This window comes from Variovorax frigidus (assembly GCF_051216515.1).
Taxonomy (GTDB): domain Bacteria; phylum Pseudomonadota; class Gammaproteobacteria; order Burkholderiales; family Burkholderiaceae_C; genus Variovorax.
Genome location: NZ_JBPJZF010000007.1, coordinates 391,804 through 447,795 on the forward strand (window position 1 = coordinate 391,804; position 55,992 = coordinate 447,795).

Below are 55,992 nucleotides of genomic sequence, written 5' to 3' on the forward strand. Positions count from 1 at the left end.
CACGCTGATGCAGTCGATGCCGCGCCTCGACCGCATGCTGCAGGACAACGCGAGCGCCGGGATGCGCCAGCCGCCATCGCACGAGATCGTGATCGTCGCCATCGACGAGAAGAGCCTGGCCGCCATCGGCCGCTGGCCTTGGCGGCGCGCGCTGCATGCCGAGCTGTTGCGCCGTATCGCGGCGGAAAGCCCGCGCTGCATCGGTCTCGACGTGCTGCTCACCGACACCGACCTCGAACACCCCGGCGACGACGAGGTGCTCGCCGCGGGCATCGCCGACAGCGGCTGCGTCGTGCTTCCGATGGCGCTGCAGTCGCGCGGCTCGCAGCGCCCTTCCGAAATGCTGCCGGTGCCCGTGCTGGCGAAGGCGGCGGCCGCCATCGGTCATGCGCACCTGTCGCTCGACGAAGACGGCATCGTGCGCAGCGTCTACCTGCGCGAGGGCTTCGCCGGCCGCGGCTGGCCGCATTTCGCGCTGGCGCTGCAGGAGGCGGCAGAAGCCTATGCCGGCGGCCCGATGCCGTCCACGCCCGCACCACCGGCCCTGACGCCCACGAATCCCGGGCCCTGGTTGCGCAGCGGGCACGAGGCGATCATCTTCACCGCCGGCACGGCCGACACGCCGGCCTTCAAGACTGTCTCGTACATCGACGTGCTGCGCGGCCGGGTCGCGCCCGACACCTTCCGCGACCGCTACGTGCTGGTCGGCGCCACCGCCGCCGGGCTGGGCGACCTGTACGCCACGTCGACGCCCAACCCGCACGGCCTGGTGCCCGGTGTCGAAATCTTCGCCAGCGTGCTGCAGGCACTGCAGAACGGACGCCACGTGGTGGTGGCGAGCCCGACGCAGGACCTGGCGTACAACCTGCTGCCGATGGGCATCGCGCTGCTCGGTCTGCTGTGGCTGCGCCCGCTGGCAGTGGTGGCGCTGATCTGCGCGCTGCTCGCGGTGCGACTGGGCCTGCAGAACGCCCGCCCCTGGGTCGGCATCCAGTTCGCGCCGGCCTCCGGCCTTCTGGGCCTGCTGCTGGTCTATCCGCTGTGGAGCCTGATGCGACTGACGGCGGCACTGCGCTATCTGCGCTGGGGCACGGCGCAGCTCAACGAAGCGCTCGACGGCCTGCCCGTGACCGGTCCGCCGCGGCTGGCGGGCGACTTCCTGGACCGCCAGATGACCGCCACTTCGGCCGCCGGCCTGCGCATGCGCGACCTGCACCGCTTCGTGCGCGACGGGATCGATCACATGGCCGATGCCACGCTGGTGCTGGACCGCGACGGCCGCGTCTTCATCGCCAATCTCGCGGCGGCCCACCACTGGAAAGTGGCGCCGCAGAGCCTGGCGGGCCACGACGCGCACGACCTGCTGGCCGACCTGCGCTGGCGCACCACGGGCGCGCCCATGGTGACGCCCGGCGTGCTGAACGGGCCCGAGCTGGCGCCCATCCTCGGCGAGGGAGAAGACGCCTTCGGCCGCATTCTGCTGCTGCGCTGCGTGCCCTTCTTCGACGCGCGAAACAAGCATGCCGGCTGGATGAGCGCACTGGTCGACATCACGCGGATGCGGCAGGCGCAGAGCCAGCGCGACGAGGCGTTGCGCTTCATCTCGCACGACATCCGCGAACCGAGTGCGTCGATCCTCACGGCCATCGAACTCGCGCGCACACGGCCGGAAGTGCTCGGCGGCCAGGCGCTGCTCGACCGCATCGGGCGACATGCCCAGACCGGCCTCGAACTGGCCGACGGCTTCGTCAACCTGGCGCGCGCCGAGGCACAGCCCTTCCACGCGGAATTGCTCGACGTGGCGAGCCTGCTGCAGCTGGCCATCGACAACGCCTGGGCCCACGCGCACAAGAAACAGGTGCAGGTGCGCTTCCTCAGCACCCACGAAGAAGCCCTTTGCATCGCCGACCGCTCCTTGCTGACCCGGGCGCTCACCAACGTGTTGAGCAACGCCCTCAAGTACTCGCCGGCCGGCGCCGACCTCGACTGCTCGGTGCGTGCGCGCGAGGGCTTCTGGGCCATCGCCGTGCGGGACCACGGCCCGGGCATCCCCCCGGCGCTACAGTCGCAGCTGTTCCAGCCTTTCCATCGCCTGCACCGTGAAAGCCACCCCGAGGTGCACGGCGTGGGCCTGGGCCTGCTGCTGGTGCGCACCGCCGTGCAACGTCATGGCGGCACGATCGAGATCGACAGCGCAGCCGATGCCGGGTGCACCGTCACCCTGGTTCTCCCGCGACCCAGCGCCGCCGAAATGCAGGCACTGTGTCATCACCTCCACCACAAGGAATGAAAAGATGATCCGCTTTGCCAAACTCGCCGTTGTCGCCCTCTGCCTTGCCGGCGGCTTCGGTCTTGCAACTGCCCAGGAGGTGGAGCCCAGCGACATGGTGCGCGGCGGACTGCAGGCGGTGCAGATGATCGACCAGGACCAGGTGGGCGAGCTCTGGGACGGGGCCGCGCCGGCGGCGCGCAAGCGGGTGTCGCGCGCCGACTTCATCGCCATGGTCGCCAAGGCGCGTGCGCCGCTCGGCGCCCCGCAGCAGCGCACCTGGGTGGCGGTGAACCGGCAAGTGGTGAACGACGCCGACCCGGAGCTCGGCGGCCAGTACGTCAGCGTCGAATACGAGAGCCGCTTCGCCGACCGGCCTGCACCGGTGCGCGAACTGCTGAGCTTCCATCTCGACAGCGACCGCATCTGGCGCTTCAGCGGCTACGTGCTGCGCTGAGGCCTGGCATGACGGCACGCTGGAAACCCAACGTCACGGTGGCCGCCGTGATCGAACGCGACGGCCGCTTCCTGCTGGTCGAGGAGCACACGGCGCACGGCCTGAAGCTCAACACACCGGCCGGCCACCTCGACCCGGGCGAATCGCCCGCCGAAGGCTGCGCCCGCGAGGCGCTGGAGGAAACCGCCCACCACTTCACGCCGACCGCGCTGGTGGGCATCTACATGGCCCGCTTCCAGCGCACGCCGGGCACCGGCACCGCGCAGCGCGACAGCGAGGAAGACGTCACCTACCTGCGCTTCGCCTTTGCCGGCACGCTGGGCGATTTCGAGCCCGCGCGCACGCTCGACGACGGCATCGTGCGCACGCTCTGGATGACGCCCGACGAGCTCCGCGCCAGCGTCGACCGGCACCGCAGCCCACTGCTGCTGGAGTGCATCGAGGACTACTTGGCGGGCCAGCGCCATCCGCTGTCGCTGATCCATACCGACGCTTCGGTGCACGCCACGCCGCTGCGTTGAGTCGACTCAAAACGTGTGAAGGAACCGTCGCGAGCGCCCCGAGCCTGCATTGAGGAGCGGAGCCGCACTCCCGTGCGGTGAGCACCGCAGATGCGGGATCGGGGTGCGCAGCAGGTTCATTCGCACGTTTTCAGCCGGGCCGCCGGTGTCGCCCCCCCAGTGGGGGAGGCGCCGAAGGCGCTTCGGGGGGGGACGCAATCACTCCGCCACCCAGGCACACGTCGCCGTCATAAAGCACCGCCGACTGCCCCGGCGTGACCGCCCATTGCGCTTGCGCGAAGTCGAGGTGGAAGGCGCCGTTCGCGCCCTCGCCCAGCGCGCAGGCCGCGTCGGCCTGCCGGTAGCGCGACTTGGCGCCGTACGTGCCGGCCACCGGTGCCGCGCCCGCGACCCAGCTCGCGTCGTCGGCGCGGAGCGTCTGCGACAGCAGCCAGGGATGGTCGTGGCCCTGCACCACCCAGAGCGTGTTGGCCGCCATGTCCTTGCGCGCCACGAACCAGGGCGAATGGTCGCCCGCGCCGCGCTGCGCGCCGCGTTCCTTCACGCCGCCGATGCCCAGGCCCTGGCGCTGGCCCAGCGTGTAGAAGCTCAGGCCCTGGTGCTCGCCCAGCGTGCGGCCGCGCTCGTCCTTGATCGGGCCGGGCGCCTTGGAGATGTAGCGGTTGAGGAACTCGCGGAACGGCCGCTCGCCGATGAAGCAGATGCCGGTCGAGTCCTTCTTCTTCGCGTTGGGCAGGCCGATGTCGTCGGCGATGCGGCGCACCTCGGTCTTGTGCAGCTCGCCCACCGGGAACAGCGTCTTCGACAGCTGCGCCTGGTTCAGGCGGTGCAGGAAATAGCTCTGGTCCTTGGCCGGGTCCAGGCCCTTCCGAAGTTCGTGCCGGCCCGTGCCTTCGTTCAGGCGCACACGCGCGTAATGACCCGTGGCGATCTTCTCGGCACCGAGCCGCATCGCATGGTCGAGGAAGGCCTTGAACTTGATCTCGGCGTTGCACAGCACGTCGGGATTGGGCGTGCGGCCGGCCTGGTACTCGCGCAGGAACTCGGCGAACACCCGGTCCTTGTAGTCGGCCGCGAAGTTGACGTGCTCGATCTCGATGCCCAGCACGTCGGCCACGCTGGCCGCGTCGATGAAGTCGACGTTCGACGAGCAGTACTCGCTGTCGTCGTCGTCTTCCCAGTTCTTCATGAAGATGCCGACCACCTCGTGGCCCTGCTCCTTGAGCAGGTGCGCGGTGACGGCGGAGTCGACGCCGCCACTCAGGCCGACCACGATGCGCTGCTTTTTCATAGGGCGCCATTGTCCCAGCCTCGGCCGACCGGCGCCCGCATGCGGGAAATCACCGAGCGGCAGGGGGCGATGCGGGCACGCCACAATCCCCGCCATGTCCCGCATTCCGCCCATCCAGAGCCTGCTCGCCTTCGAGGCGCTCGCGCGCCTGCGCAGCGTCACGCAGGCGGCCGAGGAACTGAGCGTCACGCCGAGTGCGGTGAGCCACCGCATCCGCCAGCTCGAGACGCAGCTCGACTGCAAGGTGTTCGCGCGCGGCGACTTCAGCCTGAGCGCCGAGGGCACGGCCTACCTGCCGCGCGTGCGCGAGGCCCTGACCGCGCTGCAGCAGGTGCCCGGCCGCCAGCGCGGGCCCGACGCGCCGACGCGGCTGCGGGTGGCCGTCACGCCCACCTTCTCGCGCCAGATCCTGCTGCCGCGGCTGGCCCGCTTTCGGCATGCCTACCCCGAGATCGAGCTGATGCTGCAGGTCACGATCCCGGGCCATCACCTGACGGCCGAGGAGGCCGACATCGAGCTGCGCCTGGGCACCGGCGGCTTCGCCGACCGCGAATCGACGCACCTGCTGTCGGAAGACATCTGCCCGGTCTGCAGCCCCGAGTACCTGCACGAGACCGGCCCGCTCGACGGCTTCGACACCGACGAGATCGTGGCACGCGCGCACCTCATCCCCTCGCCGCTCGAACCCTGGCACACCTGGTTCCGGGCCTGCGGCATCGGCCTGCCCGAGCCGCGCACCGGCACCCAGTTCAACGACCTGGGGCTGGTGCTCGACGCCGCGGTGGCCGGCTTCGGCGTCGCGCTGATGCGGCTCAAGCTCGGCCAGGCCTGGCTCGACAGCGGACGGCTGGTCCGGCTGTCGCGCGAGAGCGTGCGCTCACCCAACGACTATTTCCTGTGCTGGAAGCCGGGCACGCTGGAGCGCTGGGAATGCGCCGCCTTCGTCGACTGGCTGCGTCAGGCGCTGGACGATTGAGCACCGTCAGCCAGGCGCCGTCGCGCCGCCTGTTTGAAAAACCTTCACGCGCGCCCGGCCCAGAATTCACGCCGCCACCGGCCCGCCGCCCCTACAGTGCGGCACGCTCCCATTCCCTCCGACATCGTTCCGACATGACCACCATCACCACCATCGAAGATCTGCGCGTCCTGGCCGAGAAGCGCGTGCCGCGCATGTTCTACGACTACGCCGACTCCGGTTCGTGGACCGAAGGCACCTACCGCGCCAACAGCGAGGACTTCAAGAAGATCAAGCTGCGCCAGCGCGTGGCGGTCAACATGGAAGGCCGCACCACCGCGACCACCATGGTCGGCCAGGCCGCGAAGATGCCGGTCGCGATCGCGCCGGTCGGGCTGACGGGCATGCAGCATGCCGACGGCGAGATCCATGCGGCGCGCGCGGCCGAGAAGTTCGGCATCCCGTTCACGCTCTCGACCATGAGCATCTGCTCGATCGAGGACATCGCCGAGCACACGAGCGCGCCCTTCTGGTTCCAGCTCTACATGATGCGCGACCGCGAATCGATGGCCCGCATGATCGAGCGCGCGCGCAACGCGAAGTGCAGCGCGCTGGTGCTCACGCTCGACCTGCAGGTGATCGGCCAGCGCCACAAGGACCTGAAGAACGGCCTGACCGCGCCGCCGCGGCCCACGCTCAGGAACATCGTCAACCTCGCCACCAAGCCGGCCTGGTGCCTGGGCATGCTGGGCACCAAGCGCCGCACCTTCCGCAACCTGGTCGGCCACGTCAAGGGCGTGAGCGACATGCGTTCGCTGTCGGCCTGGACCAACGAGCAGTTCGACCCGACGCTGTCGTGGGCCGACGTCGAATGGGTCAAGAAGCAATGGGGCGGCAAGCTGATCCTCAAGGGCATCATGGTGGCCGAGGATGCGCAGCTGGCGGTCGACGCCGGTGCCGACGCCATCGTGGTGAGCAACCACGGCGGCCGCCAGCTCGACGGTGCGCCCTCGAGCATCGAGGCGCTGCCGCCGATCGTCGACGCGGTGGGCTCGAAGACCGAGGTCTGGATGGACGGCGGCATCCGCAGCGGCCAGGACGTGCTCAAGGCCTGGGCGCTGGGCGCGCGCGGCACCATGATCGGCCGCGCCATGGCCTACGGCCTGGGCGCGATGGGCGAAGCCGGCGTGACGAAGGCGCTGCAGCTGATCCACAAGGAGCTGGACGTGACCATGGCCTTCTGCGGCCACACCGACATCCAGAACGTGGACAAGCGCATCCTGCTGCCGGGAAGCTATCCCACCTGAGCCGGCATCAGGCGCGGGCCGGGAACAGTTCCTTGTGCAACTCGGCCACGATCTCGTAGGAGCGCAGCCGCGCCGCGTGGTCATGCACCTGCGCGGTGATCATGAGCTCGTCGGCGCCGGTGCTTTCGATGAAGGCCGCCAGACCGGCGCGCACCGTCTCGCGCGAGCCGACGGCCGAGCAGGACAGCACCGAGTCGAGCAGCGCGCGCTCGGCCGGTCCCACGCTCGCGTAGTAGTCCTCGACCGGCAGCGGCAGCCGGCCCGGCCGTCCGCTGCGCAGGTTCACGAAGGCCTGCTGCCATGAGCTCGCGCGGAAGCGCGCTTCCTCGTCGGTCTCGGCCGCGAAGGCATTGAAGCCCAGCATCACATAGGGCTTGGCCAGCTGCGCCGAAGGCTTGAAGCTCTCGCGGTAGATTCGGATGGCCGCCATCATCTGCTGCGGCGCGAAGTGCGAAGCGAAGGCATAGGGCAGCCCGAGATGCGCCGCCAGCTGCGCGCCGAAGGTGCTCGAGCCCAGGATCCACACCGGCACCTCGAGGCCGCGGCCCGGCACCGCCATCACGGGCTGGCGCGGCTCCTTGCTCATGAAGTCCATGAGCTCGATCACGTCCTGCGGGAACTGGTCGGAATCCGATTCGAGGTTGCGGCGCAGTGCGCGCGCGGTGCGCTGGTCGGAACCGGGCGCGCGGCCCAGGCCCAGGTCGATGCGGCCCGGGTAGAGCGATTCGAGCGTACCGAACTGCTCGGCGATCACCAGCGGCGAATGGTTGGGCAGCATCACGCCGCCCGCGCCGATGCGGATGGTCGAAGTGCCGGCGCCGATGTGGGCCAGCAGCACGGCCGTGGCCGCGCTCGCGATGCCCGGCATGCCGTGGTGTTCGGCCAGCCAGTAACGGCGGTAGCCCTGCGCTTCGGCATGCTGCGCCAGCGACAGGGAATTGCGGAACGACTGCGCGGCATCGCTGCCCTCGCAGATCGGGGAGAGATCGAGGATGGAAAAATCGGCCATGGCGCGCATCATGGACCGATCGGCTTTGGCCTGCTGAGGCAGGCCATTGCGCAGTCTGCTAGGGCCGGGTGGCCCGTGGCGTAGAGTCCGGATGCATGACCCTGCCCAGCCCCTCCTCCACATCCTGCGCGCCCTGGGGCGCCGCCGATGCGGTCTTCGACCGGCTCGAGGGTGCCTGGCAATTGATGCGCACCATCGAAGGCCAGGCCGAGATGCACGGCGTCGCGGTGTTCACGCGCGAGGGCGCCGACAGCCTTCACTACCGCGAGGACGGCCGGGTGCGCCTGGCCAATGGCCAGGCATTCGACGGGCACCGCGAGTACCGCTTCGAACGGGCGCCGGACGGCCTGGCCGTGTTCTTCGCCGAGACCCCGCCGCGGCTCTTTCACGGCATCGTGCTGGCCCCCGAGGGCGACGCATGGACCGGCGCGGCCACGCACCTGTGCACGCCCGACACCTACGAAAGCCGCTACCGATTTCTGGCCGACGGCCGCTTCGTGATCCGCCACACGGTGCACGGACCGCGCAAGGCCTATGTGTCGGAGACCGTGTTCCGACGCAGCAGCGTTTAGCGCACCTCAGTCGCGGTCGAGGCGCCAGCTCGGCATGCCGCGCATCACGGTCTGGACCAGCAGCGCGCACAGGCCGCACTTGACCAAATCGCCCGGGATGAAGATCAGCATGGCCATCGCGGCCTGCGTCAGCGACATGTGGGCCACCCAGGACAGGCCGGCGATGCCGAAGGCATAGACCACCCCGATGCCACCGACCAGTGCCGCGACGAAGGCACCGGCCAGAAGGCCCGCGCCGGTCAGGCGCGCCATGCGGCGCATCAGCAGGCCGCAGGCGAAGGCACCGAACATCCAGCCGAACAGGAAGCCCGCGGTCGGGCCCACGAACACGCCCAGCCCGCCGCGGCCGCCCGGCAGCAGGGGCAGGCCCAGCGCCACGGCCAGCAGGAACAGCGCGATCGCGCAGAAGCCGCGCCGTGGCCCGAGCAGGCAGCCGGCCAGCATCACGCCCAGCGACTGCAGCGTGATCGGCACGCCGAAGGGCAGGTCGATCTTGGGGATCAGGCCGAACACGGCCATCAGGGCGGCGAACAGCGCGACGTACGAAAGGGAACGTGACGAAGTAAGAGAACCGGCAGAAGAAGTCATGGGTGTCGATCCAGTGAGGAAGTGGAAGATTTCAGGGCCCGGGCCGCGCGTCAGCGGCCCAGTCGCACGGCCAGCGCGTCGGCCACGCGCTCCGCGGTCTGCAGGGTGCGAATGGTCAGCGGCGCCAGCAGGCGGAAGCCGCCGCCATGGCCTGCGCGGACCCGGTAGGCATCGTCGAGGCGCTGCCACTGGGCATGGAAATTCTCGGCGAAACGCAGCATCAGCCCGAGGCCCAGCGCCAGCCGCTCGGTCGGCACGCCCAGCCGCTGCAACGGCTGCAGCACGGCCTCGAGCACGGCCAGCAGGTCGTCGAAGCGCGTGCTCAGCGTGAGCATCAAGGCCAGCAGCGCGGCGCTCGCGAGCCGCAACGCGCTGGCCACGCCCAGCATCGTCGAGCCCAGCGCGACGTGGAAGCCGACGATCAGCGCCCCGGCCACCGCCATGCCCAGCAGCATGCGCGCGCGGCGCCACGCGGGCGGGCCGAGCGACACGAAGCACAGCAGCACGACCCCCAACACCACGGCGAGCGAGAGCGGCCGGTTCATCAGCACCAGCAGCGTGCCGCCGACGGAGAGAACCGCGAGCTTGAGCCACGCGGGCAGCCCATGCAGCCAGGTGGTCTGCGACGAATAGAGGCTACGCATGCGACACGCCGTGGCGGTGCTCGGCCTCGGCGCGTGCGCGCACGTCGTCGACATACGCCGCGCACACCGCCTGACCGCTGCCATCGGCGCGCACCTGGCCATCGGCCAGCCACAGCACGCGCTCGAAGCCGCGCACCGTGTCGAGCTGGTGGGTCGACACCACGACCTGCTGTTCGGTCGCCGCGAGCTGCGCGGACAGCCGCGCCTGGCTCGGCAGGTCGAGGCTCGCGAAAGGCTCGTCCAGCAGCAGCGTGCGCGGGCTGCAGATCTGCAGCGCCAGCAGGCAGACCTGCTGGCGCTGGCCCTGGCTGAGTTCGCCCACCGCGCGGCCTGCCCAGTCCGAGAGACCCCGCTGCGCGAGGAAGGCCTGGGCCTGCGCGCGTGCCGCAGCGCGCGCCGCGCCCTGCGCCGTCAGGCTGAAGGCCAGTTCCTCGGCCACGGTCGGAAAGACGATCTGGTCGTCGGGGTTCTGGAACATCAGCCCGATGTGGCGAGGCAGCTGGCGGCGCCCGGACGCCGTGTCCAGTCCGTGCACCCGCACCCGCCCCTCGTCGGGCCGGTCGAGCCCGCACAGCAGGCGGAAGAGGCTGCTCTTGCCGGCGCCGTTGTCACCGATCAGGCCGATGCGGCGCTCCGTCAGATGCAGCGTGAGGCGCTCGAACACGCGCCGCGTGCCACGCACCAGCGTGACATCCTCGAGGCGAAGGCCGTCGGCGGGCAAGGGGGGATTCGTTGTCTGGAGCAAGGGGCGCCACTTTACTTGAAGCCTTCGACGGGCCCGCGCATGCGCAGGCGTCACCGCGCGTGGGGCGCCGACAGTCGCGACACCGTCGGCTCCTGGCGCGTGACGTTCTGCTTGCCGCTCGGCAGATCGATCAGCAGCGATGCCGACTCGCCCGACATCCGCAACGCGACCGGCGTGCGCCCCTCGTCGGGAGACAGTGACCGCAGGCCTTCAGGCAGCGTCGGTCGAATCCACCTTCGGCTCGATCCGGTAGGCGCAGCGTCGCGCGCCCGCCAGGATATGTTCGACGCGGCTGACGCGCACGTCGGGCCCCAGCACTTCGTCGAAGAGTTGCAGTTCACTGCGGCAAAAGCCTGTGCAGGCCTGCGCCGCGGTGCAGATCGGGCAATGGTTCTCGATCAGCAGAAAGCCGTCGCCCTCGGGCTGGCACTCGGCCATGTAGCCTTCGCGGCTGCGGATGTCGACGAGCCGTTGCAGCCGCATCTCGAGGCTGCGCGCGCCGCGCATGGCCTCGGTGTAGTTGGCACGCATGGTGTTCTCGCGCGCACCGATGAGCTGGTCCATGCCCTTCTGGCCGAACACGCTGACGACGGCGCTGATCATCTGCACCGTCATTTCTGCATGCGTGTCGGGAAAGCGCTTGTGGCCTTCGCCGGTGAGCCGCCAGATCTGCGTGGGCCGGCCGCGCCCGCTGGGGCGGCTCTCGGCGTCCACCAGGCCGTCGGCCTGCAGCTTGGCCATCTGCTGGCGCACCGCTTCCACCGTGACGTTCAGCACCTTGGCGATGTCGGGAATGCCGAGCGCGCCGCGGGTCTTGAGCGTCGAGAGGATGCGGTCTGCCGGCTGGTGCGGCATCCAGGTGGGCTTGGCATCTGGGGCGGGCATGGCGAGTTCAATCGTGGAGGAAATCGATGTGATTGTCAGGTGTGGGGCCCTTCCCTTCCATTCGAAGGTGCTTGCCAGCCGCCACCCAGCGCCTTGTAGAGCGCCACGAGGCTGGTGTACGAGGCGGTTTCGGCCTCTGCCACGGCGTCCTGCGCGCGCAGCAGGGTGCGCTGTGCGTCGAGCACGCCCAGGTAGGGGGCGGCCCCTTCGCGGTAGCGCACCTCGGCCAGTTCGGCGGCGCGGCCGCTGCGGGCCGAGGCTTCGACCAGCCGTTGCAGGCGCAACTGGTTCTGGCCGTAGCCGGTCAGTGCGCCCTCGACGTCCTCGATGGCGCGCAGCACGGTCTGTTCGTAGCGCGCGCGGTCGCCTTCGGCGCGGGCCTCGGCGCCGCGCACGCGGGCCTTGACCGAGCCCAGTCGCAGCGCGGGCCAGCTCACGCCGGGCGTCACGCTGAAGGCGCGGCTCGACGCGCTGCCCAGGTCGGCACCACGCAGCGCAATGAAGCCCAGGAAGCCCCCGATGTCGAAGCGCGGGTACAGCTCTGCCGTGGTGGCGCCCACGTCGGCCGTGCTGGCCGCCAGGCCGCGCTCGGCGCGCAGCACGTCGGGCCGGCGCCGCAGCAGGTCGCCCAGGTCGCCGATGGGCAGGCGCTTGTCGAGCACGCGCAACTGTTGCGGCTGCAGCATCGGCTCCAGCTCGGCGGGGCGCAGGCCGGCCAGCACGGCCACGCGATAGGCCGCCTGGCGGCGGGTGGTCTCGAGCGCCGGCAGCTGGCTTTCGGTGGTGGCCAGGTTGGCCTGCGCGCTCGCCAGGTCGCCTTCGAGGCCGCGACCGGTCTGCACCTGCGCCTCGGTCACGCGCAGGCTGCTGCGCAGGCTGTCGAGCGTGCGGCGCGTCACGGCGAGGCGCTGCTCGGCGCCGCGCATCTCGTAGTAGTTGCGGGCCAGTTCGGCCACGGCCACGATGCGCACCTGTTCGAGGTCGGCGGCCGTGGCCTGCGCGCGCGCCGTGGCCGCTTGGTCGAGCCGCTGCAGGCGGCCGAACAGGTCGATCTCCCACGAGGCATCGAAGCCCGCGCGGCTGCTTTGCGCCAGCGTGCGCGCATCGGCCGGCGTGCCGTTGCCCTGCGCGATGCTGCGTGTCTTGCTGGCGCCCATCGTGACGACGGGCAGGCGGTCGAGCTCGGCCTCGGTCTGCGTGGCGCGCGCCTCCAGCAAACGGGCCTGCGCGATGCGGATGTCGTGGTTGTTGCCCAGCGCGCGTTCGATCAGCGCATCGAGCTGCGCATCGTCGAGCTGGCGCCACCAGTCGCGCTGCACCGCGTCGTTGGCGAACAGCGAGCGCTCGGGCGCGGAGATGGCGACCGGTGCATCCACCGGCGCGGTGTAGGTCGGCCCGACGGCGCAACCGGCCAGCACCATCACGCCGAGCGCGAGAGGCGCGGCATGGGAAAAGAGTCTTGTCGTCATGGTCATGCTCCCGGTGTCGTCAGGCGTGGTCGCCGGCAGGCTCGCGCGCCACGAGCGCGTCGAGTTCGGTGGCGCGCTGCGAGCGGCCCACCGTGCGGTGGTCGCGTGCCAGCAGCGTGTACATGGTGGGCAGCACGAACAGCGTGAACAGCGTGCCCACCAGCATGCCGACGACGATCACCAGGCCGATGCTGAAGCGGCTGGCGGCGCCCGCACCGCTGGCGAACAGCAGCGGCACCAGGCCCATCACCATCGCGGCGGTGGTCATCAGGATCGGGCGCAGCCGGATGCGCGCGGCCTGCTCGATGGCGGGGCGGCGGTCCAGGTTGTCGCGCTCCTGGATCTCGTTGGCAAACTCCACCATCAGGATGCCGTGCTTGCTGATGAGCCCGATCAGCGTCACCAGCCCGATCTGCGTGTAGATGTTGATGGTGGCGAAGCCCATGGCCAGCGGCACCAGCGCGCCGCAGATCGACATCGGCACGCTGATCAGAATGATCAACGGGTCGCGCAGGCTTTCGTACTGCGCCGCCAGCACCAGGTAGATCACCACGATGGCGAAGACGAAGGCCATCACCAGCGCCGAGCCTTCCTGCGTGAACTGCCGCGCATCCGACTGCCAGTCGTAGCTGAAGCCGGCCGGCAGCTTCTTCGCCTCCTCGCTCAGGAAGGCCACCGCGTCGCCCATGGTCACGCCCGGCATCGGGATCGCCTGGAAGGTCGAGGCATTGAGCTGGTTGAACTGCGTGAGCTTGTTGGGCCCGACGCTGGTCGACAGCGAGACCAGATTGGCCAGCGGCACCGGCTGGCCGCTCGCGCTCTTCACGAAGTAGCGCGACAGCGCTTCGGCCGACAGGCGCTGGTCGCGCGGCGATTGCGGAATCACGTCGTACGAGCGGCCGTCCATGCCGAAGCGGTTGACGTAGTTCTCGCCCACCAGCACGGCCAGCGTGTCGCCGATGGACTTCATGGTCACGCCCATGCTGTTGGCCTTGGCACGGTCCACGCGCACTTCGGTCACCGGGTTGTTGAACTCCAGGTCGCTGTCGACCACGGCGAACTTGCCGCTGTCGCGCGCCGCCTTCTTCAGCGCTTCCATCGCCTCGAACACCGCGCGATGGTCGCCCGCGCTGCGGATCACCATCTGCACCGGCAGCCCGCCGGTCGAGCCCGGCAGCGAGGGCAGCTGGAACGCGAAGACGCTGCTGCCTTCGACGTCGTTCATGCCGCCCTGCACGTCGCCCTGGATCTGATCGGCGCTGCGCTTGCGGTCTTTCCAGTCCGAGAGCTGCACGCCGCCGATGCTGTTCGACACGCCGTCCGAGCCGTTGATGAGCCAGCGGCCGGTGTTCTCGGGCAGCGCGGCCAGCACCTCGTCCCACTTCTTGCCGAACTTCTCGACGTAGTCGATGTTGGCGTGCTGCGGCGACTTGATGACGGTCATCACCATGGCCTGGTCCTCGCCGGGCGCCAGCTCTCGCTGCGCCGCGTTGTACAGAAAGGGCAGGCTGACCAGCACCGCCACAGCGAGCAGGCCCGTCACCCAGCGGTGGTGCAGCGACACGTCGAGCAGGCGGCCGTAGGCCGTGGCCAGCTTGTGGAAGAAGGCTTCGGCATAGCGGGCCATTCGACTTGCATTCGCATCCTGCGGCAGCAGGAACGAAGCCATCACTGGCGACAGCGTGAGCGCGATCACGCCCGACACCACCACCGCGCCCGCCAGCGTGAACGCGAACTCCTTGAACAGCGACCCCGTGAGGCCGCCCATGAGGCCGATGGGCGCATACACCGCGGCCAGCGTGAGCGTCATCGCGATCACCGGCCCCGCCACTTCGCGTGCGCCGATCAGCGCGGCCTGCACGCGCGACTTGCCTTCCTCGATGTGGCGGTGCACGTTCTCCACCACCACGATGGCGTCGTCGACCACCAGCCCGATCGCCAGCACCATCGCCAGCAAGGTCAGCAGGTTGATGCTGAAGCCGAACAGCAGCATCAGCGCCGCCGCACCCAGCATCGACAGCGGAATCGTCACCACCGGAATCAGCACCGCGCGCATCGAGCCCATGCACAGGAAGATCACCACCACCACGATGGCAATGGCTTCGAGCAGCGTCTTCTGCACCTCGTCGATCGAGGCCTCGATGAAGCGCGCCAGCTCGAAGGGCAACTGCACCTCGACGCCCGGCGGCAGGTTCTGCTGGATGCCGGGCAGCAGGTCGCGGATGCGCTTCACGATCACCAGCGGGTTGCCGTTGGGCGCGGCCTGCAAGCCGAGGTAGATGGCGGGCACGCCGTCCATGGTGGCGCTGCTGTCGACGCTGGCCGCGCCCAGTTCCACCGTGGCCACGTCGCCCAGGCGAACGATGGCGTCGCCGTCGCGCTTGACGACCATGTCGCGGAACTCGGCCACGCTCACCAGGTCGGTGTTGACGCGGATGTTCGACACCACGTACAGGCCCTTCACCTGGCCCGGCGCCGCCTGCACGTTGTTCTGCCGCAGCGCGTCGGCCAGCTCGCCGGCCGAGATGCCGCGCGCGGCCATGCGGTTGGGGTCGAGCCACACGCGCATCGCCAGCGTCTGCCCGCCCGAGACTTCCACGCCCGACACGCCGGTGATGGACGCGAACTGCGGCTGCACCACGCGCGACAGGTAGTCGGTGAGCGCCGGCACCGGCATCGTCTTGCTGGAGAAGCCGACATACGCCACGGCGGTCGCTTCACCGGCCGACTTCAGGATGACCGGGTCGAAGGCCTCGGGCGGCAGCCGGTACTTGACCTGGCTGACCTGCGCCATGGCCTGCGTCAGCGCCTGGTTGGCGTCGGCGTTGAGCTTCATGCGCACGCTGATCACGCTGCGTCCCAGCGTGGACGACGACGACAGGTAGTCGACGTTCTCGATGGTCGCCACCGCCTGTGCGATCGGCTGCGTGACGAAGCCCTGCATCAGCTCCGGCGAGGCGCCGGGGTACTGCGTGGTGATGGTGAGCGTGGTGCTTTCGGTCAGCGGGTACTGGCGCACCGGCAGATCGCCCAGCGCGCGCGCGCCGAGCAGAAGAATCAGCGTGCTCACCACCAGCGCCAGCACGGGCCGGCGCACGAAGAGGTCGGTGAACTTCATGACCTGGGCTCCCTGGGCGCTGTGACGGCCAGCGTGTCCTTCTCGGCCGGCACCACGGCGGCGCCGCTGTACAGGCGCAGCTGGCCCGAGGTGACGACCTGCTCGCCGGCCTGGAGGCCCTGCTCGATGACGACCCGGCCGTCCTGCCGGTCGCCGGCCTTCACGAACACCTGCTGCGCCGTGAAACCGCCCTTGTCGTCGGCGCGCACCACGAAGACCGCGTCGCCGTGCGTGCTGTAGGTGATGGCGGTTTCGGGCACGGTGATGGCGTCGGTGCGCGCGGGCAGCGCCACCTTGCCGCTGACGAACATGCCCGGCGTGAGCGCGCCGTCGGCGTTGTCGACCGTGGCCTGCAGGCGCACGGTGCGCGTGTCGGTGCCGATCTGGGGCTCGATGGTGCTGAGTCGGCCCTGGAAAACGCGCCCCGGATAGGCGTCGACCGAGAGCGCCACCTGCTGCTTGCGATGGAGCGCAGGCAGCGCGGTTTCCGGCAGCGTGAGGTTGGCGAACAGCGTGCGCGCGTCGGTGAGCGACACCAGCGCATCGCCGGCGCGCACGAACTGCCCGAGGTTGACCTTGCGGATGCCGAGCACGCCGTCGAACGGCGCCTTGATCTGCTTCTGCTCGCGCATCGCCTGCGCGCGCCGCAGGTCGCCGTTGGACTGGTCGAAGGCGGCCTGCGCCTGTTCGAATTGCTCCTGCGTCGCGGCCTGTTGCGGCAGCAGGCGACGCGTGCGCTCGAGCAGCGCCTTGGCGTTGGCGCGCTGGGCGGTCAGGCGTTCGAGGTCGCCCTGCTCGGGCGCATCATTCAGCTGCACGAGCAATTGCCCGGCGCGCACTTCGCTGCCGGGCACGAACAGGATCTTTGCGACCCGCCCTTCGACTTCGGCCGGCACCTCGACCTGGCGGTTGGCTTCGAGCGTGCCGATGCCGGCCAGGACGCGCGCCACCGGGGTCTGCTGCGCCACGGCCACCGCCACCTTCACGGGCGGCATGCCGCCGCCCTGCGCATGCGCCGGCTTGAATTGCGCGAGCAGCCCGTAGCCGCCACCTCCCAGCACCACCACCGCAAGGCCGGCGCCGAGCCAGGCCCTTGAACGTGTCTTCATGATCGGTCCATTAATAATCAAAGAAAGTGCTTTGATTATTAGCGATCAAGGTGAGGATGTCGAAGCGGCGCCTTCAATGACCTGAATGCATTCAGGCTATCGACGCGCCATCGACCAGCGTGCGCGCCGCCCGAACGGGCACCATGAAAAAGGCCCGCAGCTTGCGCTGGCGGGCCCTGGCTGCGGAGCGAAAAGCAGGACTCAGAACGGAATGTCGTCGTCCATGTCGTCGAAGCCCGACGACGAACGCGCCGGAGCCGAAGCCGGCGCCTGACGCGGGGCCGGTGCCTGGCGCGGTGCCGCGGCCGCAGGACGCGAGTAACCGCCGCCACCACCGCCGCCGCCGCCATTGCCGCCACCCTGCGAATAGCCGCCATCGTCACCGCCGCCCGCCGGGCCGCCCATGCCTTGACGGCTGCCCAGCATCTGCATCTGGTCGACGCGGATGTCGGTGGCGTACTTCTCGACACCGTCCTTGTCTTGGTATTTGCGGGTCCGGATCTGGCCTTCGACGTAGATCTGCGAGCCCTTGCGCAGGTACTGCGCGGCGATTTCGGCGAGGCGGCCGTTGAACACCAGGCGGTGCCACTCGGTCGCTTCCTTCATCTCGCCGCTTTGCTTGTCCTTCCACTTGTCGGTGGTGGCCAAGGTCGCGTTGCAGACCTGGTCGCCGCTCGGGAAGGTACGTGTTTCGGGATCGCGGCCGAGATTGCCGACGAGGATGACTTTGTTGACCGATGCCATGTGCACTGCCCCTGATGAATGGATGAAGAGGAGGAAAAAAAGAACCTGAGATTATCTACGCTCGGGCCCGGCTTGCGGGAACCGGCCGTCGCCGGCACCGCGGCGGACCTCAACCGGACCTCAACCGAGAATAGCCGGGGCGTCTATCATGTCCGGTTGCCCAAAAAATCGGACCGCCGCCTGTGAATTCGCCCCAAAACGACGCCTACCTCGGTGCCGTGCTCGCGCAGCAGCGCATCAGCATCCGCGGCGCACGCACGCACAACCTCAAGAACGTCGACCTCGACATTCCGCGCAACAAGCTGGTGGTGATCACCGGGCTGTCGGGTTCGGGCAAGTCCAGCCTGGCCTTCGACACGCTCTATGCCGAGGGGCAGCGCCGCTATGTCGAGAGCCTGTCGGCCTATGCGCGGCAGTTCCTGCAGCTCATGGACAAGCCCGACGTCGACGTGATCGAGGGCCTGTCGCCCGCCATCAGCATCGAGCAGAAGGCCACCAGCCACAACCCGCGCTCGACCGTGGGCACGGTGACCGAGATCCACGACTACCTGCGCCTGCTGTATGCGCGCGCCGGCACGCCCTACTGCCCCGACCACCACCTGCCGCTGCAGGCGCAGACCGTCTCGCAGATGGTCGATGCGACGCTGGCCATTGCCGAGCCGCGCCGGGCCGCCCCAAGCGGCGAGAGCCCCCTCGGGGGGCAGCGAGGACACGACAGTGCCGAGCGTGGGGGCGAACCGTACCAGCCGCGCTTGATGATCCTGGCACCCGTGGCGCGCGAGAAGAAGGGCGAGTTCCTCGAGCTGTTCGCCGAGATGCAGGCCGCGGGCTACGTGCGCTTTCGCGTCGACGGCGCGACCTACGAATACAACGACCTGCCCAAGCTCAAGAAGACCGAGAAGCACGACATCGACGTGGTGATCGACCGGCTGCGCGCCCGCGCCGACATGCAGCAGCGCCTGGCCGAGAGCTTCGAGGCCGCACTGCGCCTGGCCGACGGCCGCGCCATTGCGCTGGAGATGGGCGACGAGAACACGGTCGCCGGCAAGGAGCACCTGTTCAACGCCAAGTTCGCCTGCCCGGTCTGCAGCTACTCGCTGGCCGAGCTGGAGCCGCGGCTGTTCTCGTTCAACTCGCCGGTCGGCGCCTGCCCGAGCTGCGACGGCCTGGGCCACCGCGAGTTCTTCGACCCGAGCCGCGTGGTCGCCTTCGCCTCGCTGTCGCTCGCGAGCGGTGCGATCAAGGGCTGGGACCGGCGCAACGGCTATTACTTCAGCATGCTGGAGAGCATCGCCAAGCACTACAAGTTCGACCTCGACGCGCCCTTCGAGTCGCTGCCGGCCGCGGTGCAGGCGGTGCTGCTGCAGGGCTCGGGCGAGGAAGAGATCAAGTTCAGCTACACCATGGAGTCCGGCGCCTCGGCCGGCAAGAAGCTGGTGAAGAAGCATCCCTTCGAAGGGATCATTCCGAACATGGAGCGGCGCTACCGCGAGACCGATTCCACGCTGGTGCGCGAGGACCTGGCGCGCTACCGCAACATGCAGCCCTGCCCCGACTGCGGCGGCTCACGGCTGCGCATCGAGGCGCGCAACGTGTTCCTGGTCGACGACACGCCGCGTGACGACGGCAGCACGCCGCCGCGCATGGCCATCTACGAAGTGAGCCACCTGACGCTGCGAGACAGCCTGGCCTACTTCCAGACGCTGAAACTGCGCGGTTCCAAGGCCGAGATCGCCGACAAGGTGGTGCGCGAGATCGGCCTGCGGCTCAAGTTCCTCAACGACGTGGGCCTCAACTACCTGAGCCTGGACCGCAGCGCCGAGACGCTGTCGGGCGGCGAATCGCAGCGCATCCGGCTCGCCTCGCAGATCGGCTCGGGCCTGACCGGCGTGATGTACGTGCTCGACGAGCCCAGCATCGGCCTGCACCAGCGCGACAACGACCGGCTGATCGGAACGCTCAAGCATCTGCGCGACATCGGCAACAGCGTGATCGTGGTCGAGCACGACGAGGACATGATCGCCGCCGCCGACCACGTGATCGACATGGGCCCGGGCGCGGGCGTGCACGGCGGCCGCGTGATGGCCGAAGGCACCTATGCCGAGGTCGCGGCCAACCCGGATTCGCTCACCGGCCAGTACCTGTCGGGCACGAAGAAGATCGCGGTGCCCGCGCACCGCACCGCCTGGCTGCCGGTGGTCGCCAAGCCGGCCTTCAACGAAGGCAAGAAGGCGTCTTCATCGCGCTTCCCGCAGAGCCCGGCCGCCGAACGCCGCGCCGCGCGCGAGGCCGCGCACCTGGCCTCGCAGGGCGAGCTGCAGGAGATCCGCGTGGTCAACGCCAGCGGCAACAACCTGAAGAACGTGAGCGTGGCCTTCCCGGTCGGCCTGCTGACCTGCGTGACCGGCGTGTCGGGCTCGGGCAAGTCGACGCTGGTCAACGACACGCTCTACAGCGCGGTCGCGCGCACGCTCTACCGCGCGCACGACGAACCGGCCGAGCACGAAGCCATCGAGGGCATCGAGTACTTCGACAAGGTCATCAACGTCGACCAGAGCCCGATCGGGCGCACGCCGCGCAGCAACCCGGCCACCTACACCGGCCTGTTCACGCCGATCCGCGAGTTGATGGCCGAGACCAACACCGCACGCGAACGCGGCTACGGCCCGGGCCGCTTCAGCTTCAACGTGGCCGGCGGCCGCTGCGAGGCCTGCCAGGGCGATGGCGTGGTCAAGGTCGAGATGCACTTCCTGCCCGACGTCTACGTGCCGTGCGAGGTCTGCCACGGCCAGCGCTACAACCGCGAGACGCTCGAGGTCCAGTACAAGGGCAAGAACATCGCGCAGATCCTCGACATGACGGTCGAGACCGCGCACGCCTTCCTCAAGGCCGTGCCGACCATCGAGCGCAAGCTGCACACGCTGCTCGACGTGGGCCTCTCCTACATCAAGCTGGGCCAGGCCGCGACCACGCTGTCGGGCGGCGAGGCGCAGCGCGTGAAGCTCGCGCTCGAGCTCAGCAAGCGCGACACCGGCCGCACGCTCTACATCCTCGACGAGCCGACCACCGGTCTGCACTTCGCCGACATCGAGCTGCTGCTGAAGGTGCTGCACCAACTGCGCGACGCGGGCAACACCATCGTGGTGATCGAGCACAACCTCGACGTGATCAAGACCGCCGACTGGCTGATCGACATGGGCCCCGAGGGCGGCGCGGGCGGCGGCACGGTGGTGGGTGAAGGCACGCCGGAAGACATCGCGGCGAACGAGGCGAGCCACACGGGGCGGTACCTGAAGCGCTTGCTGTAGCAAGCCAGCGATGGCGCGGCTCAGCCCGCGTCGATGTCGGTGCGCCCGAGGTAGTGCTTGGGCGTCTTCCCCATCACGCGCCGGAACATCGCGGTGAAGGCGCTCGGGCTTTCGTAGCCCAGGTCCATCGCCACGGTGGTCACCGAAGTGCCCAGGGCCAGGCATCGCAGCGCCTCCATCAATTGCAGCTGCTGGCGCCACAGGGTGAAGGTCATGCCGGTCTCGTCGCGAAAGAGCCTGGTCAGGGTGCGCCGACCCAAGGCGCCGTAGCGCGCCCAGTGCGCCAGATCGCCTTCGCACGACGGCTCCTCCAGCAGCTTGCGGCAGATGCGCAGCAGCCGGATGTCGCGCGGCATCGGCACGTGCAGCGGCGCGTGCGGCGCGGCGCAGATCTCGTCGAGGATGAGCCGCATCACGCGTCCGTCGCGGCCGGCCTCGTCGTAGAGCAGCGGAATCTCGGTGGCGTCGATCATCAGTTGCCGCAGCAGCGGCGAAACCTCGATCACGCAGCACCGGGTGGGCAGGTCGGGCGAGGCATCGGGCTGGATGTAGAGCGAGCGATTCGAGACGGCCTGTCCGCGCGCGTGCATCTCGTGCTCGACGCCGCCAGGCACCCACACCGCGCGGTTCGGCGGCACCAGCCATGCGCCGGCCGCCGTGTGCAGCGTGAAGGTGCCCTTGACCGCGTAAGCCAGCTGCGCACGCGGATGGGAATGCAACGGCACGATCAAGGACGGCTCCGCCGCATGCTCGACCACGATCATCGAGACCGGCCGCGGAATGGACTGGTAGGCGTGGAAGGTCTGGGTGCGGAGCATGCGGTTCGGTCCTTGCCTGGCACGCGTCGTGTCAATGCACGGCCGCGTACATGATCTTGTCTTCGGTGGCGTTCTCGGGCGCGAATTCCTCCACCACGCGGCCCTGCCGCGTCACGAGGATGCGGTCGGACAGCGTCAGGATCTCCGGCAGGTACGACGAGATCACGAGCACCGCGATGCCGTCGTCGGCCAACGCGTGGACGAGTTGGTGGATCTCGGCGATCGCGCCCACATCAACCCCGCGCGTGGGCTCGTCGAAGATCACCAGGCGGGGCCGCTGCACCAGCGATTTCGCGATCACCACCTTCTGCTGGTTGCCCCCCGACAGCTCGACGATGCGCGCATCGCTGTCGATGGCACGGATCGACAGGCGCTGGCGCCAGGCCTCCGCGAGTTTGTGCATCTCCCCTCGGCGCGCGAGCATGAACCGGCTCGGCGACGACGCGAGCTGCCCGGTGTAGATGTTCTCGGCGATTGATAGGGTCTCGAAGAAGCCCTCGAGCTTGCGGTCCTCGGTGACGTAGACGACGCCGTTGCGCACGGCCGGGCGCGGCGTGCGGAAGCGCACCGGCTCGCCGTCGAGCAGGATCTCGCCGCCGTGCAGGAAGTCCCGCTTCGCCACCCCGGCCACGATCTTCGCCGTCTCGGTGCGGCCCGAGCCGATGAGCCCGAACATGCCGGTGATCTGCCCGGCATAGAGCGAGAACGCGTTGTTCTTCACGATGGTGCCCATCGACAGGTTCTGCACGCTCAGCACCTTGGCACCGCGTGGCCGGCGCGTGCGTTGCGCCCCCCGACCGTAGAGCGCCTGCGAGAGGGACCGTCCGACCATCGCCTGGATGACGCTGTCGCGGTCCATCTCGCTCGCGGCGGCGGTCAGCACATGCTCGCCGTCGCGCAGGATGGTGATGCGGTCCGCGATCGCCAGCGCCTCCTCGAGTGCGTGCGAGATGAAGACGATCGAGACGCCGTCGGCGCGCAGCCGTTGCACCAGGCCGAAGAAATGGTGCTTCTCCTCGGGTGTCAGGGTGGCCGTCGGCTCGTCGAAGATGATCAGGCGGGCATCGTGCTGGACGGCGCGCGCGATCTCCACCATCTGCCGCTGCGCCGCGCCCAGTTGCGACACCAGCTGGGTGGGATCGACGTTGAAGTTCAGGCGCTGCAGGAACTGCTGGGCCGCGATGTACAGGCCGCGCAGGCGGTTGAAGAAGGGTTCGTCGCCGAGGTACAGGTTCTGCGCCACGGTCAGCGACGGCACCAGGCTGGTTTCCTGGTAGACCATGGCGATGCCGTGCCCGAGCGCATCGTGCGGCGACGCGAAGCGCACCGGCTGCCCCTCGAGCAGGATCTGCCCCTGCGACGGCTGCACCGCGCCGGCCAGGATCTTGGTCAGCGTCGATTTGCCGGCGCCGTTCTCGCCGAGCAGCGCGTGCACTTCGCCGCGCTGCACGCCGAAGCTCACGTCTCGCACCGCGTGGACACCGCGGTATTCCTTGCCGATGTGGCGGAGTTCGATCAGTAGAGGGTCCATGGCTTCATTCCTGCGCTTGTGCATCGAGCGAGACGACCTCGCCCCCGCCCTGGCAGCCGACGTAGAGCCGGCCCTTCATTTCGACGGCGCTGGTCACGCCGTGCCTGCGTCCGTCGGCGCGGCTGTGCGCGCTCCATTGCGGCTGGAAGTCGGCGTCCAGCTTGCACACCAGGCCGTACGACCGGGTCGGCGCCCAGGGCTTGAGCATGCCCATGGACTTGATGCCGCCGCCCTGCATGGGCTCGCGAAAGTCCAGCCCCGAGGCCAGCGCCGGTGCGACCCAGAACCGCTCGGGGATCTGCGCCATCATTGCGTCGCGGTACGCGCGCTCGCGCAGCACGAACTCCACGAGCTGGCTGCGTGGCGCGAACAGGCACAGCCACCAGCCGCCGTCGGCCGCAGGCGCGATCCGCGACGGATAGCCGGGCAGGTCGCCCAGCACCACGCTGCGACGTCCGTCCGCATCGATGCGCACCAGCCGGTGCGCCCAGGCTTCGCTGATCACGATCGAGCCATCGCGGTGCCAGGCGATGCCACCGGGCCAGGCCAGGTCCGTTGCCACCGGCCGCGCGGGGGCGTCCCAGCGGTCCAGCACCCACAGCGCGCCGGTCGCCCGGCCCTGCAACAGGTCGGCGCGCCATTGCGAGGGCAGCCGGTCGCGCGAGCCTTCGGTCACCCAGAGTCGTCCGTCGGGCCCGGCCCGCATCGCCGTGGGACAGCAGATGACGCGGCGCGCCGCATCGGCCAGCACGCTGGCGGCTTCCGGCAGCGGGCCGACCGTGCGCAGTCCACCGCCCGAGAGCGCGGCGAGCGCCTGGCCGTCGGCCAGCGTGGCGATCGCACAGATGTCGCGTTCCATCCGGCCCAGTGGCCGCAGCGCGCCCGTGCTTGGGTCGAGCGCATGCAGTTCGGGACCGCTGCTCAGCAGCAGTTCGTCGTGCCAGACCGTGAGGTTGTCGGGCGACGCGATGCGTGCCTGGCCGAGCGCCTGGTCGAGCAGGCTGTTGGGCCGCAACGGGCCGTCCATGGGTGGCACGGTGACCGCGTGCGGGCCGCGGCCCAGGGTCCGGTCGAGCCATGCGCCGAATCGGCTCGGGGTGTGGCGGTTCATGCGGCCGCCCCGCCATAGCTGCGTTCACCGGTCCATTCCGGGTCGGCGCCGGGCAGCGCGATCCGGCCGATGCGGTTGTTGAGCAGGCCGCCGAGGTACAGGTGCCCCCGGTGTTCGCGCATCGAGGTGATCATCGGATGGTTCTCCCCGCCCAGGTCCCAGAGCGTGTCCAGCACCTGGCCCTTCGCGTCGAACTTGATCACGCAGCCGGTGTTGATGTTCGGGAAGATCAGTTCCTGCGGCGAGACGCGCCGCGCCATGCGCTTGCGGAAGCCCGGCATGCGCAGCGACAGGTCCATGGACGGCGTGCGCATGCCGACCAGGGCCAGCCAGAAGTTGCCGTCGGAGGCACGGTTGATGTTGTCGGGGTAGCCCGGTAGGTCCTCGATCACGCGCTCCACCCGGCCCGCCTTCGGTCCGGCGAACCAGTAGCGGCTGATGCGGCAGGCCCAGGTCTCGGCGAAGAAGAAGGACTCGCCGTCGTGCGCCATGCACACGCCGTTGGGGAACACCAGGTTGCGCAGCACCGTGCGGGTCTTCCGCGTGGCCGGGTCGTAGCAGATGATGCGGCCGTTGCCGCGGCTCTCCAGCGCGTCGTAGGCCCAGTTGTGCATTTCGTAGCGGACCGTGGCCTCGCTGAAGAAGATGCGGCCGTCGGCTGCGATGTCGAGATCGTCGGCCAGCTTGAGCCGCGAGTCGTCGATCACCGACCAGGTCGTGCGATCGGTTTCATCGGTCAGGCGTTCGATGCGGCGGTCGGGCGAAACGCTGTAGAGGCCCATGCCGGCGATGCACACCACCAGGTTGCCCGCGCGGTCGAAGGCCAGTCCCAGCGGATGGCCGCCGACATGCGCGAAGACCTCCATGCGCACGTGGTCCGGCCCGAAGAAGCGCACGATGTCGCCGTGCCGGGTGCCGGTGTAGAGATGGCCCTCCGCGTCGAAGATCACATCCTCCGGGCCCTCGACCTGTGCCAGGCCGATCAGCGACACCTCGCGCAGCCGGTCGTTCACCGCATAGGGCGAGCCCGAGCCGGCCTCGGTCGACGGCGCGGGCGGCAGCGCGAGGTACGCGGGCGAGACGTAGGTCTTCGCCAGCAGCTTGTGCTTGTTCTTGAGCCAGCGCACGTCGATGGCGATGGCCGCCAGCAGGATCAGGCCCAGCGCCAGCGAGCCGGCGCCGCTCTGGAAACCGATGCGCACCAGGCCGTTGGTGATGAGCAGCACCACCACCGCACCCATCAGCGCCTTCGCGACCGAGCCGCGCCCGCCGCCCAGGCTGTTGCCGCCCACCACCGCGGCGGTGAGCGCCATGATCTCGAGCCCGGCGCCGGTGTCCGAGCCGGCGCTGCCCAGACGGGCCGCGTACAGCAGGCCCGCGAGGCCGCACAGCAGGCCCGATCCCACGTAGGTCAGGCAGACCGTGCGTCGCACCGGAATGCCCACGTTGTAGGCGGAACGCCGCGAGCCGCCGATCGCCATGATGTGCCAGCCGGGACGCGTCCGGCTGAGGAACAGATGCGCGACGGCCGCGAACACCACGGCGGCCAGGAAGCTCAGCGGCAGCCCGAGCACGGTGCCCGCGCCGATGAAGTCCCACACGGCGGATTCCGGCATGTTCGTGGCGATCTCCACCGCATGCCGCAGCAGCAGCATGTCGACCACCGCGCGCACGATGATCAGCATGACCAGCGTGGTGAGGAAGGCGCGCAGCCGCAGGTAGCCGATCAGCACGCCGTTGAGCAGGCCGACGCCCGCGCAGACCAGCAGCACCACCGGCATCGCCGCCCAGGGCGACCATTGCGCGACGTTCATCAGCAACAGCGCAACGAAGTTGCCGAGCGCGAAGTTCGAGCCCACGCTCAGGTCGATGCCGCCGGCGACCATCACGATCATCATCGCGCAGACGATGAAGATGAACTCGCCGAGCTGGCGCGAGGTGTCGCCGAGGTTGGCGGCGCCGAAGAAGTTCGGAATCTGGTGGCCGAACACGGCCAGCACCACGGCCAGCGCCAGGAATGGCACGGCGTTGTCGATCCAGTTCTTCGACAGGATCTCCCCGACCACGTGGTCGGGCACATACTTGTATCGCCATCGGGCGACGGTTTGGGACGCGGACATGTGCGGCAACTCCAGATGCGCGCCGCGCCGGCGGGTCGGTCCGCCGGCGCGGCTGTGAGCGGTGATTCGCGGTGCTTACTTCTTCTTGTAGTCGTCGAGGTTCCAGCACGAATCGCCGCGCAGGCTGGCCTTGGTGATCACGCCCACGGGCGTGACGCGCGAGATGTCCTGCGCCGGGCGCGCCGAACTCGCCAGCAGCGTCTTGACCACCTGCACCAGTTCCTGCGACTGCTGCTTCACGTCGTAGGTCATGTAGGCGCTGAAGTTGCCGTTGGCCACGTTGGCGCAACCGGTGCGCGCGGCGCCGCCGTTGGTGGCGAGGAACACCTGGTCCTGCTTCTTCGCTTCGCGGATGGCCGCTGCCGTGCCGGTGTCCTGCCCGTCCCAGAAGCCGATCACGCCGCACAGGTCGGGGTGCTGCTTGAGCGCGGTGTCGGTCACGGCGCGCGCCTTCGACGCATCCCAGTCGGCGGCCTGGTTGGAGACCACCCTGATGTCGGGATTCTTCGCCAGCACGGCCTGCACGCCCTGCATCTGGTAGGTGCTCGCCGCGGCCGTCAGCACGCCCTGGACGATGCTGATCTTGCCCGACCTGCCGGCTTTGGGACTGCACTTCTGGACCACGGCATTGGCCATCGCCTCGCCGATGCCCACCCAGTCGGCACCGACGAAGGCACTGGTCTTGGCCGCCGAGCGCATGTTGACCTGCACCACGCGGATGCCGGCGTCTTCCGCGCGCTTGAGCAGGCGCGCATAGGACTGGATGTCGGGGTTCTGCACCAGCAGCACATCGGGCTTCTCGTTGATCAGCGAGGTGATGGCCTGGGCGCCCGCGTCGGTGCTCCAGTTCGGGTCACGCACGATCCACTTGACGCCCAGCGGCTCGAGCTGTCCGCGCACCATGGTGTTCCAGCCGTCGGTCAGGTCGTAGCCCAGCGAGGTGGGCACGAAGGCCACGGTCTTGCCCTGGAGCGGCGTGTCGGCGGCATGCGCCGCGCAGCCCATGGCGACGACGGCGGCCAGCAGTGCGCATCGAACGGAATTGGTTTTCATGGTCTTGTCTCCTTGTCGGTGAACGGGGAAGCGGAAGGCAGAGCGGCCGTGGCCGCGGGGACGCCGGCGCGCGCTAGATGTCGCCCTGCTGGGCGGTCTGCTCGTCGCGCGGATTGATCAGGCTGTCGATGACCAGGGCCGCCAGCAGGATGGCGCTCTTGATGACGTTCTGCACCGTGTACTGGATGTCCATGATGGTCATGCCGTTGAGCAGGATGCCGATGAGCACCGTGCCAACCAGCACGTTGCGCACGCCGCCCTTGCCACCGCTCAGGCCGATGCCGCCGAGCACGACCACGAGAATGACGTCGTAGATCATGGTGGAGTTGACGATGCGCGTGTTCATGCTGCCGACCGATGCCGCGGTGATGACCCCGGCCAGGCAACCCACGCACGAGGCGATGGCGTACTGCAGCACCACCAGCGGACGCACCGGCACGCCCGTCATGCGCGCTGCCTGGTAGTTGTCGCCCATGGCATAGATGAAGCGGCCGGTGCGGGTGTAGCGCAGAAATGCGGCCATCAGCGCCGCAACCACGCCGAAGCACACCACCGGCAGCGGCACGCCCGCCAGTTCGCCCTGGCCGATACGGGTGAACCAGGCCGCGTCCTCGGGCGCATAGACCACGTCCAGCGGGATCAGCTTCATGCGCCCGAGCCCGTAGATGAAGGTGCCCATGGCCAGCGTGGAAAACAGCGCGGGGATCTCGGCGTAGGCGACCAGCAGGCCGTTGACCACGCCCAACACCAGCGCGAAGCCCACGCCGGCCAGCAGCGCCATGCCGAGCGACATGCCGCTGGCGGTCAGCGCGAGCGACCAGGCCACCGAGATCGCCATCACCGCCACCAGCGACAGGTCGATGCCGCGACCGATCACCACCATCGCCATGGCCAGCCCCAGGATCCCGAGCACCGCCACGCCACGCACCAGGGACAGCAGGTTGTCCCGCGCGGCGAAGCCGTTCAAGGCCACGCTGAACACCGCGAACAGCAGCACGGCCAGCAGCAGCACGATGCGCTCCTGCGTCAGCCAGCCGGCGTGGAAGAACCGGCGGGCCGCCACGGCGGGCGTGGCGGCTCCGATGGACGGTGGCGCTTGCATGGACATGGCGGTTCTCTGTTCCGTGGATGGAAGGCGATGGTCGGCGGTTAGCGGGAGCCCTTTTCGCGCAGTGCCTGCAGCAGCGCCACGGCGCGGTCGGTTCGCACATCGTGCTCGGACGCCATCTGCCGCGCGACCGCATCGATCTCGTCGCCGGTGGCACCTGCGACCAGTGCGATGTTGCGGGCATGCAGTGCCATGTGGCCTCGTTGGATACCCTCGGTGGCGAGCGCACGCAAGGCGCCGAGGTTCTGCGCCAGGCCGACCGCCACGGCCACCTCGCCGAGCTCCTGCGCACTCTTCACGTCGAGGATCTTGAGCGCGAGTTGCGCCAGCGGATGGGTCCGGGTGGCACCACCGACCAGGCCCACCGGCATCGGCATTTCGATGGTGCCGACCAGCGCGCCCGTCGTGTCCTTCTCCCAGGTGGTCAGCGAGGTGTAGCGGCCGCTGCGGCAGGCATAGGCATGCGCACCGGCCTCGACCGCGCGCCAGTCGTTGCCGGTCGCGACGATCACCGGATCGATGCCATTCATGATCCCCTTGTTGTGGGTGGCGGCGCGGTACGGGTCGACCGCGGCGAAGGTGTAGGCGTCGAGCACACCCTCGACGATCTCCTCGCCGCTGCGCTCCGGGGTCTTGAGCACTTCGGGCGTGAGCCGCACGCGGGCGCGCGCCAGCCGCAGATCGGCCAGGTTCGACAGGATGCGCAGCCGCACCTTGCCGCCGGTGAGTTCCTCGACCAGGGGCGACACCGATTCCGCCATGGTGTTGACGGTGTTGGCACCCATGGCGTCGCGCACGTCCACGATCAGGTGCATCACCACCATCGCGCCGCGCGGCGTGTCGGGGAAGACATGCACTTCGATGTCGCGGCAACCGCCGCCCAGGCCGATCAGCACCTTGTCGCGGCTGTTGGCGATCTCCAGGATGCGATCGCGCCCCCGCAGCAGTGCCTGCCGTGCGCCATAGGGATCGGTCACGCCGAGGACCTGCACCTGGGCCCGCATGATCGGCCCGGTGCTCGAGGCCTCGAAGCCGCCGCCCTCCCGCGCCAGCTTGGCCATGAACGAGGCAGCGGCCACCACCGAGGGCTCTTCCACCACCATCGGCACCAGGTAGTCGCGGCCGTTGACCTGGAAGTTGCCGCCGATGCCGAAGGGCAATTCGAAGGTGCCGACGACGTTCTCGATCATGCCGTCGGCGCGCGACAGGGCGAGCGCGCCGGGCGTGCGCAACAGCGCCACGTCGTCCGCGCTCAGGCCGGCCACGGTCGCGAGGTGGTCGAGGCGCTGCGCGGGCGTGAGCGAACGGAAGTTGGGAAGGCGGGAGTCTTGAACCATGGGATGTCCTGAATCGACGAGTGAATGAGTGAAGAGGGATGGATGGATGGCCGCAGCGTCAGCCCGGCGGCGGCGCGGCACGGTCGCGCGACAGGAAGCGGCGCAGGCCTTCGCGCGCCTCGTCGCTGGTGAAGGCCCGCTGGCCGAGCACGGCCTCGCGGCGGAAGGCTTCGTCGAAGGGCAGGTGCCCGAGCGTCAGCGCCGCCTCCTTGATCACCGACACCGCCACCCGGCCCTTGCGGGCGATGCCGCGCGCAAAGGACAACGCCACCGCCTCCAGTTCGCCGGGCGGCACCACGCGGTTGAGCAGGCCCATCTCGGCCAGCCTGCGCGCGGGAAAGCGCTCGGCCGTGAGCATCAGCTCCATCGCCAGCGCATAGGGAATCTGCCGCACCAGGCGCACCAGCGTGCCGCCGGCCGGCGTGAAGCCCAGCGAGGCCTCGGGCAGCGCGAACACGGCCGTCTCCGATGCGATGCGGATGTCCGCGGCCAGCATGATCTCGAAGCCGCCGCCCATGCACAGACCGTTGATCGCGGCCACCACCGGCTTGTAGAAGCCCGGTTGCTTGATGTGGGCGCCGTCCCATTCCGAGATGTCGAAGCGGCCCTCGGCCAGCGCGGGGATGGACTCGCCCAGGTCGGCACCGACGCAGAAGGCACGCTCGCCATTGCCGCCCAGCAGCACCACGCGCACCTGCGGATCGTCGTTCGCACGGACGAAGGCCGCGGCGAGCTCCTCGTACATGGCGAGCGTCAGCGCGTTGAGTTTCTCGGGCCGGTCGAAGCGCACATGGGCGATGCCTTCGTCGTCCACCGCATAGGTGATGCCCATCAGATCACCCCCTCGGCGACGTAGCGGTCGTAGTCGCCGTCGGCGACGCGCAGCCAGCCCTTGAGGACGACCTCGTTGTGCTCGCCGAAACCGGGTGCATTGCCGATGGCGCGCACCGGCGTGGCCGAGAGCTTCATGGGGCTGCCGAAGGCCTGCACCGCCACGCCGTCGACCTGCGTCGGAACGAACATCTCGCGCGCCTTCAGGTGCGGATCGACGACGACCTCGGCGATGGTCTTGATCGGCGTCATCGGGATGGTGTCGCCGGCCAGCGCCTCGAGTTCGGCCTTGGTGTGTCGCGCACACCAGTTCTGCACGATCGGCTGCACGCGGCGCGCGTAGGTCGCGGGGTCGAAGCGCTTCTCCATCGAGTCGATCTCGGGGTCGTCGACCAGCGAGGGCTCGCCGAAGATGCGGCAGGCCTCGCGCCAGAATTTGTCGGTGTAGGCACCGAAGAAGACGAAGCCGTCCTGGCACGCGTACTGGCCATAGGGCCGCACGAAGGGATGGTCGTTGCCCAGCGGCTCGCCCACCACGCCATCCACCGTGTAGTTGACGATCGCGTGCTCGGTGAGCGTCACCACCGCATCCTGCTGGGCCACGTCGACCCACTGGCCTTCGCCGGTCTCGCGCGCATGCAGCACCGCCGACAGCGCCGCGATGGCCGCATAGAACGAGGCCGAGAGGTCGCCGATGATCGTGCCGACGCGCACCGGCGGCTTGTCCTTCTCGCCGTTCAAGGACCACAGGCCGCCGGTCGCCTGTGCGCTGTTGTCGTAGGCCGGCCGACGCGAGTTGGGCCCGGTCTGGCCGAAGCCGCTGATCGACACGTACACCAGCCGCGGGTTGCAGGGCTTCAGGGCCGCGTAGCCCAGGCCCATGCGCTCCATGGTGCCGGGCCGGAAGTTCTCCACCAGCATGTCGGCCTTGCTCACCAGTTCGCGCAGCAGCGCCCGTCCCTGCTCCGACTTGAGGTCCAGGCTCACGCCCAGCTTGTGGCGGTTGTACTGCGCGAAGAAGGCGCTGGCCCGGCCGGTGGTGCCCTGCACGAAGGGCGGGAACGTGCGGACGTAGTCGGGCTCCGCGGGGTTCTCGACCTTGATCACCGTGGCGCCCAGGTCGGCCAGCATCATGGTGCAGTAGGGGCCGGCCACCACGCGGGTGACGTCGACCACCACCAGGCCGCGCAGCGGCCCGTCGCCGAGCGGCAGTTGCATCGATTCAGTACTCACTTGTGTGTCCTCCGTGGGGTCCGTGGGGGCGTGGGCGCAGGGGTGCGCCTTCAGCCGTGATGCAGGGCCGCGGGCGTCGCTTCCGAGACCGCGCCGCGCTCGATGTACAGCGTGCGGCTCTGCACGCCGTCGAGCAGCGCCGCATTCGATTCGGTGACCACCACGCAGAGCTGCGGATGCGAGACCCGCAAGGCGCGCAAGGCGTCGCCGTATTGACGCGCCAGGGCCGGGGCCAGGCCCTGGAAGGGTTCGTCCAGCAGCACGAAGCGCGTGCCGACCATCAGCGCGCGTGCGAGGGCGACGATCTTTCCCTGGCCGCCCGACAAGGCGGCGCCCGAACGCACGAGCATCGGCTCGAGCTGCGGCACGCTGGCCAGCACGGCATCGATGCGCTGCCGGATCTCGTGGCGCGGCAGCCGCAGCACCTCGCACGGCAGCGTGATGTTCTGCACCACGCTCAGCGTCGGCAGGATCACGCGGTCTTCCGGGGCATAGCCGAAGCCGGCCGCGGCGCGGCGCGACGCGGGGCTGCGCGTGATGTCCTGGCCGTCGAGCAGCAGCCTTCCCGAGCGCGCCGCGGCCAGGCCCATGACGCCGCGCAGCAGCGTGGTCTTGCCCGCGCCGTTGCGGCCCACCACGGCCACGGTCTGGCCGGGCGCGAGTTCGAGCTCGACATCGCGCAGCACCGAATGGCCCGCGAGGTCGATGTTCATCGATTCGATGCGCAGCATCAGCGTTCTCCCAGTACGTCGCGGCGCACCCGCGGATCGGCGAACACCTGCGCCGGGTCACCGTCCGCGGCGATGCGGCCGTCGATCCACGCGGCCACGCGGGTCGCGTAGCGGCGCACGATCTCGACGTCGTGCTCGACGAACCAGCTCGTCACCTGGCGCTGCTGCAGCGCGTTCATCAGTGTCTGCATCACGCCATGCTTGTCCTCGGACGACACGCCGCTGGTCGGCTCGTCCATGATCACCAGCTTGGGCTCGCGCATCAGCGCGATGCCCACGTCGAGCAGCTTGCGGCGGCCCTCGGGCAACACGTGGGTCGGGTCGTCCGCATGGGCCGTGAGCTCGACCAGTTCCAGCATCTCGGACACCGCGCGCGAGTCCGCCGCGTGCGCCAGCGAGGTCCACGGCGACAGTCTTCCCTGGCGGCTGACGGAGGCCAGTTCCAGGCATTGCCGCACCGTGTGGTCGAGGAACAGCTGCGGCAGCTGGAACGACCGGCCCACGCCCAGGCGCGCGATCTGGCGCGGGCCCTTGCGCGTGATGTCCTCGCCCTCGAACAGCACCCGGCCGCTGTTCGGCTTGATGTAGCCGGTGCAGATGTTGATGAAGGTGGTCTTGCCCGCGCCGTTGGCGCCGATCACCGCCAGGTGCTCGCCACGCGCCAACGTGAAGTCGATGCCGTCGGCGGCCGCGATGCCGCCGAAGCGCAGCGTGAGCGCTTCCGTGCGCAGCAGTTCCTGAGGGTTCGATGTGTTCATCGGGCCTCCCGTGCAACGGTCTTCGGCAGCGCCAGTTTCGGCGCCCGCCGGCGCCAGCCGACGATGCCTTGCGGCGCAAAGAAGATCACGGCGATGAGCGTGATGCCGAGCAGGGTCTGCCAGGCGTTGGTGAACCAGGCCGCCGCCGCGAGCTTGATCAGCTCGAACACGGCCGCGCCCAGGAACGCGCCGACGGCGTGGCCCGAACCGCCGAGGATGGCGATGAACACGTACTCGCCGGAACGGATCCAGTAGCCGCTCTCGGGCGTCACCAGGCTCTGCACCAGCGCCAGCAACGCGCCGGCCAGTCCCACCAGCCCGGCCGACAGCACATAGCCCTGCGCCAGCACGGCGCGCGCCGACAGGCCGATGTACTCCAGCCGCGTCTCGTTGGTGCGGATCGCCACCATGACCTGGCCCGCACACGACGCGAAGTAGCGCTGCACCCCCCAGGTGATGCCCACGGCCAGCGTCAGCGCGAGCACCAGCATCGCGAGTTCGAACTGGCCGCGCTCCATCGCCATGCCCAGCAGCGAAGGCCGCTCGAAGCGCAGGCCGTCGGTGCCGCCGGTCCATGCATAGAGCTTGCCGGCCAGCGAGAACAACACCATCGACAGACCGAGGTTCAGCATGCCGAAGAAGATGCCGCGGTAGCGCGAGACGAAGGCGGCGACCAGCGCGCCGACGACCAGACTGGCGACCACGCCCACCGCCGCGGCCACCAGGCCGTCGAGACCCGGGAAGGCGCGCACGGTGAAGGCGGTGGCATAGCCCCCGATGGCGGCGTACATCGCATGGCCGAAGGACACCTGGCCGGCGCGCATGAGCACCGTGAGGCCGAGCGCCGCCAGGCCGAAGCACAGGAAGGTGATGAGGGGCATGCGCGCCCACGGCCACGCGAGACCGGCACCGAGGATCAGCAGGACCGCGAGCGCCGTGGCCGCGAGGGAAGTGCTTGTGCGCAGCATCAGATCCTCCGCGCCTGGATGGCCGAGAACAGCCCGTGCGGCCGCACCAGCAACACCGCCACCATCATCAGGTAAGGCATCACGACTTCCAGTTCGGGCAGCGTGTACACCGCAAGCGAACGGGCCATGCCGATCAGCACCGCAGCCACCAGCGCACCGGTGATCTGACCGAGGCCGGCGGTGGCGATGACGGCGAACGAGGTCACGATCATCTCGGCGCCCAGCCCCGGGACGAAGGAGGTCATGGGCACCGACAGCGCACCGCCCAGCGCGCCGAGCGCGCCCGCGAGTGCGAAGGTCAGCGTGCCGACACGCGCTGCGTTGATGCCCAGCGCGGTCGCCACTTCGCGGTGATGGATGACCGCCACGATCTGGCGGCCCGCCGTCGAATGCCGGAGCAGGAATTGCAGCCCCGCATAGGCGACGAGTGCGACGCCGGGAATGAAGATCAGCTGGTAGTTCATGAAGGTCACGCCGCGCAGCTCGGTGGTGCCCAGGCGCGTCGCGAGGTCCCCCGCATTAACGGGCGTGGCACCCCACACCATGCGCTGCACGTCCTCCAGCACCATGAAGGCCGCGAAGGTGACGAGCAGTTGCAGCACTGGGTCCCGGTCCTGGAAATGCCGCAGCAGGCCGCGCTCGAGCAGGCCGCCCAGGGCCGCGCCCACGACGGCGGCCGCGACGAACAGCGAGGCCACCAGCACGAAGGTCGAAGACGTGTGCGGCAGCAGCCAGCCCAGCAGGCTCGCGGCGCTGTAGCCGCCGAAGGCGTACAGGCTGCCGTGTGCCACGTTGATGACGCCGAAGACGCCGCAGATCAAGGTCAGGCCCAGCGAGATGAGGAACAGCAGGCCGGCGTACGACAGCCCGTCGACGGTGGCCAGCAGGAAGAGATTCAGGTCCATGAACGGTCGGCGCCTCGTGTCCCCGTGCTCAGTCGCCCACGCGGCGGATCTGGCTGTTCTGGATCAGCGCGGGCTTGAGCGTCTTCACCCACTCGGCCGACTTCTGACCCACCGGCGGCGCCACGATGTCGGCCGGATAGAACATCAGTTGCTTCGCCACCGGGAAGGGATGCGCGGCGTCCTTGGCCGTCACGCCGTACAGCTGGCCCTGCAGGGCCTGCCCGTCCTCGCGCAGCCGGATCGGGCGCGAGAGGCCGCGGTACTCGAGCTTGCGCAAGGTGGCGGCGAGCTGGTCGGTGGTCGGCCACTGCCCCTTGTTGTCGGCGAGCGCCTGCTTGTAGGCGCCGGTGGCCGCCTTCAGCGCCTGGACCATGTGGTACACGGCGAAGTTGGGATAGGCGCCGGTGCGCTGCTTGAACTTCTGCACGAAGGCGCGCGCCTCGGGATCGTTCATGAACTCGGGGTCGGCGAAGTAGCCGTCGCCCACGAAGCCGACGATGACGCCGGGCGGCACTGCATCGCCGAGCCGCTCGAGCGAGGAATCGGCCAGCGGCAGCACGAACTGCGAGGACCTGAGCAGCCCGCGTTGCGAAGCCTGGCGCAGGAAGGTGTCGAGGTCGCCGCCCCACGCGGTGGACAGCACCACGTCGGGCCGCAGTGCCTGCAGCCGCGTGACCTCCGTGGAGAAGTCGGAGGCGCCGAACTTCGGGAACAGCTCGGCCACGATCTTCACGTCGGGCTTGAGCGCCAGCAGCGTGTTGCGGAAGATCTCCCACGAGTCGCGGCCCCAGGCGTAGTCCTGGTTCACCACCGCGAGGGTCTTGAAGTCGGGCTTGACCTTGAGCAGGTGCAGCACCGCGGCCACCATCTCCATCGTGCCGTTGGGGCCGGTGCGGAAGACGTATTTGTAGCGGCGCTCCTCGAGCACCTTCTCGGTCGAGCATTCCCAGAGGATGTTGATGACCTTGAGGTCTTCGGCCACCGGCGCCAACGCATTGCAGTAGCCGCTCGAGATGGCCGACAGCATCAATTTCTCGCCGGGCTCCTGCGCCAACCGGCGGTACTCGGAGAGGAACTTGTCGGCGCCCTGCCCTTCATCGATCCATGTCGGAACGAGCTTGGTGCCGTCGATGCCGCCCGCGGCATTGAACGCCTCGATCCACATGTCGGCCGCGACCTTGGCGGGCGCGCCGAGCACTGAGGCCGGTCCGGTCATGAAGGTGCTCATGCCGAGCTTGATCTCGGCCGGACGCGGGGGCTGCGATTGAGCGATGGCAGCGGTGGCCAGGACGAACGAAGCCGTCCCCCACGCCATGAGTCTGGCAAGCGATTTCACTGGGTTGTCTCCTGTGGTCTCTCACTGTTAATGTGCGAGTGCATGAATCATGTCGGTCGCATTCGCGATCTCCTATGGCACATCAACACACTTGACGAACAACCTTGTGGGTGGTTCTCACACCTCGGTGCAGGCAGCGCGTTGCGCGTCAGGGTTTGCACCGAGCTTTGCCGCCTGAAGGCGCATGTCTGGAGATGTACTTGACCTCATCGGAAACGGTCCTGCGCGCCGATCGCGCCGTTGCAAACGACCCGTCCAACGAAAACGCCTTGCGGATGCGCAGCGAGCTCCAATCCGAGCTGCTCGCGATGCTCCAGCGCCATGCCGGCGCGCAGGCCTACGACGAGATGCTCGAACGCGTCGACGCGACCGTGGACGACCCCGTGCAGCGCGCGCTGCTGGTCGACAGCATCCGCGCGGCGATCGCGGTGTGCGAACAGCAGGCGGTGCAGCAGCGGCGTGAACGCGGCCTGCTGGTGGTGCTGGAAAGCGCCCACGACCTGACGGCGATCCGCGACCTCGAACTGGTGCTGCAGGCGATCGTGCGGCGCGCGCGGCAGATCTTCTCGTCGGACATCGGCTATCTCACCAACTTCGATCGCGTGCGCAACGACTTCTACATCCGCGCCACCGAAGGCGCGATCTCGGAGCGCTTCAAGAACGTGCGCGTGCCGCCCGAGCAAGGCATCTGCGGCCACATCCTCAAGCACAAGACGCCCTACCACAGCAGCGACTACCTGACCGACCACGGCTTCGCGCACGAACGGGGCATCGACCTCGCGATCAAGGACGAAGGCGTGCAGTCGCTGCTGGGCGCACCGCTGATGGTGGGCAACCACTGCATCGGCGTGCTGTGCATCTGCGACCGGCAGCCGCGCCGTCATGCGCCCTGGGAGGTCGCGATGCTGTCGACGCTGGCGGCGCAGGCGGCGGTGGCGATCGAGAACGCGCGGCTGTTCCAGGAAGCGCAGGTCGCGCTCCAGCGCGCCAGCGATGCCAACGCCTCGCTGCACCGGCAGGCCGAGGAGATTCAGACCGCGGCCGAGGCGCACGAGCAGATGACGCGCCTGGTCGCGCGCGGCTGCAGCGTGGTCGACATCCTCGACATGGCCTCGACGATGTTGGGCGGGCACATCGTGCTGCTGGACGAAGCCGAGCAACCGACCCAGCGTGCGACGACGGCCCCCACGCATCTGAGCGGCACGATGGCCGAGATGCTGGCCCGCATGGACGTTCAGGATGCGGTGCACGGCGCGCTGACCGAGGGGCGGCGCACCGGCCGCTCGCACGGCATCGACGGCGGTGCGGACCGCCACCTGCGCGTGGCCGCGCTGATGGGCGGCGACCGGCTGCTCGGCGCGATGCTCATGCTGTCGGACCGCGCGATGAGCGCCACCGAGATCCGCACCTTCGAGCGCGGTGCGCTGGTGGCGGGCGTGGTGCTGCTGTCGCAGGAGCGCAGCGAGCTGGTGGTGAGCAGCGAATCGGCGGCGGCGATCCGTTCGCTGGTGAGCTGGCAGCAGGAGTCGCTTGCGACGCTGCAGCTGCGGACCCAGCCGCTGGGGCTGGACCTGAGCGGGGCGCTGCGCATGACCGTGCTCAGCGTGGAAGACCGGCACATCGAATATGCGCTGCGTCGCATGCGCCCGGCCGTGATGCGCGGCACCTTGTTCGAGGAATGCGAAGGCTTCATCGTCGCCATCTGCCCCGAGGTGGCCTTCGAGGCGCTGCAATCGTCGCTGCAGGCCACCCTGCTCGCCGACGCGCGCCTGGATGCGGTCGGCGTGACCTCGGGCCCGCTGTCGCAGGTCGACGGATTGCCCGACGGCTTCCGGGCGCTCAAGCGCGGCATCGACATCCTGCGCGCGCTGGGCCGCTCGCACGAGCTGGTGCCGGAAGCCACGCTGTCGATGTATTCACTGCTGTTCGAACACCGCCGCGCCGCCGATGTGGCCGGGTTCATCGCAGCGACCATCGGCGACCTGGTCGAGCACGACCAGCGCCGCGGCACCGCCCTGGCCGGCACCCTGCTCGCCTATCTCGAGCATGCGCAGAACGCGAAGGCCACCGCCGAGTCGCTGGAGATCCACGTCAACACCCTGCGCCAGCGGCTCGAATCGATCGACAACCTGTTGAACAACTGGCGCACGGGCGGGCGTGCGCTGGAGCTGCATGTCGCCCTGCGGCTGCACCTGCTGCGAAGCACCGTGCACTCGCAGGCGCTGGCGGCGAGCGGCGCGATCGGCTAGCGGGCACGCGGCCTGCACGGTCGATCGCCAGGCGCCGCACGCGCTCCCGCGCGAATCGCCACAATGCGCCTCCATGGAGACACTCACCAAACGCCAGCTGGCCCTGCTCATTCCCCTCACGATCATCTGGGGCCTCAATTGGCCGGTGATGAAGCTCGGCGTGACGGACTTCCCGCCCATCACCTTCCGCACCATGTCGCTCTGGCTCGGCGTGCCGGTGCTGGCGCTCGTGCTGGTCGCGTTGAAGGTGCCGTTCCGCGTGCCGCGCCGCCACTGGCCCGAGCTGCTGTGGCTGGCCGCGACCAACATGTTCGTCTGGCACGCCTGCATCATCGTCGCGCTCAAGGAGCTGTCGAGTGGGCGCGCCGCAATCCTGGGCTACACCATGCCGGTGTTCTCGGCCATGATCGGCGCCTGGCTGTTTTCCAACCGTCTCAGCGCCCGCGCCTGGCTCGGCGTGAGCGCCGCGGCCCTGGGCGTGGGCCTGCTGCTGTGGCACGAGATCATGGGCATGGCCGGCAAGCCGGCCTTCGTCGCGCTGGCACTGGTGGCGGCTGCCACCTGGGCGCTGGGCACGCAGTTGCTGCGCCGCACCGCGATGCCGGTGCCCACGCTGGCCATCTCGTTCTGGATGACCACGCTCACCGCCGCGGTGATGAGCGTGCTGGCCGTGGCGATCGAGCAGCCGCAATGGAAAGCGCCCGGACCCGCCACCTGGTGGGCCGTGCTCTACAACGCGGTGCTGATCTTCGGGTTCGCGCACGCGGCCTGGTTCTCGCTGGCGCGTGACCTTCCGCCGATCGCGTCGAGCCTGAGCGTGATGATGATCCCGGTGCTGGGCGTCTTCAGCGGCGCAGTGTGGCTGGGCGAGAAGATCCATTGGCAGGACTGTGCGGCCGTGGCGCTGATGGTCGTCGCCATCGCGGCAGTTCTGTGGCCGTCGCGGCCCACGGCCACGGCCTGACGGACGGCGGCGCCGCCGCACCGCGCGTGCGCCTAAGGGTTGGCACCATTCGTGCAAGCCCCGTTGACACCAGATGCTTCATGCATAAAGTATTGACTTGTGAATGAAGTGGCTCCGCACAATGCCGGGGCCGCATGCATCGATGTGGTGCCAACCTTACTTACCGGAGTCTCCATGCGCACGAAGATCACCCCGTCGCCCGCCGCGACCCGCCTGACCCGTTCCCTGTGCGCCCTGGCGCTGGCCTCCGCCTTCGGCTTCGCCGGCACCGCGATGGCCGCGCCGGTGAAGGTGGGCCTGGCCCTCGACATCTCGGGTCCGTTCGCTGCGTTGGGTGCCGAGGCGCGCGACGGTTTTGCGCTGGGCATCAAGCAGCTCGGCGGCAAGCTCGGCGGCCAGCCGGTCGAGTTCATCCAGGCCGACATGGCGGGCAGCCCCGACCAGGCCAAGCAGCTGGTCGACCGCATGATCCAGCGCGACAAGATCGACCTGTTCAGCGGCCCGATCGGCTCGAACATCGCGATCGCCGTCGGCCCGACGCTGTTCGCGGCCAAGGTGCCGTACCTGTCGTCGAACGCCGGCCCCAGCCAGTTCGCGGGTGCGCAGTGCAATGCCTATTTCTTCGGCACCGCCTACCAGAACGACCAGTTCCATGAAGCGGCCGGCAAGTTCGCGCAGGACCGCGGCTTCAAGAAGATGGTGCTGATCGCCCCCAACTACCCCGCGGGCAAGGACGCACTGGGCGGCGTCAAGCGCCAGTTCAAGGGCCAGGTGGCCGACGAGCTCTACACCAAGCTGGGCCAGATCGACTACGCGGCCGAACTGGCGCAGATCCGCGCGGCCAAGCCCGACTCGATCTACTTCTTCCTGCCCGGCGCGATGGGCATCAACTTCATCAAGCAGTTCGTGGGCGCGGGCCTGTCGAAGGACATCACGCTGGTCACCAGCGGCTTCTCGGCCGACGAGGACGTGATCGGTGCCGTGGGCGAACCGATGCTGGGCCTGTTCAACACCTCGCATTGGGCGCACGACCTCGACAACGCGCCCAACAAGGCTTTCGTCGAAGCCTTCAGGAAGGAATACAACGGCCGCTACCCCTCGCTGTACGCCGCCCAGGCCTACGACGTGATCCTGGCCATGGACGCCGCCGTGAAGCAGGCCGGCGGCAACGCGCAGAACCGCGAAGCCGTGATCGCCGCCCTGAAGAAGGCCAACTTCGCCTCGACGCGCGGCAGCTTCAAGTACGCGAACAACCACTATCCGATCGAAAACTTCTACCTGCGTGTGATCGGCAAGGACGCACAGGGCAAGGTCACGAACAAGACGGTGAGCACGCTTTTGACCAACTACGGCGACACGTACTCGGACAAGTGCCCGCTGAAGTAGGCCCTGGCGCCTGAAGACGGGCACTGCGCCCGTCTTGTCTTCTTCCGCACCGCCGGCCTGGCAGCGATCGGCCCGGCGGTGTTCCCCGCATCCGCCATCCAAGACCGTCTGGATTCATGACCGGCATTCTCTTTCTCGAGCAACTGCTCAACGGACTCGGCTTCGGCCTGATGCTGTTCCTGCTGGCCGCGGGGCTCACGCTGGTGTTCGGCATCATGGACGTGCTGAACCTCGCGCACGGCTCGCTGTTCATGTCGGGCGCCTACGTCGCGGCGCAGGCCCACCAGCAGAGCGGCTCCTTCTTGGCCGCGATCGTGCTGGCCGTGGGGGTCACGGTGGTGGTCACCGCCCTGCTCGAAGTGCTGCTGATGCGCCGGCTCTACAAGCGCGACCACCTCGCGCAGGTGCTCGCGACCTTCGGCGTGATCCTGGTGGCCGACGACATCGTCAAGATGATCTGGGGCCCGTCGCCGGTGATGGCGCCCACGCCCGCGGCCCTGAGCGGCCCGGTGCAGCTGATGGAGGGCCTGCCCTACCCGGCCTACCGGCTGGTGATCCTCGGTGCCGGCATGGCGGTCGCGCTGGCGCTCTATGTGCTCGTGAACCACACGCGCGTCGGCATGCGCGTGCGCGCCGGCGCCTCTGACCGGCCGATGGCCGAACTCATGGGCGTGCGCGTGGGCCGCATCTTCAACGGCGTGTTTTTGCTGGGCGCGGCGCTGGCCGCGCTGGCCGGCGCGCTGATGGGGCCCATCGTCGCGGTGCAGGTCGGCATGGGCGAGCAGATCCTGATCCCCGCGCTGGTGGTGCTGGTCATCGGCGGCATCGGTTCGGTGCGTGGCGCCTTCGTGGCCGCCCTGCTGGTGGGCCTGGTCGACACCGTCGGCCGCGCCTTTTTGCCGATGCTGTTGCGCGCCACGCTGCCGCCGGCCACCGCCGCCGACCTCGGCCCGCTGTTCGCCGAAGTGGCGATGTACGCGCTGATGGTGGTCGTCCTGATCTTCCGCCCCTCGGGCCTTTTCTCGGCACGCGCATGAAGCCCCGTACCCTTCTTCTCGTCGCGCTGCTGGTCGCGCTCGCGGCCTTCCCGCTGCTCGCGCCGCTGTTCGGCATGGAGTTCTACGTCGGCTTCATGCGGCGCGTGCTCATCATCGCGCTGGCCGCGGCCAGCCTCAACTTCATCCTGGGCTTCGGTGGCATGGTGGCGCTCGGTCATGCGGGCTTCATCGGTGTCGGCGCGTACACGGTGGTGGCCTTGTCCGATGCGGGTGTGGTGTCGGCCTGGCTGCTCTGGCCGGCCGCGATGCTCATCGCAGGCGGCGTCGCCGCGCTGATCGGCACCGTGGCGCTGCGCACGCGCGGCGTCTACTTCATCATGACCACGCTGGCCTTCGCGCAGATGCTGTACTTCATCGCGGTGTCGCTGCGGGCCTACGGCGGCGACGACGGCTACACGCTGCCCGCGCGCCCGGTGCTGGGCATGGGCGTCGACCTCGGCAACGAATCGAACTTCTACTGGGTGGTGCTCGCGCTGGTCGCGCTGCTGCTGGCCTGGATGCACCGCGCCACGGGCTCGCGCTTCGGCCATGCGCTGCGGGGCATCCGCGACAACGAAACGCGCATGCGCGCACTGGGCTACCCGGTGTTCCGCATCCAGCTCGCGGCCTTCGCCATCGCGGGTGCGATCGCCGGCCTCGCGGGCGCGCTGCTGGCGGGCGGCAACGGCTTCATCAGCCCCGGCGCGATGCACTGGACCCAGTCGGCCACGCTGCTGGTGATGGTGGTGATCGGCGGCCTGGGCCGCAGCTGGGGCGGGCCGGTGGGCGCGGCCGTGTGGCTGCTGCTGGAGGAAGTGCTCAAGCAGCACACCGAGCACTGGCACATGCCGCTGGGGTTGCTGCTGATCGCGGTGGCGCTGTGGGCGCCCAAGGGGTTGGCGGCACTGTCTCGGCGCCGCGCACCCCTCACCCCAGCCCTCTCCCCAGAGGGGCAAGGGAGCAAGTCATGAGCCTGTTCAGAATCGAAGGCCTGGTCAAACGCTTCGGCGGCCTGCTCGCGACCGACCATGTGAACCTCACGGTGGATGCCGGCGAGGTGCATGCGCTGATCGGCCCCAACGGCGCCGGCAAGACCACGCTGATCAACCTGATCTCGGGCCTGCTCAAGGCCGATGCCGGCCGCATCTGGCTGGGCGAGCGTGACATCACCGGCCTGAAGGATCACCAGCGCGTGGGCGCGGGCCTGTCGCGCTGCTTCCAGGTCACGCGCGTGTTCGCCAACGAGACGGTGCACGACAACCTGATGCTCGCGGTGCAGGCGCACGCGGGCAGCAGCATGCGCTTCATGGCGCCGCGCGCGCACGAAGCCGACCTGGTCGCCCAAGCCGAGGTCCTGGCCGAGCGCGTGGGCCTCGCGAGCGAACGCCAGCGCATCGCCGGCACTCTGCCGCACGGCGCGCAGCGCGCGCTCGACGTGGCGCTGGCGCTCGCGGCGCGGCCCAAGCTGCTGCTGCTCGACGAGCCGATGGCCGGCATGGGCCCCGACGAATCGGCGCGCATGGTGACGCTGATCGAGTCGCTGCGCAGCGAGATGGCCATCCTGCTGATCGAACACGACATGGACGCGGTGTTCAAGCTCGCGAATCGGCTCACGGTGCTGGTGCAGGGCAAGGTGCTGATGACCGGTACCGCCGACGAAGTGCGCGGCCATCCCGACGTGCAGGCCGTCTATCTCGGCACCGAAGCGGAAAGCCACGCATGACCCCCCTCACCACCCCCCTCCAGCCGCTGCTCGAAGGCAAGGCCATCGAGGCCGGCTACGGCGCGAGCCAGGTGCTGTTCGGCATCGACATCGACATCCGACCCGGCGAAGTGCTCGCACTGCTGGGCCGCAACGGCATGGGCAAGAGCACGCTGCTCAAGGTGCTGACCGGCACGCTCAAGCCCTTGCGCGGCAGCGTGCGCTTCGACGGCGCCGACATCGGCGGCGCCAAGCCCGACGTGATCGCGCGCCGCGGCGTGGCGATCGTGCCCGAAGGCCGGCACGTGTTTCCGAACCTCAGCGTCGACGAGCACCTGCGCGCCTTCGCGCGGCCGCGCGCCGATGCGAAGCAGGCGGCACCACGCTGGACCGTCGAGGCGCTGTACGGCCTGTTCCCGCGGCTGGCCGAACGCAAGGCCAACGCCGGCAACCAGCTGTCGGGCGGCGAGCAGCAGATGCTGGCCATCGCACGCGCGCTGTCGACGCATCCGCGCCTGCTGATCCTCGACGAAGCCACCGAGGGCCTGGCCCCGGTGATCCGCGAGGAGATCTGGCGCTGCCTGGCCACGCTCAAGGCCGAGGGCGAAGCGATCCTGGTGGTCGACAAGTACGTGCAGCGCCTGCTGCCGCTGGCCGACCGCCACCTGATCCTCGAACGCGGCCGCGTGGTGTGGCGCGGCGATTCGGCCGCACTCGACGCCGACCGTGGGCTGTGGACCCGCTACCTCGGCGTTTGAAGTCCACGGTCCGCGCCGCTCACACCGGGCGAGTGATCCCGCCGTCCACGCGCAGCTTCTGCGCCGTGATGGAGCCCGCGCCGTCCCACACAAGAAAACGCGACGACCCCCAAAGACCTAAACCGCAGGCAGGGTCGCCTGCATCGACGCACGCTGGTTGAAAGCGTCGAACCACTTCGCGCTGTTCGGCGCCTCGGCACGCCAGTCGACCGTGGGAAAGCGGAAGTCCATGTAGCCCAGCGCGCAACCGAAGGCGATGGTGCCGATGTCGACACGCTCACCGAACGAAGGCGCCACCGTCTCCAGCCATTCGAGACCGGTGCGCACCTTGGCAAGCTGGCCGTCCGTCCAATCGGCCCAACGCAGCGGCTCGGGGCGCAGCACGTTCTCGTAGCGTGCGAGCAGCGCGGCACCCGTCATGCCATCGGCCAGCGACAGCTCCGTCAGGCGCGCCCAGCGGTCCGCGCCCTCGGCCGGGAACAGCTTGCCCGACTGCATCGCGTTCAGGTACTCGCAGATCACGCGGCTGTCGAACAGCACCTGGCCGTCGTCGCTGATGAAGGTCGGCACCTGGCCCAGCGGGTTCTTCGGAATGATCGTGGCGTCGCGCACCACCGGGCCGGCCGCGCTCGGCAGCTTCTCGATGCGCTCGGCAATGCCGAGCTCGTGGGCCACGACCATGCATTTGCGCACGAAGGGGGAAGCGGGAGAGAAGAAGATTTGCATGATGGTGCTGAAGTGATGTCTGTCGTTTTGTCGTCAGGCGTGTTCGTGTTCTGCGGCGCCATGGGCCAGGTGCATGCCGGCGACCCAACCGAAGGTTAGCGCAGGGCCCAGCGTGATGCCCGGCGCGGGGTACTCGCCGCCCATGACCGAATGCATGTCGTTGCCGGCCACGTACAGGCCCGCGATGGGCGCGCCCTGTGCGTCGAGCGCGCGGGCCTTCGCGTCGGCGCGGATGCCCAGCGCGGTGCCGATGTCGCCCGGGTACACCTTCACCGCATAGAACGGCGCCTGCTCCAACGGCGCCAGGCAGGCGTTGGGCTTGTGATCGGGATCGCCGAGGTAGCGGTTGTAGGCATCGCTGCCCTTGCCGAACACCGGGTCCTGGCCTTGCGCGGCGAGCGGGTTGAACCTTTCGACGGTGCGCACCAGGCCGGCCGCGTCCACGCCCGCCTGCTGTGCGAGCGCTTCCAGCGTGTCGGCGCGAAACAGATAGCCGGCGCGCACCAGGTGTTCGCGCGAGCGGCCGCCGGGCAATGCGAGGCCCAGGCCCCACTTCTCCATGAACACGCTGTCGCACACCAGCACGGCCGGAATGCCGCTGGCGTTGGCGTTGGCGTTGGCGTTGGCGTTGGCGTTGGCGCGGTACATGCCGCGCACGAACTCGTGGTACGAGGTCGACTCGTTCACGAAACGTTCGCCCCGCGCATCGACCGCGATCAGCCCGGGCTTGGCGCGGTCCCACACCAGGTGCGGATAGCGCAGCACGCTGCCGTCGGGCCGCGTGAGCAGCGAGACCGGCGCCCACAGCGCCGGCCCGGTGTGGCCGGTGCCGAGCACGCCACCGGCCTGCTGCGCCATCGCGATGCCTTCGCCGGCGTTGTCTTGCGGCGACATCGAATACGGGCCGGTGGGTGCCGGGTAGTGCGCACCGCGCATGGCGGCGTTCCACGGAAAGCCGCCGGTGGCGATGACCACGCCGCGCCGCGCATGCACCGTCGTGTCCTTGCCGTCCCGGCGCACTCGCACGCCGGTGACGGTGCCCGCCGCGTCCTGCACCAGCGCCAGCGCCGGCGTGTCGAGCCAGAACGGAATGCCTTTCTTCAGCACGCTGTGAAAGAGCCGCGCGGCGAGCGCGTTGCCCAGCAGCAGCCGCGTGCCGCGGTGGTGGCCGCTCAGGCGGTCGCCGACGTAGCGCAGCACCATCTTCACGCCATGCTTCCACGACGCGAACGAACGCCAGACCGCGAGCAGGTGCTTCACGTCGGTCATGTTGACCATCATGCCGCCGAGCACGCAGAACTCGGGCAGCGGATCGCGCAGCGTCTTGAAGTGCGGACCGAGCAGGCGGCCGTCGAACTCGATGGGGTCGAGCGAGCGCCCGCCCATGGCGGCGCCTTCGCGATCGGGGTAGTAGTCGGGCGAATAGGTGCGCGCGGCCAGCTGCACGTCGGTGCGTTCGCGCAGGTAGCGCAATGCGAGCGGACCGGCATCGAGGAATGCGTGGCGCAGTTCTTCATCGCCGGCCGCGCCCACGGTGTTCTGCAGGTAGGTCCAGGCCTTGTCGGGCGTGTCGGGGTGGCCGGCCGCCTCGGCCTGGTCGTTCAGCGGCACCCACACGGCGCCGCCCGAGATGGCGGTCGAGCCGCCGATGCGATCGGTCTTCTCGACCACGAGCACGTCGAGGCCTTCGAGCTTCGCGGTGAGCGCGGCCGACAGGCCGCCCGCGCCGCTGCCGACGACGACGACGTCGTACTCGGTCTTTTCCTTCTGCTGTTGTTGTTGCTGCGTCATCAGGACCCCGAGCCTCCGAGCGACTTGCCGCCGTCGACGAACAGCACCTGGCCGGTCACGAAGCCGGTGGCGGGCGATGCGAAGAAGGCCACCGCGTTGGCGATGTCTTCCGGCTTGCCCGCGGCACCCGTGGGCTGCAGCGCAAGCTGCGCGGCCAGGCGTTCGGGCGACAGCCCGCGCAGCAGCGGCGTCTCGATCAGCCCCGGCGCGATGGCGTTGACCATGATGCCGCGCGATGCCAGCTCCATGGCGCTGGCGCGCGTGTAGCCGACCAGCGCGGCCTTCGAGGCCACGTAGTGCGCGTGGTTCTTCGCGCCCAGGTAGGCACGCGATGCGATGTTGACGATGCGCGCGCCGCTCGCCATCTTGCGCGCGGCCTCCTGCGTGAGCGTGGCCACGGCCAGCAGGTTCACTTCGTACATGCGGCGAAAGTCGGCCGAGGTCACGTCGAGAAAGGCGCGCTCGTCGAAGATGCCCGCGTTGTTGACCAGCGCTGCGAGCGGCGGCAGCTGCTGCACCATCGCGCGCACGGCGGGCTCGTCGGTGAGGTCGATGGCGCGGCATTCCACGTCGAGGCCGGCGGCGCGCAGCACCCGCGTTTCGCCCTCGGCCAGTTCGCCGTTGAAGTCGGCCATCACCACGCGCCAGCCGTCGCGTGCCATGCGCTCGACGATGGCGCGGCCCATGCCGCTGGCGCCGCCCGTCACGAGGACGAGCGGCTTCTCTGCACTGCTGCTGTTGTTCATGGTTGTTCCGGAGTGCTGCTGCGGTGCTCAGACCGCGAGGTAGCCGCCATCGACCGGCAGCACCACGCCATTGACGTAGCTGGCCATCGAGGAGGCAAGAAAGACGACCGGCCCGGCAATTTCGTCGGCCTCGCCGTGGCGCTTGATGGGCACGCGGCTCATGTACCAATCGGTGCCGTGTTCGGTCTCGCGCTGACCGGCCGTCATGTCGGTGACCATCAGTCCCGGCGCCACCGCGTTCACGCGCACGCCATAGGGTGCGAGATCGCGCGCCAGCACCTGCGTGAGCGAACGCACGCCCCCCTTGGCCACCACGTAGCCGGCCGAGGAGATGCCCGCACCGAAGGCCACGATGGACGACAGGTTGACGATGTTGCCCTGCGAGCGCTTGAGCGCCGGCACGAAGGACTGCGTGACGTTGAACACGCCCTGCAGGTTGACCGACATCACGCGGTCCCAGGCTTCGCGCGCGCCCGGCTCGTCGAACTTCGAGCGCACCGAGATGCCCGCGTTGTTGACCAGCACGTCGATGTCGCCGTGCGACGCCGCGACGCGCACCGCGAGTGCATCGACCGCCGCCGCGTCGCTCACGTCGACGCTTTCGGCATCGGCGCGGCCACCGGCTTCGCGGATCGACGCGGCCACCTGCTGCGCCACCTCGAGGTCGCGGTCCACCACCAGCACGTGCGCGCCTTCGGCCGCCATGCGGCGCGCGATGGCCTCGCCCAGCCCGCGCGCGGCGCCGGTGACGAGCGAGAGTTTGTCTTTGAGGAGCATGAAGAAATTCCCTTCGGGAAAGAGCGTTGCGGCGTCAGACACCGAGGTAGGCGCGGCGCACGGCCTCGTCGTTCGCAAGTTGTGCGGCGGGGCCGTGCAGGGAGATCTCACCGTTCTCCAGGATGTAGCCGTAGCTCGACACCGCCAGCGCCAGCTGCACGTTCTGCTCGACCAGCAGGATGGTGATCTTCTGTTCGCGGTGCAACCGTTCGATGATCTCGAACATCTGCGCCACCAGCAGCGGCGACAGGCCCATCGACGGCTCGTCGAACAGCATCACGCACGGGCGCGCCATCACCGCGCGGCCGATGGCCAGCATCTGCTGCTCGCCGCCCGACAGGGTGGCTGCCATCTGGTGCTGGCGCTCCTTCAGGCGCGGGAACATGGTGTAGACCGACTCGAGGTCGTTGCGGATGCCCGCGCGGTCGCGCCGCAGGTAGGCGCCGAGGTCGAGGTTCTCGCGCACGCTCATGTCGCGGAACACCTGGCGGCCTTCGGGCACCTGCACGATGCCGCGCTTCACGAGTGCGTCGGAGCCGAGACGGTCGATGCGCTCGCCGTCCAGCCGCACCTCGCCCTCGGTGCAGTCCACCAGGTTCGAGATGCAGTTCAGCGTGGTGGTCTTGCCCGCGCCGTTACTGCCGAGCAGCGCGACGATCTCGCCCTCGGGCACATCGACCGACACGTCGCACAGCGCCTGGATGCGGCCATAGGCGGCCGAGATGGCACGCAGGGACAACAATGCTTCAGCCATGCGCGGCTCCCTTTCCACTCTTTCCACTTCCCTTGCCCAGGTAGGCTTCGATCACGCGCGCATTGCTGCCGATTTCCGCAGGCGTGCCTTCCGCGATCTTTTCGCCGAAGGCCATGACGGTGATGCGGTCCGAAATCGACATCACCAACTGCATCACGTGCTCGACCAGCAGCACGGTGATGCCGTCGCGCGCCACCAGTTCCTTCAGCAGCCGGTCGAGGCTTTCGATCTCGCGGTTGCGCAGGCCCGCCGCCGGCTCGTCGAGCAACAGCAGCTTGGGCTTGATGGCCAGCGCGCGCGCCAACTCCAGCAGCTTCTGGCGGCCGAAGTCGAGGTCGCGCGCCGGCTGGTGGCGTTCGTCGGCCAGGCCGACGCGCTCCAGCAGGTGCATGGCGAAGTCTTCGGTTTCGCGGTCGGGGCGGCGCAGCAGCCGACCCAGCGTGCCGGCGCCGCGCGAGTGCGTGCCGAGCAGCACGTTCTCGAGCACCGACAGTTCGGCGAACAGCTCCAGGTTCTGGAAGGTGCGCGCAATGCCGAGCGAGGCCATGCGGTGAGGCGACACGCTGGTGAGTTCGCGGCCTTCGAAGGTCACGCTGCCGCTGCTGGGCGTGTAGAAGCGCGAGATGCAGTTGAAGGTGGTCGACTTGCCCGCGCCGTTCGGCCCGATGAGCGCGTGGATGCGGCCCTGCTCGACCTGGAACGAGAGGCCGTTCACCGCCTTGAGGCCGCCGAACACCACGCTGATGTCGCGCACGTCGAGGAATGCCGTGGCGCTCATGCGTGCTTCTCCGCCACGTTTGCGCTGGCCACGCTGGTCGCGCGCTGCGACTTGCGGCGCGCCACGAACAGCGACGCCATGCCCTTGGGCAGGAACATCATGAAGAGCATGAGGATGCCGCCGTAGATGATCTCCTGGTACGACGGGGCCTGCCGCAGCAGCTCCGACGCCAGGCCGAACACGATGGCGCCGGCCACCGCGCCGCGCACCGAGCCGAGCCCGCCGACCACCACCATCGTGAGGACCAGGATGGTGGTCTGGAAACCCAGGCTCTCGGGGTGGATGAACGAGGTGAACAGCGTGTACATGCCGCCGGCCACGCCCGCGAAGGCGGCCGACAGCACGAAGGCCGTGACCTTGACCGCGCGGGTGTTCACGCCCATGGCGATGGCGGCCACGTCGCTCTCGCGCACCGCACGGAACGACGAGCCCAGCCGCGAGCGCGACAGCGCCACGGTGAGCCACAGCATCAGCGCCGCGATGGCGACCACGAAGGGATAGGCCTGCAGGTCGTTCATGAGCTGGTAGCCGCCGAGCGAGGCCGGTTTCATCTGCAAGCCGTTGGAGCCGTTGGTCACCTGCTCCCAGTTCAGGAACACCCATTGCATCGCCTCGCCGAAGGCGAAGGTGGCCAGCGCCAGGTAGATGTCGCGCATGCGCAGCGCCAGCAGGCCGATGACCCAGCCCAACGCGGCCGACAACACGGCGCCCGCCAGGATCGACACGAAGAACGGCGGCTGCCACTGGTTGTTGATGAGCCCGGCCGTGTAGATGCCGATGCCGAAGAAGGCCGCGTGCGACAGCGCGAACTGGCCCGTCTCGCCGATGACCAGGTGCATGCCGAGCGCCAGCACCGAGAACACCATCAGCAGGTTGACCACGTACAGCACGTAGCCGCTGGTGGTGAAGGGCAGCACCGCGAGCACCACGGCCATGCCGAGCAGCACGCCGCGGTCCCACCACGGGGACGAAACTGTCGAAGCGCTCATACCTTCTTCACCTGAGGCTTGCCGCCGAGCAGCCCTTGCGGACGCACCAGCAGCACCACCATGATCGCCACGAAGGGCGCGACCACGATGGCGTTGGACGAAATGAAAAGCCCCACCAGGTTCTCGACGATGCCGATGATGAAGCCGCCGACCACCGCGCCCGGCAGGCTGGTGAAGCCGCCGACGATGGCGGCCGCGTAGGCCAGGATGGCGATGTGGCCGATGTCGGGCGTGATGAGGATCTTGGGCGTGATCAGCAGCGCCGAGATGGCCGAGATGACGCCCGTGAGCGCCCAGATCTTCATGCGGATCGAGCCGAGCTTGACGCCCACGATCTGCGCGCCGCGCGGGTTCATGCCCACCGCGCGCATGGCCTGGCCGGTGCGGGTGCGGGTGAACATCAGGTACAGCAGCACCATCACCACCACGGCCGAGCCGAAGATGGCCAGGTCGAGCAAGGTGAGCGAGGCCTGCCCGATCATGATCGGGTCTTGCGGCACCAGCGAAGGCAGCGAGCGCGGCGTGTCGCCCAGGCCGGTCTTGCGCACCAGGCCCTTGAGCAGGTACGCAAAGCCGAGCGTGGCGATCACCAGCTGCACGCCGACGCCGCGCGAAGCGGTCACGCGCTGCATCACCACGCGCTGGAACGCGGCGGCGAGCAAGGCGGTGACGGCGATGCTCGCGAGCACCGCGCCCCAGTAGGGCCAGCCCCACACCACCAGCGGGAACAGCGCGGCGTAGCCGCCGGCCATGAAGATCTCGCCTTGCGAGAAGTTCGGCACGTCGGTGGTCTTGAAGACCATGACGATCGCCACCGCCAGCAGCGCGTAGACGCTGCCGGTGACGATGCCGGACAGCACGCCCTGCTGCACGAAAAGCCAGATGTCGGAGAGGCTCATGAGATGGATGCCTGCTGCGTGCTCAGGGCTTGTAGGTCCACACGCTCTTGTAGCTGCCTGGCACCAGGGCCATGCTGCTGCCGTCGAACTTGATGTAGATGGCCGACTCCTGCGCGGCGCGATCCTGCGGGCCGAATTCGATCGGGCCGGCCATCACGCCGGAGTCGAACTTCATGGTCGACAGCGCCGTCAGCACCTTCTCGCGCGTGGGGTTCGGGCCGGCCGCCTTCAGGGCGTTGACCACCGCCATCGCGGGCGGAATGCCGTAGGGCATGTAGGCCTGCGGATGGCCGGGCTTGGCCGCCAGGTCGGGGTAGGAAGCCTTGTACAGGTCGTACACCCACTTCAGCTTGGGACCGCCGGGCACGTCGGCCAGCACTTCCTGGATGTAGACGTTCTTGAAGGCATCCTTGTTGCCGACGTTCTCCACCAGCTGCTTCAGGTCGGCGGTCGAGTTGACGGCCAGCACGATCGGCTTGTTGAAGCCCAGCTCGAAGGCGCGCTTGACGATCAGGCTCACCGGCCGTGCGTAGGTGGTGAGCAGCAGCACGTCGGGGTTGGCCGCCTTGATCTTCAGCATCGGCGCCGTGACGTCGGTGATGTTCGGGTTGACCGACTGCACCTGCAGGTCGACACCGCCGAGCGCCTTGGCCTGCGCCTGGGCCGACTCGAGGTTCCAGCCGCCGTAGGCGTCGTCGTGGTTGATGTAGCCGATCTTCTTCGCCTTGAGCTGTTCGCTCGCGAACTGCACCATCGAACCGCCGACGGCGTGCTGCGAGATGGAGAAGGCGCCGTAGATGTACTTCGACGGCGGATACAGCGCGCCGTCGCCCGAGGCGTTGAGCATGACCAGCGGGATCTTCGCGCGCTCGACGTATTCGCGCGCGCCGACCACGGCCGCCGAACAGGAGCCGCCGTTCAGCAGAAACACCTGGTCCTGCTCGGTGAGCTTCTTCACCGCGGCCAGCAGGTCGTTGGCGTTGCAGCGGTCGTCTTCGACCACGAGTTCGATCTTGCGGCCGTTCACGCCGCCTTCCTTGTTGACCTTGTCGTAGTACATCTTCGCGGCGTTGATGACGTCGAAGCCGTAGTTCATGGACGCGCCCGACATCGGCGAGAACATGCCGATCTTGATGGTCTTGTCGGTCAGACCGGGCTCGGCCTGCGCGAAGGCGCTGCTCGCCAGGGCGCACTGTGCGGCGCCCAGTGCCATGGGTGCCAGGGCTGAAATCAGAAGGTTCTTTTTCATGGGCTGTCTCCGTTGGTGTAAGTGAGAAAGGGAAAGGCGCGCCGCGCCTACTGCATGCGGTAGCCGCCGTTGACGTCGATCACGTTGCCGGTGATGTACGCCGCCTGCTCCGAGACCAGGTAGTCGACCGCGCCGGCCACGTCGGCCACCGTGCCGATGCGCCCGAGCGGGATGTTGGCGGCCGCGGCCGTCAGCGCGCCGCTGCTCTGCACGGTGCCGCGCAGCATGTCGGTGTCGATCAGGCCGGGGGCCACCGAGTTGACGGTGACGCCCATGTGCGCCGATTCGCGCGCCATCGCCTTCGTCAGGCCGAGCACCGCCGACTTGGCGCCGATGTAGGTCGCGCTGGAGCGGTAGCCGCCGAGCTGCGCCGCCACCGAGCCGAAGGTGACGATGCGGCCGTGCACCACGGGCGCGGCCTCGCGGCGGCGCAGGTAGGCGCGGCCACAGAGGAACACGCTGCGCGCGTTGACGGCGAAGGTGCGTTCCCAGTCGTAGAGCGTGGTGTCCTTGACGAGCGAGCGTTCGCCGCCGGGCATCAGCAGGATGCCAGCCACGCAGACCAGCACGGCGACGGGGCCGAGCTGGCTTTCGATGCCGTCGAACGCGGACTCGACCGCGGCTTCGTCGCTCACGTCGAACTGGCGGAAGTGGTGGCCGTCGCCCAGCGATTGCGCCACGTCGCGGGCGTTGTCGCCGTCGATGTCGGCCACGACGACGCGAAGGCCGCTGGCCGCGAGGCGGCGGCACACGGCCTCGCCGATGCCACGGCCGCCGCCGGTCACGAGGGCCAGCCGGCCGGGAGCTTGTGCATGATGTTCCGCCATGGGCTGCGAGGTCTCCGTGCCGCGTCGGTGCGGCGTGAAAGTTGGTCGAGGGCCGCATTGTGTATACATGAACACCTTTTATATCCCTCGTTTACCCTGATATCACGCCTTGTTTCTTATATTCACTGGCATCATGTATACCTGACATGGACACACTCTCCCAACAAGTCACAGAGACGCTGCGCACCTGGATCCTTCACGGGCGGCTTGCGCCCGGCATGCGGGTGGAGGAAGTGCCGATCGCTGAAGGCCTCAAGGTGTCGCGCACGCCGGTGCGCGCCGCGCTGGCCGCGCTGGCGATGGAAGGGCTGATCGACCACCAGCCCAAGAAGGGCTACCTGGTGCGCTCGTTCGCGCTCGAGGACATCCTGGCGGCTTATGAAGTGCGCTCGGTGCTCGAAGGGCTGGCCTGCCGGCGCTTTGCGGCGTTGGGCGTGGACGAGCCCACCGCCGCGCTGCTGCGCGAGTGCCTGCGCGAGGGCGACGAGATACTGGCCAAGGGCCAGCTGCTGGTGGAAGACCTGGCGCCCTACCAGCAGATGAACGTGAAGCTGCACAACGCGCTGATGCACGGCGCGGGCAACCAGTGGATCGTGCGCTTCGGCGCGCAGGCGCAGGCGGTGCCGTTCGCGTCGGACCGCATCATGCTGTGGCACGACCACGGCGTGATCCTGCGGTCGCACGACGACCACCACCGCATCGTGCAGGCCGTGATTTCAGGCGACGCGGCGCGCGCCGAGCAGCTCATGCGCGAGCATGTGTACTACGCGGGCATCCTGCTGCGCGACAACTACCAGCGGCTACTGGACGAGCGCAGCCGCGACGGGACGACGGCGCCGCTGACCGGACAGCAGCCTGCGCAACCTGCGCCGCAATAAGCCGCGTGACCTGCTCGCCGACCTGGCGCAGGCGATCGCGGCCATGCGCGCGCCGGTCAGCGCACCACCAGCCCCTCGAGCGCCGGGTCCGGCGGCGGCACGCTGAGCTTCATGTCCTTGAGCGTCCTGACCAGCAGCTGCGCGATCATCAGGTTGCGATGCGTCTTGCTGTTGGCCGGCACCACGTACCAGGGGGCCGCGTCGGTCGAGGTGGCGTCCAGCGCCTTGGCGTAGGCGCGCTGGTACAGATCCCACTTCTTGCGCGCCTCGAGGTCGCCCAGGCTGAACTTCCAGTGCTTGGCCGGATCGTCGATGCGGGCCTGCAGGCGCTCGCGCTGCGCGTCCTTGTCGATGTGCAGCATGCACTTGAGCACCACCGTGCCGGTCTCGGTCAGCAGGCGCTCGAAGTCGTTGATCTGCGCATAGCGGCGCTGGGTCGCGGCCTTGTCGATCCAGCCCTCGACCACCGGCACCAGCACGTCTTCGTAATGGCTGCGGTTCCATACCGCGAGCTCGCCGGTGCGCGGCACCACCGCATGGCAGCGCCAGAGAAAGTCGTGCGCCTGCTCCTCCAGGCTGGGCGCCTTGAAGGCCGCCACGCGCACGCCCAGCGGCGAAGTGCGCGAGAAGACCCAGCGCACCGTGCCGTCC

50 protein-coding genes (2 of these 50 cut by a window edge) are annotated in these 55,992 nt (G+C 69.0%); 15 read left to right on the forward strand and 35 right to left on the reverse strand.

The features are described 5' to 3' along the window. The 3 genes in view from ACSFBC_RS22515 to ACSFBC_RS22525 are tightly spaced (at most 8 nt apart) and all read left to right on the forward strand, a layout consistent with a single transcriptional unit that may run on beyond the window. Nucleotides 1–2,290: the 3' portion of a CHASE2 domain-containing protein gene (locus ACSFBC_RS22515; protein ID WP_435512563.1), read on the forward strand. 143 nt of this gene lie to the left of the window's left edge; 2,290 of the gene's 2,433 nt are visible here — the last part of the coding sequence; the start codon falls outside the window, past its left edge; its stop codon occupies nucleotides 2,288–2,290. Nucleotides 2,291–2,294: 4 nt separating this feature from the next. After that, the gene (locus tag ACSFBC_RS22520) at nucleotides 2,295–2,726 is read left to right on the forward strand and encodes a DUF4019 domain-containing protein (RefSeq protein ID WP_435512564.1); all 432 of its coding nucleotides are present in this window, start codon (nucleotides 2,295–2,297) and stop codon (nucleotides 2,724–2,726) included. Between the two features lie 8 nt (nucleotides 2,727–2,734). Continuing rightward, nucleotides 2,735–3,247: an NUDIX hydrolase gene (locus tag ACSFBC_RS22525; RefSeq protein ID WP_435512565.1), complete on the forward strand. Its 513-nt coding sequence runs from the start codon at nucleotides 2,735–2,737 to the stop codon at nucleotides 3,245–3,247. 130 nt (nucleotides 3,248–3,377) lie between these two features. Here ACSFBC_RS22525 and mnmA read toward each other — a convergent pair whose 3' ends face one another. Continuing rightward, nucleotides 3,378–4,538, reverse strand: a complete 1,161-nt coding sequence (mnmA, locus tag ACSFBC_RS22530) for a tRNA 2-thiouridine(34) synthase MnmA (protein WP_435512566.1) — start codon at nucleotides 4,536–4,538, stop codon at nucleotides 3,378–3,380. Between the two features lie 94 nt (nucleotides 4,539–4,632). Between mnmA and ACSFBC_RS22535 the strand changes: the two genes are divergently transcribed. Further along, complete coding sequence (locus ACSFBC_RS22535; protein WP_435512567.1) at nucleotides 4,633–5,514, forward strand: LysR substrate-binding domain-containing protein; 882 nt, start codon at nucleotides 4,633–4,635, stop codon at nucleotides 5,512–5,514. Between the two features lie 134 nt (nucleotides 5,515–5,648). After that, nucleotides 5,649–6,800 carry an alpha-hydroxy acid oxidase gene (locus tag ACSFBC_RS22540; protein WP_435512568.1) on the forward strand — a complete coding sequence of 384 codons (1,152 nt, stop codon included), beginning with the start codon at nucleotides 5,649–5,651 and terminating at the stop codon, nucleotides 6,798–6,800. Between the two features lie 7 nt (nucleotides 6,801–6,807). Here ACSFBC_RS22540 and ACSFBC_RS22545 read toward each other — a convergent pair whose 3' ends face one another. Further along, nucleotides 6,808–7,809, reverse strand: a complete 1,002-nt coding sequence (locus ACSFBC_RS22545; protein WP_435512569.1) for an LLM class flavin-dependent oxidoreductase — start codon at nucleotides 7,807–7,809, stop codon at nucleotides 6,808–6,810. Between the two features lie 95 nt (nucleotides 7,810–7,904). On the opposite strand from ACSFBC_RS22545, the gene ACSFBC_RS22550 reads away from it, so the two are divergent. Then, complete coding sequence (locus tag ACSFBC_RS22550) at nucleotides 7,905–8,381, forward strand: DUF6314 family protein (RefSeq protein WP_435512570.1); 477 nt, start codon at nucleotides 7,905–7,907, stop codon at nucleotides 8,379–8,381. A gap of 6 nt (nucleotides 8,382–8,387) precedes the next feature. Here the strand turns inward: ACSFBC_RS22550 and ACSFBC_RS22555 are convergent, their stop codons facing one another. The 8 genes from ACSFBC_RS22555 to ssb all read right to left on the reverse strand — a co-directional run bounded on the left by ACSFBC_RS22555 (nucleotide 8,388) and on the right by ssb (nucleotide 17,683). Beyond that, the gene (locus ACSFBC_RS22555) at nucleotides 8,388–8,969 is read right to left on the reverse strand and encodes a biotin transporter BioY (RefSeq protein ID WP_435512571.1); all 582 of its coding nucleotides are present in this window, start codon (nucleotides 8,967–8,969) and stop codon (nucleotides 8,388–8,390) included. Between the two features lie 50 nt (nucleotides 8,970–9,019). Continuing rightward, a complete protein-coding gene (locus ACSFBC_RS22560) occupies nucleotides 9,020–9,613 on the reverse strand; it encodes a CbiQ family ECF transporter T component (RefSeq protein ID WP_435512572.1) in 594 nt (197 codons plus the stop codon). After that, on the reverse strand, nucleotides 9,606–10,334 hold the full coding sequence (locus ACSFBC_RS22565) for an energy-coupling factor ABC transporter ATP-binding protein (RefSeq protein ID WP_435512573.1): 729 nt from the start codon (nucleotides 10,332–10,334) through the stop codon (nucleotides 9,606–9,608). Before ACSFBC_RS22565 ends, ACSFBC_RS22560 begins: the two co-directional genes overlap by 8 nt. A 234-nt stretch (nucleotides 10,335–10,568) precedes the next feature. After that, entirely contained in the window at nucleotides 10,569–11,243 is a 675-nt protein-coding gene (locus tag ACSFBC_RS22570) for a helix-turn-helix transcriptional regulator (RefSeq protein ID WP_435512574.1), read from the reverse strand. 35 nt (nucleotides 11,244–11,278) lie between these two features. Beyond that, the gene (locus ACSFBC_RS22575) at nucleotides 11,279–12,718 is read right to left on the reverse strand and encodes an efflux transporter outer membrane subunit (protein ID WP_435512575.1); all 1,440 of its coding nucleotides are present in this window, start codon (nucleotides 12,716–12,718) and stop codon (nucleotides 11,279–11,281) included. A 13-nt stretch (nucleotides 12,719–12,731) separates the two neighbouring features. Next, nucleotides 12,732–15,830: a MexW/MexI family multidrug efflux RND transporter permease subunit gene (locus ACSFBC_RS22580; protein WP_435512576.1), complete on the reverse strand. Its 3,099-nt coding sequence runs from the start codon at nucleotides 15,828–15,830 to the stop codon at nucleotides 12,732–12,734. Further along, nucleotides 15,827–16,939: an efflux RND transporter periplasmic adaptor subunit gene (locus ACSFBC_RS22585; protein ID WP_435512577.1), complete on the reverse strand. Its 1,113-nt coding sequence runs from the start codon at nucleotides 16,937–16,939 to the stop codon at nucleotides 15,827–15,829. Before ACSFBC_RS22585 ends, ACSFBC_RS22580 begins: the two co-directional genes overlap by 4 nt. A 201-nt stretch (nucleotides 16,940–17,140) precedes the next feature. After that, nucleotides 17,141–17,683 (reverse strand): single-stranded DNA-binding protein, encoded by a 543-nt coding sequence (gene ssb / locus ACSFBC_RS22590; protein WP_435512578.1) that lies wholly within the window; start codon nucleotides 17,681–17,683, stop codon nucleotides 17,141–17,143. 182 nt (nucleotides 17,684–17,865) lie between these two features. Between ssb and ACSFBC_RS22595 the strand changes: the two genes are divergently transcribed. Beyond that, complete coding sequence (locus ACSFBC_RS22595; protein ID WP_435512579.1) at nucleotides 17,866–20,991, forward strand: excinuclease ABC subunit UvrA; 3,126 nt, start codon at nucleotides 17,866–17,868, stop codon at nucleotides 20,989–20,991. Nucleotides 20,992–21,011: 20 nt separating this feature from the next. Here the strand turns inward: ACSFBC_RS22595 and ACSFBC_RS22600 are convergent, their stop codons facing one another. The 14 genes from ACSFBC_RS22600 to ACSFBC_RS22665 form a co-directional block, all read right to left on the reverse strand. Further along, a complete protein-coding gene (locus ACSFBC_RS22600; protein WP_435512580.1) occupies nucleotides 21,012–21,809 on the reverse strand; it encodes an AraC family transcriptional regulator in 798 nt (265 codons plus the stop codon). Between the two features lie 31 nt (nucleotides 21,810–21,840). Continuing rightward, a complete protein-coding gene (locus tag ACSFBC_RS22605; RefSeq protein WP_435512581.1) occupies nucleotides 21,841–23,340 on the reverse strand; it encodes a sugar ABC transporter ATP-binding protein in 1,500 nt (499 codons plus the stop codon). A gap of 4 nt (nucleotides 23,341–23,344) precedes the next feature. Next, nucleotides 23,345–24,451, reverse strand: a complete 1,107-nt coding sequence (locus tag ACSFBC_RS22610) for an SMP-30/gluconolactonase/LRE family protein (RefSeq protein ID WP_435512582.1) — start codon at nucleotides 24,449–24,451, stop codon at nucleotides 23,345–23,347. After that, nucleotides 24,448–26,571, reverse strand: coding sequence for an ABC transporter permease (locus ACSFBC_RS22615; RefSeq protein WP_435512583.1), 2,124 nt, complete (start codon nucleotides 26,569–26,571; stop codon nucleotides 24,448–24,450). Before ACSFBC_RS22615 ends, ACSFBC_RS22610 begins: the two co-directional genes overlap by 4 nt. 75 nt (nucleotides 26,572–26,646) lie before the next feature. Continuing rightward, nucleotides 26,647–27,624 (reverse strand): sugar ABC transporter substrate-binding protein, encoded by a 978-nt coding sequence (locus tag ACSFBC_RS22620; RefSeq protein WP_435512584.1) that lies wholly within the window; start codon nucleotides 27,622–27,624, stop codon nucleotides 26,647–26,649. A 73-nt stretch (nucleotides 27,625–27,697) separates the two neighbouring features. After that, on the reverse strand, nucleotides 27,698–28,732 hold the full coding sequence (locus tag ACSFBC_RS22625) for an ABC transporter permease (protein ID WP_435512585.1): 1,035 nt from the start codon (nucleotides 28,730–28,732) through the stop codon (nucleotides 27,698–27,700). 41 nt (nucleotides 28,733–28,773) lie between these two features. Next, nucleotides 28,774–30,069 (reverse strand): hydroxymethylglutaryl-CoA reductase, degradative, encoded by a 1,296-nt coding sequence (locus ACSFBC_RS22630; protein WP_435512586.1) that lies wholly within the window; start codon nucleotides 30,067–30,069, stop codon nucleotides 28,774–28,776. Between the two features lie 58 nt (nucleotides 30,070–30,127). Further along, nucleotides 30,128–30,901: an enoyl-CoA hydratase/isomerase family protein gene (locus ACSFBC_RS22635; RefSeq protein WP_435512587.1), complete on the reverse strand. Its 774-nt coding sequence runs from the start codon at nucleotides 30,899–30,901 to the stop codon at nucleotides 30,128–30,130. Further along, nucleotides 30,901–32,133 (reverse strand): CaiB/BaiF CoA transferase family protein, encoded by a 1,233-nt coding sequence (locus ACSFBC_RS22640; protein ID WP_435512588.1) that lies wholly within the window; start codon nucleotides 32,131–32,133, stop codon nucleotides 30,901–30,903. The genes ACSFBC_RS22635 and ACSFBC_RS22640 overlap by 1 nt, the downstream gene beginning before the upstream one ends. A 50-nt stretch (nucleotides 32,134–32,183) precedes the next feature. Then, a complete protein-coding gene (locus tag ACSFBC_RS22645) occupies nucleotides 32,184–32,864 on the reverse strand; it encodes an ATP-binding cassette domain-containing protein (protein WP_435512589.1) in 681 nt (226 codons plus the stop codon). Beyond that, nucleotides 32,864–33,622 carry an ABC transporter ATP-binding protein gene (locus tag ACSFBC_RS22650; protein WP_435512590.1) on the reverse strand — a complete coding sequence of 253 codons (759 nt, stop codon included), beginning with the start codon at nucleotides 33,620–33,622 and terminating at the stop codon, nucleotides 32,864–32,866. The genes ACSFBC_RS22645 and ACSFBC_RS22650 overlap by 1 nt, the downstream gene beginning before the upstream one ends. After that, entirely contained in the window at nucleotides 33,619–34,590 is a 972-nt protein-coding gene (locus ACSFBC_RS22655) for a branched-chain amino acid ABC transporter permease (RefSeq protein ID WP_435512591.1), read from the reverse strand. Before ACSFBC_RS22655 ends, ACSFBC_RS22650 begins: the two co-directional genes overlap by 4 nt. Continuing rightward, nucleotides 34,590–35,495, reverse strand: coding sequence for a branched-chain amino acid ABC transporter permease (locus ACSFBC_RS22660; protein WP_435512592.1), 906 nt, complete (start codon nucleotides 35,493–35,495; stop codon nucleotides 34,590–34,592). The genes ACSFBC_RS22655 and ACSFBC_RS22660 overlap by 1 nt, the downstream gene beginning before the upstream one ends. Before the next feature lie 28 nt (nucleotides 35,496–35,523). Then, a complete protein-coding gene (locus ACSFBC_RS22665) occupies nucleotides 35,524–36,831 on the reverse strand; it encodes an ABC transporter substrate-binding protein (protein WP_435512593.1) in 1,308 nt (435 codons plus the stop codon). Between the two features lie 200 nt (nucleotides 36,832–37,031). Here ACSFBC_RS22665 and ACSFBC_RS22670 point away from each other — a divergent pair, with 200 nt between their 5' ends. From ACSFBC_RS22670 to ACSFBC_RS22700, 7 genes are all read left to right on the forward strand, one after another. Then, the gene (locus ACSFBC_RS22670) at nucleotides 37,032–39,080 is read left to right on the forward strand and encodes a helix-turn-helix domain-containing protein (protein ID WP_435512594.1); all 2,049 of its coding nucleotides are present in this window, start codon (nucleotides 37,032–37,034) and stop codon (nucleotides 39,078–39,080) included. Between the two features lie 73 nt (nucleotides 39,081–39,153). After that, entirely contained in the window at nucleotides 39,154–40,044 is an 891-nt protein-coding gene (locus tag ACSFBC_RS22675; protein ID WP_435512595.1) for a DMT family transporter, read from the forward strand. A gap of 174 nt (nucleotides 40,045–40,218) precedes the next feature. Then, nucleotides 40,219–41,430: an ABC transporter substrate-binding protein gene (locus ACSFBC_RS22680; RefSeq protein ID WP_435512596.1), complete on the forward strand. Its 1,212-nt coding sequence runs from the start codon at nucleotides 40,219–40,221 to the stop codon at nucleotides 41,428–41,430. Nucleotides 41,431–41,546: 116 nt separating this feature from the next. Next, nucleotides 41,547–42,467 carry a branched-chain amino acid ABC transporter permease gene (locus tag ACSFBC_RS22685; protein WP_435512597.1) on the forward strand — a complete coding sequence of 307 codons (921 nt, stop codon included), beginning with the start codon at nucleotides 41,547–41,549 and terminating at the stop codon, nucleotides 42,465–42,467. Beyond that, nucleotides 42,464–43,438 carry a branched-chain amino acid ABC transporter permease gene (locus ACSFBC_RS22690; protein WP_435512598.1) on the forward strand — a complete coding sequence of 325 codons (975 nt, stop codon included), beginning with the start codon at nucleotides 42,464–42,466 and terminating at the stop codon, nucleotides 43,436–43,438. Before ACSFBC_RS22685 ends, ACSFBC_RS22690 begins: the two co-directional genes overlap by 4 nt. Then, a complete protein-coding gene (locus ACSFBC_RS22695) occupies nucleotides 43,435–44,190 on the forward strand; it encodes an ABC transporter ATP-binding protein (protein ID WP_435512599.1) in 756 nt (251 codons plus the stop codon). Before ACSFBC_RS22690 ends, ACSFBC_RS22695 begins: the two co-directional genes overlap by 4 nt. After that, nucleotides 44,187–44,927 carry an ABC transporter ATP-binding protein gene (locus tag ACSFBC_RS22700; protein ID WP_435512600.1) on the forward strand — a complete coding sequence of 247 codons (741 nt, stop codon included), beginning with the start codon at nucleotides 44,187–44,189 and terminating at the stop codon, nucleotides 44,925–44,927. Before ACSFBC_RS22695 ends, ACSFBC_RS22700 begins: the two co-directional genes overlap by 4 nt. 117 nt (nucleotides 44,928–45,044) lie before the next feature. Here ACSFBC_RS22700 and ACSFBC_RS22705 read toward each other — a convergent pair whose 3' ends face one another. Genes ACSFBC_RS22705 through ACSFBC_RS22750 form a run of 10 tightly spaced genes read right to left on the reverse strand, consistent with a single transcriptional unit; the run spans nucleotide 45,045 to nucleotide 54,463 of the window. Next, nucleotides 45,045–45,653, reverse strand: coding sequence for a glutathione S-transferase (locus ACSFBC_RS22705; protein ID WP_435512601.1), 609 nt, complete (start codon nucleotides 45,651–45,653; stop codon nucleotides 45,045–45,047). Nucleotides 45,654–45,686: 33 nt separating this feature from the next. Beyond that, entirely contained in the window at nucleotides 45,687–47,444 is a 1,758-nt protein-coding gene (locus tag ACSFBC_RS22710; protein WP_435512602.1) for an FAD-dependent oxidoreductase, read from the reverse strand. After that, the gene (locus tag ACSFBC_RS22715) at nucleotides 47,444–48,190 is read right to left on the reverse strand and encodes an SDR family NAD(P)-dependent oxidoreductase (RefSeq protein ID WP_435512603.1); all 747 of its coding nucleotides are present in this window, start codon (nucleotides 48,188–48,190) and stop codon (nucleotides 47,444–47,446) included. The genes ACSFBC_RS22710 and ACSFBC_RS22715 overlap by 1 nt, the downstream gene beginning before the upstream one ends. 27 nt (nucleotides 48,191–48,217) lie before the next feature. Then, nucleotides 48,218–48,967 (reverse strand): SDR family NAD(P)-dependent oxidoreductase, encoded by a 750-nt coding sequence (locus tag ACSFBC_RS22720; protein ID WP_435512604.1) that lies wholly within the window; start codon nucleotides 48,965–48,967, stop codon nucleotides 48,218–48,220. Between the two features lie 34 nt (nucleotides 48,968–49,001). Then, nucleotides 49,002–49,721: an ABC transporter ATP-binding protein gene (locus ACSFBC_RS22725; protein ID WP_435512605.1), complete on the reverse strand. Its 720-nt coding sequence runs from the start codon at nucleotides 49,719–49,721 to the stop codon at nucleotides 49,002–49,004. Next, nucleotides 49,714–50,499 carry an ABC transporter ATP-binding protein gene (locus tag ACSFBC_RS22730; RefSeq protein ID WP_435512606.1) on the reverse strand — a complete coding sequence of 262 codons (786 nt, stop codon included), beginning with the start codon at nucleotides 50,497–50,499 and terminating at the stop codon, nucleotides 49,714–49,716. Before ACSFBC_RS22730 ends, ACSFBC_RS22725 begins: the two co-directional genes overlap by 8 nt. Further along, a complete protein-coding gene (locus tag ACSFBC_RS22735) occupies nucleotides 50,496–51,488 on the reverse strand; it encodes a branched-chain amino acid ABC transporter permease (RefSeq protein ID WP_435512607.1) in 993 nt (330 codons plus the stop codon). The genes ACSFBC_RS22730 and ACSFBC_RS22735 overlap by 4 nt, the downstream gene beginning before the upstream one ends. After that, on the reverse strand, nucleotides 51,485–52,387 hold the full coding sequence (locus tag ACSFBC_RS22740; protein WP_435512608.1) for a branched-chain amino acid ABC transporter permease: 903 nt from the start codon (nucleotides 52,385–52,387) through the stop codon (nucleotides 51,485–51,487). Before ACSFBC_RS22740 ends, ACSFBC_RS22735 begins: the two co-directional genes overlap by 4 nt. 22 nt (nucleotides 52,388–52,409) lie before the next feature. Beyond that, nucleotides 52,410–53,636, reverse strand: a complete 1,227-nt coding sequence (locus ACSFBC_RS22745; RefSeq protein ID WP_435512609.1) for an ABC transporter substrate-binding protein — start codon at nucleotides 53,634–53,636, stop codon at nucleotides 52,410–52,412. 47 nt (nucleotides 53,637–53,683) lie between these two features. Continuing rightward, nucleotides 53,684–54,463, reverse strand: coding sequence for an SDR family NAD(P)-dependent oxidoreductase (locus ACSFBC_RS22750; RefSeq protein WP_435512610.1), 780 nt, complete (start codon nucleotides 54,461–54,463; stop codon nucleotides 53,684–53,686). A gap of 146 nt (nucleotides 54,464–54,609) precedes the next feature. Between ACSFBC_RS22750 and ACSFBC_RS22755 the strand changes: the two genes are divergently transcribed. Continuing rightward, nucleotides 54,610–55,341, forward strand: a complete 732-nt coding sequence (locus ACSFBC_RS22755) for a GntR family transcriptional regulator (protein ID WP_435512611.1) — start codon at nucleotides 54,610–54,612, stop codon at nucleotides 55,339–55,341. A 56-nt stretch (nucleotides 55,342–55,397) separates the two neighbouring features. On the opposite strand, the gene ACSFBC_RS22760 is transcribed toward ACSFBC_RS22755, so the two are convergent. Further along, a protein-coding gene (locus ACSFBC_RS22760) for a PPK2 family polyphosphate kinase (RefSeq protein WP_435512612.1) crosses the window boundary here: on the reverse strand, nucleotides 55,398–55,992 show its 3' portion. Its footprint extends 212 nt past the window's final position; 595 of the gene's 807 nt are visible here — the last part of the coding sequence; its start codon lies beyond the right edge, outside the window; its stop codon occupies nucleotides 55,398–55,400.

Excerpts from the sequence above, each read along its gene's own strand:
- ACSFBC_RS22520 (WP_435512564.1), top strand. The coding sequence starts at position 2,295 with ATGATCCGCTTTGCCAAACTCGCCGTTGTCGCCCTCTGCCTTGCCGGC.
- ACSFBC_RS22525 (WP_435512565.1), top strand. The coding sequence starts at position 2,735 with ATGACGGCACGCTGGAAACCCAACGTCACGGTGGCCGCCGTGATCGAA.
- mnmA (WP_435512566.1), bottom strand. The coding sequence starts at position 4,538 with ATGAAAAAGCAGCGCATCGTGGTCGGCCTGAGTGGCGGCGTCGACTCC.
- ACSFBC_RS22535 (WP_435512567.1), top strand. The coding sequence starts at position 4,633 with ATGTCCCGCATTCCGCCCATCCAGAGCCTGCTCGCCTTCGAGGCGCTC.
- ACSFBC_RS22540 (WP_435512568.1), top strand. The coding sequence starts at position 5,649 with ATGACCACCATCACCACCATCGAAGATCTGCGCGTCCTGGCCGAGAAG.
- ACSFBC_RS22545 (WP_435512569.1), bottom strand. The coding sequence starts at position 7,809 with ATGGCCGATTTTTCCATCCTCGATCTCTCCCCGATCTGCGAGGGCAGC.
- ACSFBC_RS22550 (WP_435512570.1), top strand. The coding sequence starts at position 7,905 with ATGACCCTGCCCAGCCCCTCCTCCACATCCTGCGCGCCCTGGGGCGCC.
- ACSFBC_RS22555 (WP_435512571.1), bottom strand. The coding sequence starts at position 8,969 with ATGACTTCTTCTGCCGGTTCTCTTACTTCGTCACGTTCCCTTTCGTAC.
- ACSFBC_RS22560 (WP_435512572.1), bottom strand. The coding sequence starts at position 9,613 with ATGCGTAGCCTCTATTCGTCGCAGACCACCTGGCTGCATGGGCTGCCC.
- ACSFBC_RS22570 (WP_435512574.1), bottom strand. The coding sequence starts at position 11,243 with ATGCCCGCCCCAGATGCCAAGCCCACCTGGATGCCGCACCAGCCGGCA.
- ACSFBC_RS22575 (WP_435512575.1), bottom strand. The coding sequence starts at position 12,718 with ATGACCATGACGACAAGACTCTTTTCCCATGCCGCGCCTCTCGCGCTC.
- ACSFBC_RS22580 (WP_435512576.1), bottom strand. The coding sequence starts at position 15,830 with ATGAAGTTCACCGACCTCTTCGTGCGCCGGCCCGTGCTGGCGCTGGTG.
- ACSFBC_RS22585 (WP_435512577.1), bottom strand. The coding sequence starts at position 16,939 with ATGAAGACACGTTCAAGGGCCTGGCTCGGCGCCGGCCTTGCGGTGGTG.
- ssb (WP_435512578.1), bottom strand. The coding sequence starts at position 17,683 with ATGGCATCGGTCAACAAAGTCATCCTCGTCGGCAATCTCGGCCGCGAT.
- ACSFBC_RS22600 (WP_435512580.1), bottom strand. The coding sequence starts at position 21,809 with ATGCTCCGCACCCAGACCTTCCACGCCTACCAGTCCATTCCGCGGCCG.
- ACSFBC_RS22605 (WP_435512581.1), bottom strand. The coding sequence starts at position 23,340 with ATGGACCCTCTACTGATCGAACTCCGCCACATCGGCAAGGAATACCGC.
- ACSFBC_RS22610 (WP_435512582.1), bottom strand. The coding sequence starts at position 24,451 with ATGAACCGCCACACCCCGAGCCGATTCGGCGCATGGCTCGACCGGACC.
- ACSFBC_RS22615 (WP_435512583.1), bottom strand. The coding sequence starts at position 26,571 with ATGTCCGCGTCCCAAACCGTCGCCCGATGGCGATACAAGTATGTGCCC.
- ACSFBC_RS22620 (WP_435512584.1), bottom strand. The coding sequence starts at position 27,624 with ATGAAAACCAATTCCGTTCGATGCGCACTGCTGGCCGCCGTCGTCGCC.
- ACSFBC_RS22625 (WP_435512585.1), bottom strand. The coding sequence starts at position 28,732 with ATGTCCATGCAAGCGCCACCGTCCATCGGAGCCGCCACGCCCGCCGTG.
- ACSFBC_RS22630 (WP_435512586.1), bottom strand. The coding sequence starts at position 30,069 with ATGGTTCAAGACTCCCGCCTTCCCAACTTCCGTTCGCTCACGCCCGCG.
- ACSFBC_RS22635 (WP_435512587.1), bottom strand. The coding sequence starts at position 30,901 with ATGGGCATCACCTATGCGGTGGACGACGAAGGCATCGCCCATGTGCGC.
- ACSFBC_RS22645 (WP_435512589.1), bottom strand. The coding sequence starts at position 32,864 with ATGCTGCGCATCGAATCGATGAACATCGACCTCGCGGGCCATTCGGTG.
- ACSFBC_RS22650 (WP_435512590.1), bottom strand. The coding sequence starts at position 33,622 with ATGAACACATCGAACCCTCAGGAACTGCTGCGCACGGAAGCGCTCACG.
- ACSFBC_RS22655 (WP_435512591.1), bottom strand. The coding sequence starts at position 34,590 with ATGCTGCGCACAAGCACTTCCCTCGCGGCCACGGCGCTCGCGGTCCTG.
- ACSFBC_RS22660 (WP_435512592.1), bottom strand. The coding sequence starts at position 35,495 with ATGGACCTGAATCTCTTCCTGCTGGCCACCGTCGACGGGCTGTCGTAC.
- ACSFBC_RS22675 (WP_435512595.1), top strand. The coding sequence starts at position 39,154 with ATGGAGACACTCACCAAACGCCAGCTGGCCCTGCTCATTCCCCTCACG.
- ACSFBC_RS22680 (WP_435512596.1), top strand. The coding sequence starts at position 40,219 with ATGCGCACGAAGATCACCCCGTCGCCCGCCGCGACCCGCCTGACCCGT.
- ACSFBC_RS22685 (WP_435512597.1), top strand. The coding sequence starts at position 41,547 with ATGACCGGCATTCTCTTTCTCGAGCAACTGCTCAACGGACTCGGCTTC.
- ACSFBC_RS22690 (WP_435512598.1), top strand. The coding sequence starts at position 42,464 with ATGAAGCCCCGTACCCTTCTTCTCGTCGCGCTGCTGGTCGCGCTCGCG.
- ACSFBC_RS22695 (WP_435512599.1), top strand. The coding sequence starts at position 43,435 with ATGAGCCTGTTCAGAATCGAAGGCCTGGTCAAACGCTTCGGCGGCCTG.
- ACSFBC_RS22700 (WP_435512600.1), top strand. The coding sequence starts at position 44,187 with ATGACCCCCCTCACCACCCCCCTCCAGCCGCTGCTCGAAGGCAAGGCC.
- ACSFBC_RS22705 (WP_435512601.1), bottom strand. The coding sequence starts at position 45,653 with ATGCAAATCTTCTTCTCTCCCGCTTCCCCCTTCGTGCGCAAATGCATG.
- ACSFBC_RS22710 (WP_435512602.1), bottom strand. The coding sequence starts at position 47,444 with ATGACGCAGCAACAACAACAGCAGAAGGAAAAGACCGAGTACGACGTC.
- ACSFBC_RS22715 (WP_435512603.1), bottom strand. The coding sequence starts at position 48,190 with ATGAACAACAGCAGCAGTGCAGAGAAGCCGCTCGTCCTCGTGACGGGC.
- ACSFBC_RS22720 (WP_435512604.1), bottom strand. The coding sequence starts at position 48,967 with ATGCTCCTCAAAGACAAACTCTCGCTCGTCACCGGCGCCGCGCGCGGG.
- ACSFBC_RS22725 (WP_435512605.1), bottom strand. The coding sequence starts at position 49,721 with ATGGCTGAAGCATTGTTGTCCCTGCGTGCCATCTCGGCCGCCTATGGC.
- ACSFBC_RS22730 (WP_435512606.1), bottom strand. The coding sequence starts at position 50,499 with ATGAGCGCCACGGCATTCCTCGACGTGCGCGACATCAGCGTGGTGTTC.
- ACSFBC_RS22735 (WP_435512607.1), bottom strand. The coding sequence starts at position 51,488 with ATGAGCGCTTCGACAGTTTCGTCCCCGTGGTGGGACCGCGGCGTGCTG.
- ACSFBC_RS22740 (WP_435512608.1), bottom strand. The coding sequence starts at position 52,387 with ATGAGCCTCTCCGACATCTGGCTTTTCGTGCAGCAGGGCGTGCTGTCC.
- ACSFBC_RS22745 (WP_435512609.1), bottom strand. The coding sequence starts at position 53,636 with ATGAAAAAGAACCTTCTGATTTCAGCCCTGGCACCCATGGCACTGGGC.
- ACSFBC_RS22750 (WP_435512610.1), bottom strand. The coding sequence starts at position 54,463 with ATGGCGGAACATCATGCACAAGCTCCCGGCCGGCTGGCCCTCGTGACC.
- ACSFBC_RS22755 (WP_435512611.1), top strand. The coding sequence starts at position 54,610 with ATGGACACACTCTCCCAACAAGTCACAGAGACGCTGCGCACCTGGATC.